Consider the following 57671-nt stretch of genomic DNA (forward strand, 5'->3'; position numbering starts at 1 on the left):
GGCTCCTGGTAGATGACCGAAGTACCGCTGGTGCTGCGTCGCCAGCCGTCGGGTACCGGCACCTTGAAGCCCACCGGGTCGGTCCGCAGCGTCCACCCTTCCGGCAGGCCGTCGGCCGTCTCCGAGGCGCTGGGCGAGGCCGACGGGCTGGGCGACGCCGACGGGCTGGCCGGCGGGTCGCTCGGCGGCGGGGCGGCCGGTTCCGATCTGGTCGGGGCCGGCGCGCTGCTGGTGCCGTTCGCGGCCGGCGGAGTCCCACCGTCCTCGTCGCCACTGTTGAGCAGCGGCACCGCCACCACCACGCCGAGCAGCAGCAGCGCCACCACGGCACCGACGAGCACCGCACGCCGGGTCCGCTCCGAACGGAACTGCCCGGCCTTGAAGACGTTGCCGCGGGTCGGGGCCGGGCTGACCGGGGCCGCCGGCATGACCGAGGTCGGCTGCGGCGTGCGCCGGCTGCCGTCCCCTGCCGGCTGATCCACCCGGGTGCGACCGCCCACCGACCGGGCACCGCTCGCCTCGTCCGGCGTGCCGCTGGACCGAACCGCCGGTCCGGGCTGCGAACCGCGATCCGTGACCGCACCGCCCGTTCGGGCCTTGTCCGTCGCGGCCCCGCCGTGCGTACCGGTCGCCGTCCCGGATGCCGTGTCGCCCGCGGTCGCCGTACTTTCCGAAGCGTCGGCGTCCGACACGGCGTCGTCCGGGTGCGCCTCGCCGGCCGTCGCACCGTTGTTGGTCTCGTCCGACGTCGCGTCGGCCCCGGCACTCGTCGGATCCGCCGGGTCCGAGCCGGTCCGGTCGCCGGTGGCGGCGTCCGATCCGTCCTGCTCGCTGGGCGGCGCGGACTGCCCGTCGCCGGTGGCGTCTGCCGGGGCTCCGACCGTGCCAGCGGCGACCGGAGCGGTACCACCCGCCGGCCCGCCGGCAGCCGCGCCGGCGGTCGACGCGGTGCCGGCAGCGGCGGCCAGGGCGGTGTCCCGGTCGCCCGTCGTCGGGTCGGCAGCGGCGGTGCCGTCCGGACCGGCGACCCGTGTCGTCGGAGCGGCATCGGCCCGGCCGTCCGGCTGGTCGACCTTCGTCGTCGGGTCGAGCTGATCACCTGTCGGACGGTCCGCTGTGGAGCCGGCTGCCGCGGCACCACCGGCCAGTGGCCCTGAGGTGGGCGGCGTACGAGGTGCCGGCGGCGTGACCGGGGTGGACGGCCGCTCGCCGGAGGGGCGCGGTGCCGGCACCAGTGGCGGGCGTGGCTCGCGGGGTCCGTTCGGCCCGGGTCGGCGTACGCCGTCGAGCAGTGAGATGCCCCGGGCCCGACGCCCACCGGCCCGGCGCAGCATGCGCTCGGCCGACTCGGCGGTGATCCGCTCCTGTGGGTCCTTGCGCAGCAGCCCGGCCAGCACCTGCTTGAGCGGCCCGGCGTTGCGAGCCGGCGGCACCGGCTCGGTGGCCAGCGCGGCCAGGGTGCTGATCGCCGAGGGGCGCGCGAACGGAGACTTGCCCTCGACAGCGGCGTACAGGGTGGCACCGAGCGACCACAGGTCGGCCTCCGGGCCGAAGGTGCCGTCGCGGGCGCGCTCCGGCGCGATGTACGCGGGCGAGCCGAGCACCATGCCGGTCCGGGTGACGTTCGGGTCACCGGGGATCGTGGCCAGCCCGAAGTCGGTCAGCACCACCCGGCCGTCGGTGCCGAGCAACACGTTGCCGGGCTTGACGTCGCGGTGCATGATGCCGGCCTTGTGCGCGGCCTTCAGCGCGTTCAGCACGCCCAGACCGATCTCCACGGCCCGCGCCGGCGACACCGGGCCGTCCTCGGCGATGGTGTCCTGCAACGACTTGGACGCCACGTACTCCATGACGATCCACGGATCGCCGTCGGTGCGGAGCACATCGAAGATGCGTACCACGTTGATGTTGTTGAGCCGCGCGATGGCGCGCGCCTCGCGCAGCGACCGCTCGCGCATCTCGCGACGTTCGTCGCTGGTCAGGCCCGGCGGCGGAACCAACTCCTTGATGGCGACGTCGCGGTGCAGCACCTCGTCGCGCGCCTTCCATACCCGGCCCATGCCGCCCTGACCGAGCGGCGACAGCAGCCGGTACCGGTCGGCGACGAGTTGGGGGGCAGCTTCTGACATCGCTGAGACGGTACCCGGCAGCGCAGACGGTCACACCGCCGGCACGCCACTGTGCGACGAAGGCCGGCCTCTCCCCCGCGTACCCTGAGGTCATGTCCGTCGAAGAGCCGTTGTTCCGGGTGGTGCGCGGCGTGCCGACCGCCGAGGAACTGGCCGCCTTGGTGGGCGTGATCGCCGTCCGGTCGCGCCCAACGGCCCGGCCCGCGCCGGCCCCGGCGTCAGTCTGGGCGCGCAGCGGCCGTCCGACGGGTGCGGGGCTGACGCCCGGTGCCGGTAACTGGCGCACCGCCGGCCTGCCTCGCTGACCCCGTCTGGTTCCATGCGGCCCGGTCGGGCGCGGCCAGGGCTGCCGGAGGGGGCGTTCACCGTCTAACCTCACTCAGGGGAGCGAGCCCGTGACAGATTGGGAGGGCCGATGATCCCTGAGGAGGATCGACACGCGTCCTGGTTGGGCGGTTCCGGGGGCGTCGAGGCCGACATCCGGCAGCTACACGACTTCGCCGAGCAGCTCCGCGCCGAGGTGGAGAGCAGCTACGCACCGCACCTGCGGTACATCGCCGACGACATGCTCACCACCGTGCCCAACCCGGCCGACGCGTTCGTCGAGCTGGTGCACTTCATGCGCACCCACTGGGAGACGCAGCAGGCCACGACCAACGCGGTCTGGGGCGTCGGTGACGCCACCGGCCACCTCGCGGCGGCCGCGAAGCTCGTGGCCGAGCAGTACGCCGACACCGACGCCTTCGCCGCCGCCCGCGTCGCCGACGTCCGCCGAGCATTTGAGCAGCGACACGCCGCGCCACCCGTCAGCGAGACGCTCGGGCAGCCCGGCCCGCCGCCACCAACGGCCGTGGCCTCGCCACCGCTCGTCGACCCGACCGGCACCGACAACACCGGCCCGGTGGTGGTGCCATGAGGGAACCGGGCGTCGGCCGCAGCGGCCTGACCGAGTGGCATCTGATGAACGTGGCCGACATGTGGGCCTGCCTCCAGGGCCACCACACCGACAACCACTGGCGTCACGTCGCCGGCTGGCGAAAGATCGCCGAGCTGGCCGGCCAGCATCTCGGCCGGCTGAGGACCTACCGCGAACGCCTGGCCCAGGCATGGCCACCCGAGACCAACGCGGCCTCCCACGCCTACCTGGCCAAACTCGACGAGCTGATCGACCAGGTGCAGCGCACCCACGACGCCGCCGCCACCAACCAGACGGCGCTGTCCGCCGCGACCCTGGCCCTCAGCAGCAGCCGAGACAAAATCGAGAAAATCCACCAGGAGTACGCCGACAAACTGCAACAGAAGCGCTCCTGGGAACAAACCGCCGCCGATCCTAAAGCTGCCGCTGCCAGCCGAGCCATTCAGTCACCGGTCACCGACTCGGACCTGGAGCAGTTGAACACCCAGGCCCGCAACATCATGTACGGCCTCAGCACCGAACTCCACCAAGCCCAAACCCAACTCCGCCACCCCCCACCCACCGCGCGGCCCGTCGTTCAGGCAAATGATCCTGACGTGTATGCGACGAGCATTCATGTCCCCGTCATTCCTCGGATTGCTCCAATACCGGCATCCACGACAGCCCCGCATGCTACACGTTCGATTCGTTCGCCATCTGATGAAACTAAAGTCCGCCGAACCATAGGACCCATCTTGGGTTCGGCAATCCCGGGTTCAACGGCCGAATCCAGTAGCTTGCCAATCAGCAGTTCGGCCGCCACGCCGTCTAGTCACTCAACCACCACCGCTAATATTCCGGCGTCACCGTTGAGCCGCAGTCCATTTACGACACCCGAAAACGGCCGAAGCAATCAGAGCCATTCGGACCGGCGATCCTCAATGACTGAGGGCCCCAAATCAGGGCGCCCAATACCAACCGGCGGCCTAATAGGCGAATCACCCGCTACGAGGGCTGGCTATCCAACACCGAGCGATACCTCCCCCGCCCGAATTAATCCTTTTGGTGGGTTAATTGGTGGCGGGGCAGCGGGAACGGCCCCCGCTGGAGGAGCGGGTTCAAGACCAGGAGGAGCTAGAGGCCTGGGGGTAGGGGGAACGTTTTTTCCTCCACCCAACGGCAGCCCACCCGGAGCCCTAAACGTGACAGGAAGGGGCGAATGGCCAGGACCATCAACACGCTCAGACCTCGGCTCGACGAGTAGGCGGAGATGGGACGCAGATGACCCGTGGGCTACCCCCAAGGGGGTTGCACCAGTAGTTATGCCGCCAGACGACACCGGGCCAATCGATCCCGGACCAGCCATCGGTTTAGACAGGTGACCAACCATACTCCCTTCTACGCGGCTTTACCTCTCTTCGCGACCATTGTGATACTACAGGCATTTAGCTCACCAACTGCTGAGCCCCGAGAAGAACCTGCAGAAGCTGGCGTCGCCCGCATCCGCAGCGATCAGTGGCACCTTCGATTCCTCGAGATCGATGCGGTACACAAGCTCAACAAGGGCAGGGGTTCCGTCGTCGCTGTGCCTGACACGGGAGTTTCTACCCACCCAGATCTGCACAACAACGTACTCTCCGGCACCGATGTAATCGATGGCGGGGAAGGTGACGGCAGACAAGATCGAAACAGCCATGGAACAGCAATGGCCGGACTGATTGCGGCTCACGGCCGAGGTCCTAACGCAGGCGCTCTCGGCGTTGCTCCCGAAGCCAAGATCCTGCCGATATTCAGTACACCAGCCGACGGGGAAGGCCATCCCGACGCACTTGCTGCGGCTATCGATCTCGCAGTTGCCAAAGGGGCCGATGTCATCAGCATCTCCAGTGTAGGCGGCTCCAGCCCCGAGCTAATTCGCGCACTAGGAAATGCCATTGCGGCAGATATCGTAGTAGTCGCGGGTGCAGGAAATCAGCCCACCAATTTAGGGGTGGGCTATCCGGCGTCGCATCCTGGCGTCATTGCCGTCGGCGGAATTGGCCGAGACGGCGATTACCATCCCATATCAGTCACAGGACCGGAAATAACCATAGTGGCGCCTGCTGTCGACTTGTACAGCACAAGCTATGGCGGCCATTACTCGAAGGGTACGGGGACTTCTGGGGCGGCGGCGATTGTGGCGGGGGCGGCAGCTTTGGTTAGGGCTAAGTATCCGTATCTGCCGGCTGATGAGGTGGCGCATCGGCTGACTGCGACTGCGATCGACAAGGGGCCGCCGGGGAGGGACGACCAGTACGGCTATGGAGTCATCGATCTGGTGGCGGCGCTGACGGCAGACGTACCGCCGAGGGGTTTCGGGTCGGCGCCGGCGGACGCGCCGGACACAGCCGGTCCTAGCACAGCGGCGGCTGATGGGCCGCCGGCTGACGAGGGGCGGGCGGCGACTGTCCGCGGTCTGGTCACGCTGGGGGTGCTGGTGGCGGCGGGCGGCGCTTGGGCGCTGGTGGCCCGGCACCGACGCCGCTCCGATGATCCGCCACCTCGGATCACTCGCTGACGCATCGGAATCGCGTTTCCCCGGGCCGTGGGCGCGCGGGGAAGGGCCCAGGCCTGCGGCCGGCGGTGCGCGGTGAGGCGTACGCGGGCAGGCGGTAACGTCGGCGGGGTGTCTGATGCCCTGCCGCTTCGCCTTGTGCTCGCGTCGGCGAGCCCAGCCCGTCGCAAGTCCCTCCAGGCTGCCGGCATCGAGCCGGACGTGCTGGTCAGTGGAGTCGACGAATCGCTCGTGGTGACCGAACGGGCGGAGGATCTCTGCCTCGAGTTGGCCCGGCTCAAGGCGCAGGCCGTGCTGGGTCGGCTGCGTCCCACCGACGACGAGCGAACCCTTGTGCTCGGCTGTGACTCGGTGCTCGCCTTCGACGGGGAGATCTTCGGCAAGCCCGACGACGAGGCCGACGCGACCCGGCGGTGGGAGCGAATGCGTGGGCGTAGCGGGGTGCTGCACAGCGGGCACTGTCTCGTCGACATCGCGGCCGGGCGACGCGCGGAGGCGGTGGCCTCCACCGTGGTGCATTTCGCCGACATCAGCGACCACGAGATCGCCACGTACGTCGCGACCGGCGAGCCGCTGGCGGTGGCCGGTGCGTTCACGATCGACGGATTGGGCGGGCCGTTCGTGGAGCGGATCGACGGGGACCCGGGGACGGTCGTCGGGCTGTCCCTGCCGTTGCTGCGGAGGCTGCTCGCCGAGTTGGATCTGCGGATCACCGATCTGTGGACGAAGGTCGCGCCTGGTAACCAGATCGTCGAACCGCTCGGTTAGGTTCCGAGCATGACGCTGAAGTCGATTCCACTCACCGACGACCTGCACCGGTACCTCGTGGCGCACGGTGCCCCGCCGGACGAGGTCATCAGCGACCTGGCTCGGGAAACGCTGGCGCTGCTTCCCGAGCACGCGTCGATGCAGGTGGCGCCGGAACAGGCCGCCTTCCTGACGTTCCTGACCCGGCTGATCGGTGCCCGGCAGGCGGTGGAGGTGGGCACCTTCACCGGGCTGTCGTCGCTGGCGATCGCCCGTGGGCTGGCCGAGGGTGGGCGGTTGACCTGCTTCGACATCTCGGAGGAGTACACGAGCGTGGCCCGCCGGTACTGGGCGCGGGCCGGTGTCGACGACCGGATCGACCTGCGGATCGGACCGGCCGGTGACACGCTGCGCGAACTGCCGCACGAGCGGTACCTGGATTTCGCCTTCATCGACGCCGACAAGACCGGCTACCCGGTCTACTGGGCCGAGTTGGTGCCTCGGATGCGGCCGGGCGGGGTGATCGCCGTGGACAACGTGTTGCGTAACGGTCGGGTGGTGGCACCGCAGAGCGCCGACGACCGGGCGATCGCTGCCTTCAACGAGGACGTGCTGGCCGACGTTCGGGTGGATGCGGTGATGCTGCCTATCGCCGACGGCCTGACCCTCGCCCACGTGCACTGACACCCCGCGCGCAGGCGTCGATCCACTCCGGTTGCGGCATGTCGCGGTATCCAGCCGACGGGAAACCGCGACATGCCGCAACTCGGGCCGCCGCCCTCCAGCCCGGGCCGGGCGCCCCTCCAGCCCGGGCCGGGCTGGAGGGCGGGGCTCGTCAGCGGACGCTGCGGGCGAACTGGCGGGCGGCCCAGTAGACACCGGCTGCGGCGAGCACCGCGATGATGCTCAACCCCTGCCAGACCCGGTCGTCGCCGATGTCGCCGTTGAACAGGGCGCGGGTGCCGTCGACCGCCCAGGAGAACGGGTTCCACTTGGCGACGCCCTGCAGCCAGCCCGGGGCGAAGGCGAGCGGCAGCAGGATGCCGGAGAGCAGCAGCACCGGCTGGGCCACGGTGTTCATCAGCGGCGCCAGGGCGTCCTCGCTCTTCACCTTCAGCGCGACGCCGTAGGAGACCGCCGAGGTCATCAGCGCGATCAGGGCGAGCATCAGGTACGCCAGCAGCAGGTCACCGATGAACACCCGCAGGTCGAACAGGAGCGCGAGCAGCGTGATGATGACGGCCTGGGTCATCAGCGACACCACGTCGCGCAGCGACCGGCCGAGCAGCAGGGCGAGCCGGCTGACCGGGGTGACCCGGGAACGTTCGATGACCCCGGCCCGTAGTTCGGCGATGAGGCCGAAGCCCTGGAAGAGGCCACCGAAGATGGCCAGCAGGACCAGCAGACCAGGCACGAAGATCTTGTACGCCTCGGCCTGGGTCGGCGCGCCCAGCGCCGGCTTGAGCAGCGGGGCGAACAGCAGCAGGTACATCACCGGTTGGAAGACGCCGACGAAGACCCACACGGGGTTGCGCAGCAGCAGGTGCAGTTGCCGTTGAAAGATCAGCCAGGTGTCGCGAGCGAGCTTCATGAGATCTCCGGGTCGGGTCAGGACTCGCGCAGCGAGCGGCCGGTCTTGGTGAGGAAGACGTCGTCGAGGCTCGGGCGGTGCAGCTCGATCGATCTGAGGTCGAGCCCGGCCGCGTCGATCCGGCGCAGGATCCGCGGGATGGCGGTGGCGCCCTCGTCGACGAAGAGCCGCAACCCGCCCTCGTCGAGCCGTTCCAGCCGGTTCACGTACTCCTCGCCGTCGAGCAGTTTCTCGGCCTCGCCGGTGGCGGTGACGTCCAGGCCGACCTGGACCACGTCGCCGGAGATCTCCCGCTTGAGGTCGGCCGGCGTGCCCTCGGCGACCACCTCGCCGTGATCCATGATCGCGATGCGGTCGCAGAGCGCGTCGGCCTCGTCGAGGTAGTGGGTGGTGATGAAGACCGTCATGCCGTCGGCGCGCAACCGGCGGATCTCGTCCCACATGTGCGCGCGGCTCTGCGGATCGAGCCCGGTGGTCGGCTCGTCCAGGAAGACGATCTTCGGCTCGTGGATGATGCCGAGCGCGATCTCGACGCGGCGTCGCTGGCCACCGGAGTACGTCTTGCACTTCCGGTCGGCGAACTCGACAAGTTGGAACGCCTCCAGCGCCCGGGCCGCCCGCCGTTGCGCCTCAGTCTTGCGGATGCCGTACATCCGGGCCTGGAGCACCAGTTCCTCGCGGCCGGTGGATTCGTCCCAGGTGCTGCCGCCCTGGGCCACGTAGCCGATCCGGCGACGCACCTCACCCGGGTCCTTGAGCAGGTCGGCACCGGCGATGGTGGCCTGACCCCCGTCCGGCTCGATCAGGGTCGCCAGCATCCGCAGCGTGGTGGTCTTGCCGGCACCGTTCGGGCCCAGGAACCCGAAGATCTCACCGGCCGGGACGTCGAGGTCGACGCCGCGTACCGCCTCGACGGTTTTCGTCTCCCGACCGGCCCGGCTGCGGAACGACTTCCGCAGCCCTCTGGTCTCGATCATGTCCTGCTCCCCGCTCGTGGCCGCTGTCGGCCATCATCGTCACCGGCACTCGACCACATCGGTACGACACCACGCCGCTCAATTACCTCGCCCGGACAGTGCGCCATCCCACACTGAGCGATCGTTAGGGCCATCGGGGTGCCCGATAAACTCCCGGTCAGTAACCCGCCGGGAGGAGCCACCAGGTGCGCAAGGTACTCATCGCCAACCGAGGCGAGATCGCCGTCCGGGTCATCCGCGCCTGCCGGGACGCGGGCCTGGGCAGCGTCGCGGTGTACGCCGACTCGGACCGGGACGCCCTGCACGCCACGCTCGCCGACGAAGCGTACGCCCTGGGTGGCGACACCGCCGCGGACTCCTACCTGCGCATCGACAAGCTGGTCGACGTTGCCCGACGTTCCGGCGCGGACGCGGTGCATCCCGGGTACGGCTTCCTCTCCGAGAACGCCGATTTCGCCCAGGCGGTCATCGACGCCGGCCTGACCTGGATCGGTCCGACCCCGCAGGCGATCCGCGACCTGGGCGACAAGGTGACCGCCCGGCACATCGCCCAGCGGGCCGGCGCCCCACTGGTCCCCGGCACCGCGGACCCGGTCGGCGGCCCCGACGAGGTGCTGGCCTTCGCCGTCGACCACGGCCTGCCGGTGGCGATCAAGGCGGCCTTCGGCGGCGGTGGGCGCGGGCTGAAGGTGGCCCGCACGATGGAGGAGATCCCGCAGCTGTTCGAGTCGGCCACCCGGGAGGCGGTCGCCGCGTTCGGGCGGGGCGAGTGCTTCGTCGAGCGGTACCTCGACCAGCCCCGCCACGTGGAGGCGCAGGTCCTCGCCGACCAGCACGGCAACGTGATCGTGGTGGGCACCCGGGACTGCTCGTTGCAGCGCCGCCACCAGAAGCTGGTCGAGGAGGCGCCGGCGCCGTTCCTCACCGCCGCGCAGCGGGCCCAGATCCACGACAGTGCCAGGGCGATCTGCCGGGAGGCCGGCTACCACGGTGCCGGCACAGTCGAGTACCTGGTCGGCAACGACGGCACCATCTCCTTCCTCGAGGTCAACACCCGACTCCAGGTGGAACACCCGGTCACCGAGGAGACCGCGGGCATCGACCTGGTCCGCGAGCAGTTCCGCATCGCCGACGGCGAGAAGCTGCGGTTCACCGAGGACCCGACCCCGCGCGGGCACTCCATCGAGTTCCGGATCAACGGCGAGGACCCGGGCCGCAACTTCCTGCCCGCCCCCGGCACGGTCACCGCGCTGCGGCTGCCCACCGGCCCCGGGGTACGGGTGGACGCCGGCATCTCGGCCGGCGACGTGATCGGCGGCAACTTCGACTCGCTGCTCGCCAAGGTCATCATCACCGGTGAGACCCGGACCGAGGCGTTGGAGCGGGCCCGCCGTGCGCTGGACGAGATGGTGGTCGACGGGATGGCCACGGCGCTGCCGTTCCACCGTCTGGTGGTGCGCGACCCGGCGTTCACCGCCGAGCCGTTCACCGTGCACACCCGGTGGATCGAGACGGAGTTCGACAACACCGTGCCGCCGTTCACCGCCGCCGCCGGAGCCGTCGCCGGCCCGGCGGAGCGCGAGACCGTCGTGGTCGAGGTGGGCGGCAAGCGGTTGGAGGTGAGCCTTCCCGCCGGTCTCGGCGCCGGTACGGCCGGTGCCGCCGCGCCGGCCGCGCGGAAGCCCGCCCGCCGGGGTGGTGGGACAACGGCGGGCGCGGCGGCGAGCGGTGACTCGCTCACCTCGCCCATGCAGGGCACCATCGTCAAGATCGCGGTCGCCGACGGCGACACGGTTGCCGAGGGTGACCTCATCGTGGTGCTGGAGGCGATGAAGATGGAGCAACCCCTGCACGCCCACAAGGCCGGTACGGTCAGTGCCCTGTCGGCCGAGGTCGGCGCGGTGATCACCGCGGGCGCGGCGATCTGCACCATCGCCTGAGGTGTGACGGGACGTCAGCGGAGGGTTTCGGCGGCTACGGCGCAGACGGCGGCGGTCAGCGCGGTCAGCACCTGCGAGTCGAGTCGCCAGTGCTGCCAGTACAGCGGCACGTCCAGCACGCGGCCGGGTGCGATGTCCACGCAGCGCCCGGCGGCCAGGTCGGCGTCGGCGAGCTGCTCGGCCATCAGCCCCCAGCCGAGCCCGAGCCGGATCGACTCGTTGAACGCCGGCACCGACGGGACGTAGTGCACGGGCGGATCGAGGGCGCGCCCGGTCACCGTGCGCAGGAAGCGGTGTTGGATGCGGTCCTTGCGGTCGAAGACCACCACCGGCGCGACGGCGGCCGACGTCCGGGTCAGCCCGTCGGCGAACCAGCGGTCCGCCAGTTCGGGTGCGGCCAGGGCCCGGTAGCGCATCGAGCCGAGCCGGCGTACCCGGCAGCCCTGCACGGCTTCGCGCTGGGCGGTGACCGCGGCGGTGACCGTGCCGGCGCGCAGCAGCTCGGCGGTGTGGTCCTGGTCGTCCTGCCGGATGTCGAAGGACAACTCCGGCTGGTCGGGCAGCCGGGCGAGCGCGGCCGGGAACCAGGTGGCGAGCGAGTCGGCGTTGACCACGATGGCGACCCGGGTACGCCCCCGGTCGCCGCCGAGCGGGCCCCGGGCGTCGGTGAGTGCCTCCCGTTCCAACAGCGCGAGCTGGCCGGCCAGGCGCAGCAGTGGGCGGCCGGCCTCGGTGGCGTCGCAGGGCCGGTGGCGGCGGACGAGCACCTGCCCGACGGTCTCCTCCAGCGCCTTGATCCGTTGGCTGACCGCCGACGGTGTCACGTGCAGCAGGCGGGCCGCCGCCTCGAAGCTGCCCTCGGCGACGATGGCCGCGAGGGTACGGAGCTGGGTGGAGTCGACGCCACTCATGTAGCTGAGCTTAACTAGCTGAAGAATCTTTAGCTGGACTCAGGAAAGGAGACACCTCTAGCGTCGGCCGCATGCTCACCTCCGTCGTCGCCGGCTTCTCCCTCTCCATCGCCCTCATCGTCGCCATCGGCGCGCAGAACGCCTTCGTGCTGCGTCAGGGCCTGCGCCGGGAGCACGTGGTGCCGGTGGTGCTGACCTGCGCGCTCTCCGACGCGTTGCTGATCGGGGTGGGCATCGCCGGGGTGGGCTCGATCGTGGCCGGCCGCCCGGTCCTGCTCACCGCGATCCGTTGGGGTGGGGCGGCCTTCCTCCTCGGGTACGCGGCACTCGCCGCCCGCCGGGCGTTACGGCCCGCCGCGCTCGCGCCGGCCGACCGGCCCCCGGCTCGGCTCGGCCCGACGCTGCTGGCCTGCCTCGCCTTCACCTACCTCAACCCGCACGTCTACCTCGACACGGTGCTGCTCCTCGGCGGCATCGCCCAGCAGCACCCGCACCGGTGGCTGTTCGGGGTGGGCGCGGCGGGCGCCAGCGTGCTCTGGTTCGCCGCCCTCGGAGCCGGCGCGTACCGGCTCGCCCCGCTGCTCGCGCGCCGGCGGGTCTGGCAGGTGCTCGACGGCGTGATCGCCGTGGTGATGGTCGCAGTGGCGCTGGCCCTGGTGCTGGGCTGAGTCATGATGGCCGGGTGCGGTTCCTCAACGGCGTGAATCCCGGGTACGACCTGACCTATAACGACGTCTTCATGGCACCGGCCCGCTCGGAGGTGGGTTCGCGGCTCGACGTGGACCTGGCCACCGGCGACGGCACCGGTACCACCATCCCGCTGGTCGTCTCGAACATGACGGCGGTCGCCGGCCGTCGGATGGCCGAGACGGTGGCCCGACGTGGCGGCATCGCGGTGATCCCGCAGGACATCCCGATCGACGTGGTGGCGGAGGTGGTCGCCTGGATCAAGCAGCGCCACCTGGTGCACGACACGGCGATTGCGCTGGGCCCGAACGACACCGTCGGTGACGCCATCCACCTGCTGCCCAAGCGGGCGTACGGTGCGGTCATCGTGGTGGACGAGGACGGCCGCCCGATGGGGGTGGTGACCGAGGCCGACACGGTCAGCGTGGACCGTTTCACGCAACTGCGGCACGTGATGTCGACCGAGTTGCACACGGTGCCCGTCGACGCGGATCCGCGTACCGGCTTCGACCGGCTCTCGGCGGGCCGGCGGCGACTGGCGCCCGTGGTGGACGACGCGGGCCGGCTGGTCGGTGTGCTCACCCGTCCCGGTGCGCTGCGGGCGACGCTCTACAAGCCGGCGGTGGACGCCCACGGTCGACTGCGGATCGCGGCGGCGGTGGGCATCAACGGCGACGTGGCGGGCAAGGCGAAGGCGCTGCTGGAGGCCGGGGTGGACACCCTGGTGGTGGACACCGCGCACGGCCACCAGGAGCGGATGATCTCCGCCCTGCGGACGGTACGCGGCCTCGACCCGGCCGTGCCGGTGGCGGCCGGCAACGTGGTCACCGCCGACGGGGTACGCGATCTGGTCGACGCGGGTGCCGACATCGTCAAGGTGGGTGTCGGTCCGGGCGCGATGTGCACCACCCGGATGATGACCGGAGTCGGTCGGCCGCAGTTCTCGGCGGTACTGGACTGCGCGGCGGCGGCCCGGGCCCTGGGTCGCCACGTCTGGGCCGACGGTGGGGTGCGGCACCCTCGGGACGTGGCGCTGGCGCTGGCCGCCGGGGCGTCCAACGTGATGATCGGCTCCTGGTTCGCCGGCACCTACGAGTCCCCCGGTGACCTGTTCACCGACGAGGAGGGCCGGCGCTACAAGGAGAGTTTCGGCATGGCCTCGGCGCGGGCGGTGAGCGCGCGTACCGGCGACGACAGTCCCTACGACCGGGCCCGAAAGGCGATCTTCGAGGAGGGCATCTCGTCGGCCCGGATGTACCTGGATCCGACCCGTCCCGGGGTGGAGGACCTGATCGACGAGATCATCTCGGGGGTGCGCAGCGCCTTCACCTACGCCGGTGCGCGCACCCTCGACGAGTTCCACGAGCGGGTGCTGATCGGTGTGCAGAGCACCGCCGGCTACACCGAGGGCATGCCCCTGCCGACCAGTTGGTGAGGTCGGGGCAGGTGCCGGCTGACGATGTTCAGTCGCTGCCCTGCACCGGGGTGAAGAGGTGTCGGATCACCGACCGGGCGGCGTCACCCGGGTCCTCGCCCAGCCCGGCGGGGAGGGCCCCGGCCAGCCAGAGGGTGGCGAAGCCGTGCACGATCGACCAGGCCGCCAGCACGTCTCCGGGCGGTCGGGTGGCGCGGGTGGCGGAGGGCAGCGAGCGGGCGGCCCGGCCGGTGCGGCCGTCCCGGTCGCCGCGTCCGGCATGCCGCTCGGCGGTCTCCATCGTGCCGGCGGCGGGCGTGGCACCGCCGGACCGGTGCGCCAGTCCGGCGCGCAGAACGGCGCCGGAGCGTTCCCGGGCGGCCCGCAGCTCGGAGTCGTCGGCCCGGTAGAGATCGGGATGGAACATCACCTCGAAGTGGGCGCGGTGTCGAACGGCGAACTCCACGTACGCCACGCCGAGATCCAGCAGCTCGTCGCCGGCCTCGGTGAGCGCGTCGGCGAGGGCGTCGAAACCCTGCACCGCGATCGCGGTGAACAGGCCGGCGCGGTCGCCGAAGTGGTGTGCCGGTGCGGCGTGCGAGACGCCGGCCCGGCGGGCCAGGTCGCGCAGGCTCAACGCCGCCGGCCCTGACTCCTCGATCGCCTGCACGGCCGCGGAGAGCAGGGCGCGGCGCAGGTCGCCATGGTGGTAGCCGCGGGTGTCACGCATCACCCCACCCTATCTTGTCATTGACAAGATGCGCACCCGACGACAATCTTGACAGCGACAAGATTTGCGGTTGAGGGAGGTATCCATGGCCCCGCTGATCGCCCTGGTCGCCGGCACCGGGCTCGCCCGACTGGTTGGCCTGGCCGGGCTCTCCGCGCTCGACGGATGGCACCCGGCGCTGCGGGTCGGGCTGGCGCTCATGTTCGTCATGACCGGGATCGTGCACTTCGTCGGCCGTCGGCGGCAGGACCTGATCGCCATGGTGCCGCCCCGGCTGCCACGGCCGGATCTGCTGGTCACGGTGACCGGCGTGCTGGAACTCGCGGGCGCGGTCGGGTTGCTCGTGCCGGCCACCGCCCGCTGGGCCGCCGCCGGGCTGGCCCTGCTGCTGCTGGCCATGTTCCCGGCGAACGTCTCCGCCGCCCGCCGCCGGCTCACCCTGGCCGGACGCCCGGTCACTCCGCTCGGCACCCGTACCGCGCTGCAACTCGTGTTCCTCGCCGCCGCGATCGCGGTCGCGGTCGGACCGTGAGCCGGATCCGAGCACGACCGCGACCCGTCGGCGTCAGCGGGCCGGCAGCAAGTCGCCGGAGTGGGCGGCCACCACCGCGCCGATCAGCCCGATCGCCTCGGCCGCCGGCTGCGGCTCCAGCGAGCGGCCGTCGCGCAACCGCAACGCCACCCGGCCGTCGGCCGCCTCCCGGGCGCCCACCACGGCGGCGTACGGGATCCGGCGGCGTACCGCGTCGCGGACCCGGGCGCCGAGCGAGCCGGCGTGGTCGACCTCGACCCGCAGTCCCGCCTCGGTGGCCTGCCGGGCCAGGTCGGCCGCGGCCTGGGCCTGGTCGTCGCCGACCGGCAGGACGACCAACTGCACGGGGGCGTACCAGGGCGGGAAGGCACCACCGTGCACCTCGATCAGGTACGCGAACAGCCGCTCCATGCTGCCGGCCAGGCTGCGGTGCACCATCACCGGACGCCGGCGGGCACCATCGGCGTCGGTGTACGCCAGGTCGAACCGCTCCGGCTTGTCGAAGTCGAGCTGGACGGTGGAGAGGGTGTACTCGCGATCGGCCGCGTCCCGCACCTGGATGTCGATCTTCGGGCCGTAGAAGGCGGCCTCGCCGGGCGCCTCGGTGTACGGCTCCCCGTCGAGGGCGGCGCGGAGCAGGTCCTCGGCCCGCGCCCACTGCGCGTCGTCGCCGACGTACTTCTCCCCCGGCCCGCGCAGCGACAGCCGTACCCCCGCCGGCCGCACGCCCAGCGCCGCGTGCGCGGCCCGGATCAGCCGCAGGATCTCCGACACCTCCTGGCCGACCTGCTCCAGGGCGCAGAAGTTGTGCGCGTCGTTGAGGGTGATGGCGCGGACCCGGGACAGTCCGCCGAGCACTCCCGAACGTTCCGCCCGGTACATTCCCCCGATCTCCGAGACCCGCAGCGGCAGTTCCCGGTAGGAACGCCCACGGGACCGGTACACCAGGGCATGGTGCGGGCAGAGCGCCGGCCGGAGCAGCAACTCGTCGTCGCCCTCCCCCGGCCGCATCGCGGGAAACATCTCGGCGGCGAAGTAGCCGAGATGCCCGGAGACCTCGAACAGCTCCCGTCGGCCCAGCGGCGGGGTGTACACCTGCTGGTAGCCGGCCCGGCGTTCCAGGTCACGCAGGTACTCCTCGACGGCGTGCCGGGCGGCGGCACCGGCCGGCAGCCAGATCGGCAGGCCGGCACCGCAGAGCGGATCGGTGGAGAACAGGTCCAGGTCCCGGCCCAGCCGGCGGTGGTCGATCATGACAGGCTCCTTGGCGGTAAGCCCCGACACGACCCCTGACCCACGACGCACAAGTGCCCCGGGCGGATCGCCCGGGGCACTTGCGTAGACGAAGACGTCAGTGCGGCGCGCCAGGCTTCCCCGGCGTCGTCGTCAGCACCGCACTGCACATGCGCGGAAGCGTACGCCGGTGCCGCGCACCGCCGCACCTCTTTTGACCGGGCCGCTGGCACGGGACCTGCCAGCGGCCCGGCGGCGGCCCGGGCGTCAGGAACGGGGGACCCGACGCTCACCGGGCCGCGCGCCGACAACGGTACGCCGCCGAGAGAGATTTCGGCGACCGTGCCTCGCCGTCAACCGTCATCGATATGTTTCGGGTACGCCGCGTATCCGGTCAGGCGTCCCGCCGGCCGGGTGCCCGACCACCCGGAGCAGCCGGTCGCCCGGGGAAATCCGGATGACCCGTCGGGGTGGTCCCGGGGTCGGATTTCGGTGCTCGTCCCGGATCCGCCCGAGGTGCCCACGACGACAGGCTGAGACATGCCTGGAATCCGGAACCACGGGGCACTGGCCCTCGGTGGGATCGTCGTCGCGGCGGTGCTGACCGTCATCGGTCACGCCGGGGTCACCGACCTGGATCCGGTCAGTCTGACCGTCAGCGACTACGCCGTCTCCGACTCCGGCGGGATCATCCACGTGGCCATGCTGCTGCTCGCCGCCGCCTCCGCCGTACTCATCCCGACACTGGGCCGGCTCGGTCCACCGCGCGGTCGACGATCCGCCGCCGCCGAGTGGCTGTTGGCGGCCTGGGCGGGCGGGCTGCTGGTGTCGGGTCTGGTGCCGACCAACCCGCCCGGCACCGAGATGGGTACGGCCGCTCACGTGCACCGGTACGCCTCGGTGATCGCCTTCCTGGCGCTGCCGGTCGCCGGCTGGCTGCTCGCCGCCCGACTGCCCGCCGGTGCCCGGGCCGGGCGCTGGCTGCGGGTGCTGACCGTGACCAGCCTGCTGCTGGCCACGGTCATGGCCTGGTCCGCCTACCCCGGCGACCGCGCCTACTACGGCCTTATCGAGCGCTTCCTCATCCTCGCCGAGGTGGCCCTGCTCACCGTCATCGCCTACTCCAGCTCGTGGAGCATCAGTTGGCGGCCGGCTTCGGTGACCGAGCCGGAGAGGCTGGGGTAGATGGTGATGGTCTGCGCCAGTTCGTTGACCGTGAGGTTGTTCTCCACGGCCAGCGTGATCGGCATGATCAGTTCGCTCGCCTTCGGTGCCACCACCACTCCGCCGATCACCTGACCGCTGGCCGGGCGGCAGAACAGCTTGACGAAGCCGTCCGGGATCTCGTCCATCTTCGCCCGGGCGTTGCCACCCAGCGGCAGCATCACCTGACGCGCCGGCACCTTGCCGGCGTCCACCTCGTCCTGCGAGACCCCGACCGTGGCCAGTTCCGGGTCGGTGAAGACGTTCGCCGAGACGGTACGCAGCCGCAGCGGCCGGACCGCCTCACCGAGCGCGTGCCACATCGCGATCCGGCCCTGCATCGCGGCGACGCTGGCCAACGGCAGCACGCCGGTGCAGTCGCCGGCCGCGTAGATGCCGGGCACGTTGGTCCGGGACACCCGGTCCACCGTCACATAGCCGCCCCGGGCCAGCTCGACGCCGTACTCGGCCAGGCCCAGCTCGGCGGTGTTCGGGATCGAACCGACCGCGATCAGGGCGTGCGACCCGGTGACCGTACGACCGTCGGAGAGCTCGACCTCGACGCCGTCGGCGGTGCGTCGGACGCCCGCGGCGCGGGAGTTGTTCAGGATGCTCATGCCCCGGGTCCGGAAGACCCGCTCGATCGCCTGGGCGGCGTCGGCGTCCTCGTGCGGCATCACCCGGTCGCGGCTGGAGACCAGGGTCACCTCGACGCCCATCGCGAGGTACGCGCTGGCGAACTCGGCACCGGTGACGCCGGAACCGACCACGATCAGGTGCTCGGGCAACTCGGGCAGGTCGTACACCTGCCGCCAGGTCAGGATGCGCTCCCCGTCGGGCAGCGCGGTGGGCAGTTGGCGGGGCGTGGCACCGGTGGCGATCAGCACGGTCGAGGCGTCGATGGCGTACGCGGCCTCCTCGCCGTCCGGCGTGACGATCACCCGGTGGGTGTGACCGAGCGTGTCCTCGCCGAGCCGGGCGCGCCCGGACACGAAGGTGACCCCGGCCTTCACCAGCTTCGCGTGGATGTCGGCGGACTGTGCCAGGGCGAGCCGCTTGACCCGGTCGTTGACCGCCTGGGCGTCGACGGTGACCGCCTCCAGCCCGTCGGAGTGCACCCCGAACACCTCGGTGTCGCGGTAGCCGGTCACCACCTCCGAACTGGCGATGAACGTCTTCGACGGTACGCAGTCCGACAGCACGCAGGCGCCACCGGCGCCCTCGGCCTCCACGACTGTGACGTCGGCGTCCAACTGGGCCGCCACCAGTGCCGCCTCGTAGCCCGCCGGCCCCCCGCCGATGATCACGATCCGGCTCACCACGACCGTCCTTCCTCCATGCTCACAGTGACTTTCTTCTCCCCGGCGCGTCCGACACGCACCGTCGTATTCTCCCCCACGCTCCGGCCGGGCTATCGTCATCGCCGTGCGTCACTACGCCGCCTACGGCTCGAACCTGGACCCCGCGCGAATGCGCGCCTACTGTCCGCATTCCCCGATGGTGGGCATCGGCTGGCTGGAAGGCTGGCGGCTCACCTTCGCCGGTGAGGACGTCATCGGCTGGGAGGGCGCGGTCAGCACCGTGGTCGAGTCGCCCGGCGACCGGGTGTTCGTGGCCCTCTACGACATCCACCCGTACGACGCGGCCCAGTTGGACGAGATCGAGGGGGTCACCTCCGGCACGTACCGGAAGCTGACCGTCCGCGTCTCGACCCTGGACGGCGACGTCACCGCCTGGGTCTACGTCTTCGACGGTTACGAGGGTGGCCTGCCCACGTCCTGGTACCTCTCGGAGATCGCGAACGCCGCCGAGAAGGCGGGCGCGCCGGACGACTACGTCACCGACCTGCGGTCCCGGCCCACCGGCACCGCGTCGGCGTAGCTCGTCTCCCACCACTCCAGTCTGCTACCGGTGGTGGTGGCGCCGGGCGCCGACCCCGGGTCTCGGGAAGATCGTCCCGGGATGGCCCGGTTCTCACCGCTGTGCGTGCGTCCGTGCCAGGGTCAGCAGCTCGACCAGTTCCGCGCCGTCGGCGGGACCGAGCGCCGTGAACGCCGGGGCGACGAGCCGGTCGGTCATCGCCTCGGCCCACAGCCGCCGCCGCACCAGCGGTCCGACCGGCGGATACGGTGGCGGCCAGCCACAGGCCATCGCGCCGCTGGCCCCCTCGGGACCGGACAGCACCGCCTCCAGCGGCGTCATCCCGCTGGCGCGTACGGCCACCAGGTGCGCCCCGGTGAAGTGTTCGCGCAGCAGGCGTAGGCCGGCGGCGACCCGGGCACCGGCCGTCACCGCGTCCGACGGCATGGCCCGCCACGCCGCGAACAGTGGCATCGCACTCGCGTCGGCCGCCGCGACGGCTCGTTCCACGAGCACCGCGAGGCGGTCGACTCGGGGCAGGTCACCCAGCACCTCCTCACCCCACCGGCAGCACTCGGCAAGGCTGGCGGCGGCCACCTCGGCGGGCCGGACCGTGCGGGCGGCGGCGTCCCAGCCGTCGGCCACGGCGTCGGGGGCGATGAAGCCGAGCGCCGCCGCCACTGTCTCGGCCCGCACGTCACCGAGCGCGCCGGCCCGACCGGTGACGTAGAAGGCCCACCCGGAGATGCCGAGCAGCCGAGCCCGACGCAGCGTGGTCGGGCACCTGGTGTACGCCTCCCCGAGGATGAGCACCGCCGGCTTGCTGGCCGCCGCGACCTGCTCCGGCGTCATCCCGCCCCGCCCGCGCGCGGTCCGCCCGACGCTGTGTACGTGAAGGATCCACCCGAAGGACCGTCCATGGGGGACCAGTCTGCCGGTCAATCGTCAGTGTCGGCATCCCCCTCCTCGGCGTCCAGTGCCTCCATGGCGGCCTCGACCTCGCCGGCCCGTCGCCGGGCGGCGCTCACCGATCGTTCGGCGGCCCGCCGGGCCAGCCGGGAGCGGCTGAGTTCCTGCTCGGCCACGGCCCGGCGGCGTTCCAGTTCGGCCAGTTCCGCCTCGACGGCGTCCAGCGCGGCTGTCCCCTCGCGTTCGGCCTCGACCGCGCCGGCCAGGTCCGTCTCGGCCCGGTCCTGGTCGGTACGCGCCCGGTCCAGCTCCTTCTGCAACGCCTTGCGGCGACGGGACCGTTCGGCGCGGGCGGCCCGCTGCGCCTGTTCGGCACGCAGCGCACCCCGGTCCGGTGGGCGCTGCCGGACCGGGGCGGCGGGCGGCGGTTCCTCGTCGCCGGTGACCAGGCGCAGCTGCGGACGGGGTACCTCGCCGAACCCCGCGTAGTGGGCCGGGCGCAGCAGCCGCCCGGAGCGCACCTGCTCGGCCACCTCGACGTCGGAGAGCGCGGCGTTGAGGGTCGCCTCCACCTCGGCCAGTGGCAGCTTTCCGCCCGCCGGGGCGCCCTCGACGCCGGCGGCGAGCCGGCGCACCTCGGCGACCAGCGCGCCGACCACGGCCCGCCGCTGCGCGGACAGCTCCCGCAGCCGCGGACCGCGCAGCTCCCGCTGCGCCTCCCGCAACGCCTCGGCCAGCTGCGCCAGCTCGGCCACCAGCTCCGGTCGCTCCAGCGCGAGCAGGTTGACCAGCCAGGCGGCCACGGTGGGTCGGCGCAGCCGGGCGATCTCCCGGGCGGTGCCCGGGTCACCGGCGCGGCGGGCCTGTGCCACGGCGTCGTCCCGGACGGCGACGAACCGGTCCGGCGGCGTGCGGTACAGCCGCTCGACGAGGTCGGGTGGCGGGCCGGGCATCGCTCAGCCGTCGATCCGGCTGCCCGGCTCCAGCCGCTGGTACTCGCTGCCGGACAGCGCCGTGTACTGCCGGTCGAGCACGGCGTAGCCGTTGTCGTTGAGCAGGGCGTCGTGCAGCGCGAAGACCCGACGCGGCGCTACCGCCCGGATGAAGTCGACCACCTCGGAGAACTTCGACCAGGGGGCGTGGATCGGGGCGAAGAGGGTGTCGACCTGGACCTCGTCCGGGACGTACAGGGCGTCGCCCGGGTGGTAGACGACGTCGTTGAGCAGATAGCCGAGGTTGTCGATCACGGGGATGTCGGGGTGGATCACCGCGTGCCGGCCGCCGTGGGCGCGTACCGGGATCCCGGCGGCGGTGAACGCCTCGCCGGGAGACACCGGACGCAGCACGTCGGCCGCGTCGCCGAGCGCACCGGCCAGCGACGCCGGGCCGTGGATGACGAAGGGGCGCCGCGCCAACTGCCGGTGCACCGCCGCCGCGTCGAGGTGGTCCGGGTGCTCGTGGGTGATCAGTACGGCGTCGGCCCCGTCCAACGCCACCGCCGGCTCACTGAACATCCCCGGGTCGATGACCAGCACTCCCCCGTCGTGCTCGACCCGTAGGCACGAGTGGGCGTACTTGGTGAGCCGCATCGTGATGCCTCCCATATCGATTCGTGACGTCCTCAGCGCAGTCTGCCGGAACCTGCGCGGTGGTGTGTGGCGTCCGAGCCATTGCCCGCTCGGGCAGCAGAGAGGGGACGGGGATGAAGATGCGAAGAGCCCGCCGGCACGGGACCGCGGCGGTGGCGACTCTGGCCGCGCTGCTGATGCTCGCCGGCTGCGGCAGCGGCAGCGACTCGGGGACCACCGACAGCGCCGCCGCGCCGGCCCAGGAAGGCGGGCGTGCCCCGGCGGAGGCCGGCGGTGACGCGCAGGGCGGGGCCGGGGCGGCGGCGGACACCCGGGTCGACCAACGGTCCATCATCTACACCGGATCGATCCGGGTCCAGGTGGACGATGTGGACCTCGCCGCCCGGGACGCCGCCGCGGCGGCCACCCGGGCCGGCGGCTTCGTCGGCGGCGACCAACGCCGCAGTACCGACGCGGACGCGGTGGCCGACCTCGAACTACGGGTGCCGGCGGAGCGGTTCTACGCGGTCGTGGAGGAACTGGCGGGTCTCGGCACCCAGGAGCGCCGGGAGATCGGCACGCAGGACGTCACCGAGGAGACCATCGACCTCGACGCCCGGATCGCCAGCCAGCGGGCCCGGGTGGAGAGTGCCCGACGGCTGCTCGCCCAGGCCGACTCGATAAGCGACCTGGTGAGCATCGAGAACGAACTGGCCCGCCGGGAGGCCGACCTCGCGTCGCTGGAGGCGAAGAAGCGGCGGCTGAGCGACCTCACCGCGCTGTCCACCATCACGGTCACCCTGGTGGGTCCGGGCGTCACCAGCGCCGAGGATGAGGACCAGATCGGCTTCCTGGTCGGGCTCAAGGGTGGTTGGCAGGTCTTCCTGTCCTCGATGACCATCCTGCTCACCGTGCTGGGTGCGATCCTGCCGTGGCTGCTGGCGTTCGGCGTACCGCTGGGGGCGCTGTGGTGGCTGGCCCGTCGTCGGCGCCGGAACCGACCGGCGGTGCCGGCACTGGTCGCGCCGGTCGGCGCGCCACCACCGCCGGGTGTCAGCGTGCCGCCGCCAGTGCCTGGAGCGCGGTCTGCACCATGAGGCGTACGCCCACCGGGATGGCCCGTTCGTCCACGTCGAACGACGCCCGGTGCAGATCCACGTTCGGCCCGGAGCGGCCGACTCCGAGGCGGGCCAGGGCACCGGGGACGTACTCCAGATACCAGGAGAAGTCCTCGCCGCCCATGCTCTGCGGGGTCTCCGCGATGCCCTCCGGGCCGAGCGCGGCGGCGGTGGCCGCGTTCAGCACCCCGATGGCCCGCGCGTCGTTGCAGACCGGTGGGCGACCGCGCAGGTACTCCAGGTCGACGGTGGCCCCGGTGGGCGCGATGACGTCCCGGACCACCTGCGAAACGATCTTCGGGGCCAGTTCCCAGGTGTCGCGGTCCATCACCCGCAGCGTGCCGGAGGCGGATGCCTCGGACGGGATGACGTTGTAGCGGGTGCCCGCGGAGGCGTGTCCGAAGACCAGCAGCAGTCCACTGTTCGCCGGCACCCGGCGGCTGACCAGGGCCGGCACCTCGGTGATCAGTCGGCCCAGCGCGTCCACCAGGTCCACGGTCAGGTGCGGGCGGGCGGTGTGTCCGCCCGGTCCGGTGAGCCGGACGGTGACGTTGTCGGCGGCGGCGGTGATCGGACCGACCCGCAGGCCCACCTGACCGACGGGCAGGTTCGGGTCGCAGTGCAGCGCGAAGATCTGCACCACGTCGTCGAGACCACCGGCCTCGATCACCTCGAGTGAGCCGCAGGGCAGGATCTCCTCGGCGGGCTGGAAGATCAGCCGGACCCGGCCCGGCAGCTCGCCCAGGTCGGCCAGCTGCGCGAGCAGCATGCCGACGCCCAACATGATCGTGGTGTGCACGTCGTGACCGCAGGCGTGGCAGACCCCGTCGACCGTGGAGCGGTACGGCACGTCCTTGACGTCGGCCAGCGGCAGCGCGTCGATGTCGGCGCGCAGCGCGATCACCGGGCCGTCCGGGCGGCCGTTGATGTCGCAGATCACCCCGTTGCCCTTGGGCAGCAGGCGCGGCTGCAATCCGGCCAGGGAGAGTTCCCGGGCGACCAGGGCCGCGGTCTCGAACTCCGCGCCGGACAGCTCCGGGTGCGAGTGGATGTGACGGCGCGTGGCGATCAGGCCCGGTACCCGGAGGGCGAGCAGGTGGTCCAACTCGAAGGGCAGGGGCTGGGAACCGGTCGGCCCGTCCGGCCAGGACGGCGCCAGTTGGTGACCGGTAGGCATCGTCAACGCACTCGTCACGTCGAATTCTCTTCGATCACTAGAAATGGATGGATCATCGGGAACAGCAGACAGCGTAGACCCCCGACGGTGACTCTGCGCAACCTCGTTCCAGTGATGATCGGACCGCGCAGCGTCACGTATGCCCTGCTGAGAGCGTCCGTAGGCGGGCGGCGCAGCAGGTAGATCGCGGTCATACGCCGTCATCCACCCCTCACCTCCTACAACGCGTAATCGTGCCGAGAGCGCCGAGAATCTTCTCGGAACCCGCGTCGCCGTTCCGAATTGTCGCATTAGTCGTGCCAATGAACTGACGGTACGACAATTTCCCGACCACGCACTGCAACGATCACCCGAGGACGTTCACACGCACCGCACCCCGACGACCGCACACCGTGTGCGTCTGGGTGATCACCGACAGCGGAGTACCCGGGTGCGGCCCGTTCGACACGCTCGGCGACGGACCGGGCTCGGCACGAGCCGCGGTCAGAACCGGTCGGTGGGCTGGTAACGACCCCAGACCTCGCGGAGCGCCCCGCACACCTCACCGACGGTGGCGCGCTCGCGCAGCGCCGCCTTCATCGGGTACAGCACGTTCGCGGTGCCGGCGGCGGCCTCCCGCAGCTCGACCAGGGCCCGCTCCACGGCGGCCGAGTCCCGCTGGGCCCGCAGCTTCGCCAGCCGCTCGGCCTGCGCCGCCTCGATCGCCGGATCGACCCGCAGCGGCTCGTACGGCTCCTCGGCGTCGATCGTGAACCGGTTGAGCCCGACCACCACCCGCTCACCCGAGTCGATCTCCTGCGCGATCCGGTACGCGGACTGCTCGATCTCCCGCTTCTGGAAGCCGACCTCGATCGCGTCCACCGCCGACCCGTGCTCGAAGACCCGGGCCATCAGCGCGTCCGCCGCCGTCTCGATCTCGGCGGTCATCGCCTCCACCACGTACGAGCCGGCGAACGGGTCGACCGTGGCGGTCAGATCGGTCTCGTACGCCAACACCTGCTGGGTACGCAGCGCCAGCCTGGCCGCCTTCTCGGTGGGCAGCGCGATGGCCTCGTCGAAGCTGTTGGTGTGCAGCGACTGGGTGCCACCGAGCACCGCGCCGAGCCCCTGCACCGCCACCCGGACCAGGTTCACCTCGGGTTGCTGGGCGGTCAACTGCACGCCCGCGGTCTGGGTGTGGAAGCGCAGCATCATCGACTTCGGGTTCTTCGCGCCGAACTCGTCACGCATCACCCGGGCCCAGATCCGCCGGGCCGCCCGGAACTTCGCCACCTCCTCCAGCAGGGTGGTGCGGGCGACGAAGAAGAACGACAGTCGGGGGGCGAAGTCGTCCACGGCCAGCCCGGCGGCGATCGCCGCCCGGACGTACTCCACCCCGTTGGCGAGCGTGAACGCGATCTCCTGCACGGGCGAGGCGCCGGCCTCGGCCATGTGGTAGCCGGAGATGGAGATGGTGTTCCACTTCGGCACCTCGCTGCGGCAGTAGCCGAAGGTGTCGGCGACCAGCCGCAGCGAGGGCTTCGGCGGGAAGATGTACGTCCCCCGGGCGATGTACTCCTTGAGGATGTCGTTCTGGATGGTGCCGTTGAGCGCCGAACCCGGCACCCCGTTCTCCTCGGCCACGAGTTGGTAGAGCAGCAGCAGCACCGAGCCGGGCGCGTTGATCGTCATCGAGGTGGAGACCTTGTCCAGCGGGATGCCGTCGAACAGCAGCCGCATGTCCTCGATGGAGTCGATGGCCACGCCGACCTTGCCCACCTCGCCGTGCGCGATCGGGTCGTCGGAGTCGTACCCCATCTGGGTGGGCAGGTCGAAGGCGACCGACAGGCCCATGGTGCCGGCCCGCAACAACTGGTGGTAACGCGCGTTGGACTCGGTGGCGGTACCGAAGCCCGCGTACTGGCGCATCGTCCACGGACGGGAGGTGTACATGGTCGGGTAGACCCCACGGGTGTACGGGAACTCACCCGGTGCGCCGAGCCGGGAGTCCAGGTCGCCGGGAAGATCGTCGGGCGTGTAGACGCCCTTGATCGGGAAACCGGACTCGCTTGACCGCGGTTCGCTCATCAACGGATGGTAGGACGCGCGGCGGGCCGCCGACGGGATAGGGGTACCCCACATCACGCCCGCGCTGCCGCGACAAGAGGTGAGTGGCCGCACACGTACCGTCGAGTAGTGGAAACGTCCGCCGCGCCGGCTTTCGCATCGGGCGCCTGAACCAGCAAGATAGGGGGGTTGTGTCCCAGCCCTCTCGACTTCCCCCGGTGGCTTTTCTGTGACTCAGATCCCGACGTGGAGCGGCGGACCAGTCAGCACTCCCACCAACGGACGCGCGACACCCGGCACCGTCATCGGCGACCGGTACTCGCTGCGCTCGGCGGTGGGCAACGGTGGCATGGGTACGGTCTGGCGGGCCACAGACACGCTGCTGCGCCGTGACGTGGCGGTCAAGGAGGTCGTCCTCCCACCCGGCCTGGCGCCGAGCGACCGCGACGCGATGTACGAACGCACCCTGCGCGAGGCCCGTGCCGCAGCCGCCATCGCGCACCCGGCGGTGGTGCAGGTGTACGACGTGGTCACCGAGGCCGGCCGGCCGTGGATCGTGATGGAGCTGCTGGACGCCCGCAGCCTCGCCGACATGGTGATCGAGGACGGGCCGATCGCCCAGCGGGTCGTCGCCAAGATCGGGATCGCCCTGCTCGGCGCGCTCGAGGTGGCCCACGCGATCGGCGTGCTGCACCGCGACGTCAAGCCCGCCAACGTGCTGATCTGCTCGGACGGCCGTTGCGTGCTCACCGACTTCGGCGTCGCCCGGATGCCCACCGACGTGCAGCTCACCACCCCGGGCATGGTGCTGGGCTCACCGCACTTCATCTCGCCCGAGCGGGCCATGGGGCAGGAGTTCGGCCCACCCAGCGACCTGTTCTCCCTCGGCGTGACGCTCTACACCGCCGTGGAGGGCCGGCCGCCCTTCGACCGGGGCGACCCGATCGAGACCATGCACGCCGTGGTCGAGGACCCGCCCGCGCCGCCCCAGCGCAGCGGCCCGTTGACCAGGGTGCTGATGGGTCTGCTGGAGAAGGTCCCGGCCCGCCGACTCGACGTGCACACCGCCCGCGCCATGCTGCGCGAGCTGCTGGCCGGTCCGCTGAGCAGCAGCGCCGCCGGGGTCAACTCGATGACCGACCAGTACTCCGTGATGCCGGTGCCGCAGCCCGCGCCGATCAGCGCGCCGGCCGCCCCGGCCAAGCCGACCCCGTCCGGGCAGATCGGCGGCCGGGCGATGCTGGGGCCCGGCGAGTCGCTCACCGACCGGCTGGCCGCGCTGCGTCGGGGCGAGCGCCCCGGCCAGGCCGCCGCGGCCGGCGCCGCGGCGATGGAGGAGACCAGCGCCGACGCCCTGGCCCGTCCCGCGCAACGGGGTACGGCCATGTCCCCGCCCGCCGGCCGCACCTACGGCGGTGCCGACGCGACCCAGCGGATCGGCTCGGACAGCACCCAGCGGGTCGGGCCGGAGGTCTTCGGCTACGGCGGCCAGCCCGACGCGACCCAGCGGATCGGCGGCTACGGCGCCGCGCCCGACGCCACCCAGCAGCTCGGTGGCTACGGCGCGCAGCCCGAGGCGACCCAGCGGGTCGGTGGCTACGGCCCGCAGCCCGACGCGACGCAGCAGGTCGGCGCCTACGGTGCCGCGCAGTGGCCGGCCGCGCCCCACCAGCCGTACGGCGCGCCGGCTGCCGCCGGCGGCGGCAGCAGCCCGGTCGACCGGGCGAAGGCCGCCGGCACCCGGGTGGTCGACACCGTGCAGGGCTGGCCCCGCAAGGTGCAGCTGGCCGCGGCCGGTGGCCTCGCGGTACTGCTGCTGATCGGCATCGTGGCCTTCGCCAGCGGCGGCGACGAGACACCCACCACGCCGGTCGCCGAGCCGTCCACCTCGGCGGACGAGGGCCCCGGCATCGAGATGCAGGAGCACTCGGCACGCGGGGTGCAGATGCTGGTGCCCAAGGGCTGGAAACGGGCCGCGCCCGCCGGTGGGGTCTACATCGACTACACCGACCCCGAGGACAGCGGCCGTCGGGTACGCATCCTCAACGAGAAGTGGAGCGGCACCTCGGTCCGCTGGGCACAGGTCGCCGAGAACGGCCTGAAGACCCGGTCGGCCTCGTGCGCCAAGCCGTACACCCAGGTGGCCATGGCGGAGAAGGAACTGGCCGGCAAGCCCTCGGCCGAGTTCGAGTACACCTGCGGCGAGGGTGCCGAGATGCGGCACGGCATCTGGCACGGGGTGGCCCACGACGGCCGGCTCTACTCGTTCTACCTCACCTCGACCGACGCGCGCTTCGAGGAGAGCAAGCCGATCTACGCGGCGATGCTCAAGTCGTTCCAGCTCACGGCGGCCGGCTGAGTCAGGGCAGCCGCCCGGGGAGATCCGCCGCCGTGCTATCAAGAGGCCATGGCGGCGGAGACCACTGACCTCGACACGATCCGCGAGCGGGCCGAACGCTGGCTCGCCGACGACCCCGATCCGGCCGGCCGGGCGGAGCTGCGGGCGGTGCTCGACCAACTGCCGGGCAGTGCGCCGGAGCTGGCCGACCGGTTCGCCGGGCCGCTCACCTTCGGCACGGCCGGGCTGCGCGGGCCGCTGCGGGCCGGCCCCAACGGGATGAACCTCGCGGTGGTCACCCAGGCCGCCGCCGGCCTGGTCGCCTGGCTCGCCGCCCAGGGCGGCACCGGCCCGCTGGTGATCGGGTACGACGCCCGGCGCGGCTCCCGCGAGTTCGCCGAGCGCACCGCCCAGGTGGCCACCGGGGCGGGCCGCCCGGCCCTGTTGCTGCCCCGCCCGCTGCCGACCCCGGTGCTCGCCTACGCGGTGCGGCACCTGTCGGCGGTGGCCGGGGTGATGGTGACCGCCAGCCACAACCCGCCGCAGGACAACGGCTACAAGGTGTACCTCGGTGCCGAGCTGGGCGGAGAGCTGGGTGCCGGTGCGCAGATCGTGCCGCCGGCCGACGCCGGTATCGAGGCCGCCATCCGCGCGGTCGGTCCGCTGGCGCAGGTGCCGCTCGGCCCCGCCGGTCAGGTGCTCGGTGACGACCTGGTCGCCGCGTACGTGGCGCGGGCGGTCGGTGTCGTCTCCCCGGGCGGGCCCCGGGAGCTGACCGTGGCGTACACCCCGCTGCACGGTGTCGGTGCGGCGGTGCTCACCGCCGCCTTCGCCGCCGCCGGCTTTCCGACGCCCGGGGTGGTGCCCGACCAGGCCGAGCCGGACCCGGACTTCCCCACCGTCAGCTTTCCCAACCCGGAGGAGCCGGGCGCGGTGGACCGGCTGGTCGCGCTCGCCGAGCGCACCGACGCCGACCTGGCCATCGCCAACGATCCGGACGCCGACCGCTGTGCCGTCGTGGTCCGGGACGCTGCCGGCGGGCCCGACGGACCGGGTTGGCGGATGCTGCGCGGGGACGAGGTGGGCGTACTGCTCGCCGATCACCTGATGCGACGCGGGGTCACCGGCCGGTACGCCACCACGATCGTCTCGTCGTCACTGCTGCGGGCGATGTGCGCGGCGCGCGGGCTGCCGTACGGGGAGACGCTCACCGGGTTCAAGTGGATCGTCCGGGCCGGTGACGGCAGCGAGCCACTGGTCTTCGGCTACGAGGAGGCGCTCGGCTACTGCGTCGCCCCGGACCACGTACGCGACAAGGACGGCATCACCGCCGCGCTGACCGTGGCCGAGTTGGCCGCCGGCCTCAAGGCGGAGGGCCGGACGCTCACCGACCGGCTGGACGAGTTGGCCGTCGAGTTCGGCGTGCATCTGACCGACCAGCTCTCGGTACGCGTCGACGACCTGCGCCTGATCGTCGACGCGATGGCCCGGATCCGCGCCACCACCCCGACCACCCTGCTCGGCCAGCCGGTCACCGAGACCCAGGACCTGCTCCCCGACGCCGACGTGGTGATCCTGCGTACCGCGGCGGCCCGGGTGGTGATCCGCCCCTCCGGCACCGAACCGAAGCTCAAGGCGTACCTGGAAGTGGTGGAACCCCCCACCCACGGCGACCTGGCGGCAGCCCGCACCCGCGCGACCGCCGCCATCACCACCCTCCGCACCGAAACCGCCCACGCCCTCGGCATGCCAGGTTGATCATGAGGTTAGCGGCGAAGTCGATCTCGACGGATGCCGCTAACCTCATGATCAACCTGATTCGTGCGGGCGGCGGGGGCCGAGGGCGTGTTCGACGGCGCGGCCTAGGGCAGCGACCACGAGGGCTACCGAGGGGCGGATCACGGAGTCTTCCAGGTTGACCTCGCCGGAGAAGCCGGCGCCGCTGGCGATCTCCTCGAGCCGGCGGCGGGCGGCGTCGGCGTCCTCGCCGGTGACGCCGAGGGCGGACTCCATCCGGAGCACGGCGACCAGGGTCGCGAGTGCGGCGGTGCGCTCGTCCGGAGCGGCGCCGGTGAGCACCACGGCGAGCCGCTGCCGGGTCTCCTCCTCCACCGTCGGGTCCACCACCGGGTAGCGGTGCACGTGGATGAAGCCCAGCTCGGTCTCGTCGACGTCCCGGACGACGCCCTGCTCGCAGAGGTCGCCGAGAATCCGGTCGCGCAGGCCGTGCCGCAACCGCTGCACCCAGGAGGAGGGGCTGTGCGGCGTGTCGGCCACGATCTTGGCCAGCACCGCGTCGGTGACCGGCTCGCCGGTGGGCGTCGGATCCACCGCGGTCAGGGCCCCGTCGGTGTACGCGATCCGCCCGGCCAGGGCCAGCTCGATGAGCACGGCGGCGGCCATCCCCAGGTCGAGGCTGATCCGCGGCAGGGTCGCCTTACCCGTTTCGTCGTCATAGGCGAGCAGGAGCAGTTCCTCGGCGAGCGGCACACCAGTCATGGCCCGAGACGGTAGCCGGTGCCGGCACCACCCGCACCACAAACCGCCGGGCGTCAGAAGCGGGGCATGCCGCCGAACTGCCGGTCACCGGCGTCACCGAGGCCCGGCACGATGAACATGCTGTCGTTGAGACCGTCGTCGATGGCGGCGGTGACCAGGCGCAGCGGCAGCCCGGAACGCTCCAACCGCTGGATGCCGGCCGGCGCGGCGAGCACGCAGAGCACCGTGATGTCGGTGCAGCCCCGCTCGGCCAGCAGCCGGCAGCAGTGCTCCAGGGACCCACCGGTGGCCAGCATCGGGTCGAGGACCAGCACCGGCAGGCCGGCGAGGTCCCGGGGCAGGGACTCCATGTAGGCGCGCGGCTCGAAGGTCTCCTCGTCACGGGCCAGCCCGACGAAGCCCATCGAGGACTCGGGCAGCAGCCCCAGCGCGGCGTCGGCCATGCCGAGACCCGCCCGCAGCACCGGCACCAGCAGCGGCGGGTTGGCCAGCCGGGTGCCCTCGGTGGCGGTCACCGGCGTCTGCACCGGGTAGGTCTCCACCGGGAAGGAGCGCGCGGCCTCGTACACCAGCATGGTGGTGAGTTCGTGCAGCGCCGCCCGGAACGTAGAGGAATCGGTGCGCTCGTCCCGCATGGCGGTCAGCCGGGACTGGGCGAGCGGATGGTCAATGACGAGTACGTCCACGATCGCTCAACCTACCCGTCCCGGATACCGACGCGCGGGCCCCGGCCGCGACCAGCGACCTCGCTCACCCGCGCGCGCTCCGGCGAACCCAGTGACCAAGATCACGCGGCGTCAACCTGCGTAGACTTCGGGGCATGACGGCGACAGCGACGTCGGCCCGCTCGGACCTCTCCGAGCTGGGACGATCCGAGACCGCTCTGCGGACCTTCCTGCACGGCCTACCGGGCGTGGACCAGGTCGGCGCGGAGCAGCGGGCAGCCCAACTCGGCACCCGATCCATCAAGACCACCGCCAAGGCCGAGGCGATCGACCTCGCCATCCGGATGGTCGACCTGACCACGCTCGAGGGCGCGGACACCCCCGGCAAGGTACGGGCGCTCGCCGCGAAGGCGCTGCGGCCCGACCCGGCCGACCCGTCCTGCCCGCACGTCGGCGCGGTCTGCGTCTACCCGGCGATGGTCCCGTACGTGGCCGAGGTGCTGCGCGGATCTGCGGTGCATCTGGCCAGCGTGGCCACGTCCTTCCCGTCCGGCCAGGCGCCGCTGGAGATCAAGCTCGCCGACACCCGCGCCGCCGTCGAGGCCGGCGCCGACGAGATCGACATGGTGATCAACCGGGGCGCCTTCCTGGCCGGCCGCTACGCCGAGGTGTACGACGAGATCGTCGCCACCAAGCAGGCCAGCGGGGACGCCCACCTCAAGGTGATCCTGGAGACCGGCGAGCTGGCCACCTACGACAACGTGCGCCGCGCCTCCTGGCTGGCGATGCTCGCGGGCGCCGACTTCATCAAGACCTCCACCGGCAAGGTGCCGGTCGCCGCCACGCTGCCGGTGACCCTGGTGATGCTGGAGGCGGTACGCGACTTCCGAGCCGCCACCGGGCGGCAGGTCGGCGTGAAGCCGGCCGGTGGCATCAAGACCACCAAGGACGCGATCAAGTACCTGGTCATGGTCAACGAGACCGTCGGCCCGGACTGGCTGCACCCGGACTGGTTCCGCTTCGGCGCCTCCAGCCTCCTCAACGACCTGCTGATGCAGCGCACCAAGCTGACCACCGGCGTCTACGCCGGCCCCGACTACTTCACCCTGGACTGACCGCGATGTTCGAATACGCACCCGCACCCGAGTCGCGCTCGGTGGTGGACCTCAAGCCGTCGTACGGGCTCTTCATCGACGGGAAGTTCGTCGACCCGGCCGACGGGTCCAGCTTCAAGTCGATCAACCCGGCCTCGGAGGAGGTGCTGGCCGAGATCGCCGAGGGCGGCGCGCAGGACGTGGACCGGGCGGTCCGGGCGGCCCGCAAGGCGTACGAGAAGGTCTGGGGTCCGATGCCGGGCCGGGACCGGGCCAAGTACCTGTTCCGCATCGCGCGCATCATCCAGGAACGCTCGCGCGAACTCGCCGTGCTGGAGTCGCTCGACAACGGCAAGCCGATCAGGGAATCCCGGGACGTCGACCTGCCGCTGGTCGCCGCGCACTTCTTCTACTACGCCGGCTGGGCCGACAAGCTGCCGCACGCTGGCTTCGGGTCCGACCCGCAGCCGCTCGGGGTGGCGGCGCAGGTCATCCCGTGGAACTTCCCGCTGCTGATGCTGGCCTGGAAGATCGCCCCGGCGCTGGCCGCCGGCAACACGGTGGTGCTGAAGCCGGCCGAGACCACCCCGCTCACCGCCTTGCTGTTCGCCGAGATCTGCCAGCAGGCCGACCTGCCGGCCGGTGTGGTCAACATCGTGACCGGCGCCGGCGAGACCGGCCGGGCGCTGGTCGAGCACGCCGACGTGGACAAGGTCGCCTTCACCGGCTCCACCGACGTCGGCCGGGCCATCGCCCGCGCGGTCGCCGGCAGCCGCAAGAAGCTCACCCTGGAACTCGGCGGCAAGGCCGCCAACATCGTGTTCGACGACGCCCCGGTCGACCAGGCGGTCGAGGGCATCGTCAACGGCATCTTCTTCAACCAGGGGCACGTCTGCTGCGCCGGCTCCCGGCTGCTGATTCAGGAATCCGTCGCCGAGCAGGTGCTGGAGTCGCTCAAGCGGCGGATGGCCCGACTGCGCCTCGGTGACCCGCTGGACAAGAACACCGACATCGGTGCCATCAACTCGGCCGCCCAACTCTCCCGCATCCGGGAGCTGACCGAGGCCGGCACCGCCGAGGGCGCGCAGCAGTGGTCACCGCCGTGCGAACTGCCCGAGCGGGGCTTCTGGTTCGCGCCGACCATCTTCACCGGGGTCACCCAGGCACACCGGATCGCCCGCGAGGAGATCTTCGGCCCGGTGCTGTCCGTACTGACCTTCCGCACCCCGGCCGAGGCCGTGGAGAAGGCCAACAACACGCCGTACGGGCTGTCGGCGGGGATCTGGACCGAGAAGGGCTCCCGGATCCTGTGGATGGCCGACCGGCTGCGCGCCGGGGTGGTGTGGGCCAACACGTTCAACAAGTTCGACCCGACCTCGCCGTTCGGCGGCTACAAGGAGTCGGGCTACGGTCGCGAGGGCGGCCGGCACGGGCTGGAGGCGTACCTCAATGTCTGAGCGGGTCGCGGTACGCAAGACGTACAAGCTCTTCATCGGCGGGAAGTTCCCGCGTAGCGAGTCGGGACGGTCGTATCTCGTGCAGGACTCCAACGTGTCGCTGGCCTCGCGCAAGGACGCGCGGGACGCCGTGGTGGCCGCCCGCGCGGCGGTGAAGGGCTGGGCCGGGGCGACCGCGTACAACCGGGGTCAGATCCTCTACCGGGTCGCCGAGATGCTGGAGGGCCGGCGCGAGCAGTTCGTCGCGCTCGGCGTGCCGGGCGACGAGGTGGACGCGGCCACCGACCGCTGGGTCTGGTACGCCGGCTGGTCGGACAAGCTCCCGCAGGTGTACGGGGGCGCGAACCCGGTCGCCGGGCCGTACTTCAACCTGTCGGCGCCCGAGCCGACGGGTGTGGTGGCGGTGGTCGCCCCCGAGACACCGGCCCTGCTCGGGCTGGTCAGCGTGATCGCCCCGGCGATCGTCACCGGCAACACGGTGGTGGTGGCCGCCTCACCGACGGCGCCACTGGCCGCGGTGACCCTGGCCGAGGTGCTGGCCACCTCCGACCTGCCCGGTGGGGTGGTCAACATGCTCACCGGCCGGTGGTCCGAGACCGTGCCCACGCTGGCCGCGCACATGGACGTCAACGCCCTCGACCTGACCGGCGTGACCGACGCGGAGCTGGCGGCCGACCTGGAGGTCAAGGCGGCGGAGAACCTCAAGCGGGTGCTCCGGCCGGCAGCGGACGGTCACGACTGGTCGGCGGATCCGGGGCTCGGCCGGATGACGGCGCTGCTGGAGACGAAGACGGTCTGGCATCCCAAGGGGGTGTGAACTCTCCTCGCTCTGGGGGTTTCCGGGGAGCCCCGCCCGCTCCGGGCGGTCAGGCTTGATCCCTGCGCGGGCGGGGCTCCCCGGAAACCCTGACGTGCGCACGGACCGTCCGTGGGTCACGGCTTCCGGGGTGCTGCCCAGCGTCAGGTCCCCGCTCGGCCGCCTCCCCGCTCCGTCCTCTCGCCCCTTCCCGTTACGCCCTCTGTTGCCTGTCGCCCTGGGTGGCCGCTCAAGATCCGGACAACTTCCCGGAAACTGCTGGGTCGAGGGGTGACGAAGCAGCACTATCTGCGAAGTTGTCGCGGCGGATGTGGGGTGGGCGTGGGTGGGGGTGGGTCTACTACGGGGGGTAGGATTGGGGGGTGACTCGGCTGGGGGATCTTGAGCGTGCGGTGATGGACGTGCTTTGGGACGCGGTGCCCGGCACGTCGGATGGGGTCACCGTGCGTGAGGTGGCCGACGCGTTGGACGGACGCGAGTTGGCGTACACCACCGTGATGACGGTGCTGGACCGGCTGGCCGGCAAGGGCATGGTGCAGCGCGAGCGGGAGGGTCGGGCGTGGCGGTACCGCGCCGCGGCCAGCCGGGAGGCATACATCGCCCAGCTCATGCTCGACGCGCTCGACCTGGGCGGTAGCCGGGACGCGGCGCTGGTCCGGTTCGCCCGCTCGGTCACCGGCACCGAGGCTGACGTGCTGCGCGCCGCGCTCACGACGGAGGCCGGACTGACGGCCGATGCTCCCGGGCAGGTCCGGCCGGCCGGTGACGCACCGGAGCGGACCCCGACGACAGACGAGGTACCCGGGCAGCACCGGACGACAGGCGATGTGCCAGGGCAGGCGGTGGACGGCCCCGGACGCGGCCTGACCGGTCGGGTCGACTCGCCGTCGGCCGACGGGGCGTCCCGCCCCGACCTGGCCGACAAGGCCGTGGAGCGGTAGGGGCGACGCAGTGGCGCACACCCTGCACTTCGCCGCCTCGATGGTGGCCTGCTGGCTGATCGCCCAGGTGCTGGCCCGCTCCACGTGGACGTGGCGCAGCCCTCGGGTGGCGATCCTGTGCTGGCAGGCGATCGGCCTGGGGGTCGGTCTCTCCGCGATGGGTCTGCCGATCGCGCTGGGTCTCGCCCCGTACCAGCGGGGCACCGGCAGCGCCCTGCTGGCGCTGGTCGGCGATCTTCGGCACGGCACCCTGCCGGCCGGCCTCGGTGCCGTGCACCTGGGTCTGGTCGGTGTCGGTCTCGGCATCGGGGCGGTCCTGCTGACCACGACGGTACGCAGCATCCACGGCACGGTGCGCGCCCAACGCCGGCACCGGGACCTGCTCACCCTGGTCGCCCGACGGGACCCGACCGTGCCCGGCGCACTGGTGCTCGACCACCCGGGTGCGGCGGCGTACTGCCTCCCGGGGGTGAAGCCACGGGTGGTGGTGAGTGCCGGCACGCTCAGCCTGCTCGACCGGGCCGAGTTGGCGGCGGTACTGACCCACGAGCGGGCGCACGCGCAGGAGCGGCACGACCTGGTGCTGCTGCCGTTCACCGCTCTCTGTCGCGCGTTGCCCTGGTTCCGCTGGGTCCGCGAGGCGCACGAGCGGGTTTCCCTGCTGGTCGAGATGCGCGCCGACGACAAGGCCCGCGAGCTGCACGCCGAGGCCCCGCTGGCCGGCGCGCTGCGCCGGTTCGCCGCCGCCGGGAACCGGATCACGCCGGCCGGCGCGCTCGGCATGGGCGACCGGGACCTGGACGTACGGGTGCAGCGGTTGCTGGTCACCGCCCGCCCGCCCCGACTGCTCGGCGGCACCGCGCTGGCCGTGGCGGTGACCGTGGCCGCCCTGCCGGTCGCACTCTTCCTCAGCTGACGGACCCTGAACTAACCCTGATCATGCCGGTTCCGCTCTCGCCACCGACCCATACGTAGGTTCTCTACATGTAGGCTCCCTATGCTGCATCGACCCCCGTCCCGGAAGAGCCGCCATGGACACCCTGCTCCTCGCCCGCCTGCAGTTCGCCATGACCGCCTCGGTCCACTTCCTCTTCGTGGCCGTCACACTCGGCCTGGTCACCCTGCTCGTCGGGATGCAGACCGCCTGGGTAGTGACCGGCAACCCCAGGTGGGAGCGGCTGACCCGATTCTGGGGCCAGCTCTATGTGATCAACTACGTGCTCGGCATCGCCACGGGCATCGTGATGGAGTTCCAGTTCGGGCTGAACTGGAGCGGACTGTCCCGCTACGTCGGCAACGTCTTCGGCGCCCCGCTGGCCATCGAGACCCTGGCCGCCTTCTTCCTGGAGTCGACCTTCCTCGGCATGTGGATCTTCGGCTGGCACCGGCTGCGCCGTGGCGCGCATCTCGCGCTGCTCTACGGGGTCGCGATCACCGCGTACGTCTCGGCTTTCTGGATCATGGTGGCCAACTCCTGGTTGCAGAACCCGGTCGGTTACGAGGTACGCGACGGGGTCGCCCACCTGACCGACTTCCCGGCGTTGCTGACCAACCCGGCCCTGGGGATGGCGCTCGGGCACGTGGTGTCGGCGGCCCTGCTGACCGGCGGGCTGCTGATGGCGGCGGTCAGCGCGTGGCACCTCGACCGGCGCACCACCGACCACGCGCTGTTCCGCACCTCGCTGCGGATCGGGCTGGTCACCGCCGCACTGTCGATCACTCTCGTGCAGGGGTTCGGCTTCGCCCAGTTCGGGCCGGTGGGTGGGGTACAGCCCACCAAGTTCGGAGGTAACCCCGAAGCCGACGCGCTGATCGCCGACTGGACCGCCAGGTTCGGCCCGGGCGACTACCTGCCGCCGGCGCTGTCCAACGTCGGCCTCGGCTTCATGATCCTCATCGGTTTCGCCCTCGGCCTGCTCTGGCTGCTCGTCCCACTGCTCTGGCGGGACTGGATCATCCGCCTCCGGTTCCCGCTCTGGCTGCTGATGCTCGCCCTGCCCCTGCCGTTCATCGCACTGATCCTCGGCTGGATCGCCCGCGAGGTCGGCCGCCATCCCTGGGTGGCGTACGGGCTGCTGCCGGTGGACCAGGCGGTCTCGCCGGTCAGCCCTTGGCTGATGGCGACCTCGCTGGTCGGCTTCACCCTGCTGCTCGGCACCCTCGCTGTCACCAACTGGGTGCTGCTCGCCCGGCACGCCGCCCGGGGTGCCGCCGATCCGGCGCTCGGCCGCCCGCCGGCCCAACCGCCCGCCGACGATTCCCGCCCCGAACCCGCGTTCGCCTGAGGAGCCGGAGATGGAACTCGCCTGGTACGCCCTGCTCGGCCTCTTCTTCGCCGGCTACCTGGTGCTCGCCGGCTACGACTACGGCGTCGGCCTGCTGCTCGCCGGTGGCACCGACGCGTCCCGCCGCCGCGCCGCGCTCAACGCGGTCGGGCCCTTCTTCCTCGGTAACGAGGTGTGGCTGGTGGCCGCCGCCGGCATCCTGTTCGGCGCGTTCCCGCTACTGGAGGGGGAACTGCTCGCCGGCAGCTACCCGGCGGTGGCCGCCGCGCTCGTCGGGGTGATCCTGGTGACCGCCGGGGTGCAACTACGCAGCCGTCCGGGCAGCGGAAGGGCCCGCACCGCGTGGGATCGAGTGATCGTGGTCGGTAGCCTGCTCGCGGCGCTCGGCTGGGGCGTGGTGCTCGCCGGACTGCTCCAGGGCGTACCGCTGCGGCCCGACGGACACGTGGCCGGGGTGACACACCTGTTCACCCCGTTCGCCGCCGCCACCGGGTTGGCCCTGGTGGCGCTGGTGGTGGCACACGGAGCGACCTTTCTCACGCTCAGGTCACCCGCCGTCGAGGGCGAGCGGCTCCGGCCGTTGGCCCGCCGTCTGCTCCTCACCGCGACCGTCGCGGTCGGCACGGCCGCCGTCGTCGGTGCGTTCTCCGACCGGGTACGCGCCGCCGCGCAGCGCCCCGCGGTCGGCGTACTGCTGGTGGTGTTGCTGGTGGTGGCTCTGCTGGCGGCGCGGGCGGCGCTCCGACGGCAACGACCGGGCGTGGCCTTCGCGGCCACCGCGACGGCGCTGGCACTGCCGGTGCTGCTGGTCGGGGCGACCCTCTGGCCGTACGTGCTGGTCTCGACCGTCGAACCGGGCGCCTCACTGACGGTCACCGACGCGGCCGCCAGCGGGCCGACCCTGCGGCTGCTGGGCTGGCTGACGGTACCGCTCCTGCCGGCCCTACTAGGCTTCCAGGCGATGTGCGTGTGGATTTTCCGAGGACGAACCGACGGTAGGGCACCGGTGTACTGGTGAACCGTCGCCCCTTCGACCCGCGGCTGCTGCGCCGGGTTCCTGCGGCCCGACGCGACCTCGCCCTGCTCACGCTGCTCGGCGTGCTGGCCGCCGGGCTCGTCGTGGCGCAGGCCACCGCCCTGGCTGTGCTGCTGGCCGATGCCTTCACCGGGCGCCTGGACCGGGCCGCGCTCGGCGGTTTCGTGGCCGCCGTCGCGGCCCGCTCGCTCGTGGTCTGGGCGCAGGGCGCGGTGTCCGCACGGGTGGCCGCCACGGTCAAGGCGGCGCTGCGGGCCGACCTGCTGGGCGCGGTCGCCCGGCACGGCCCCGGTTGGGTCGCCGGCCAGCGGGCCGGACAACTGGCCACTCTCGCCGGTCGGGGGCTGGACGCGCTCGACGCCTACTTCACCGGTTATCTGCCACAGCTCGTGCTGAGCGTCACCGTGCCGGTCGCGGTGCTGGGTCGGGTGTTCCTCGCCGACTGGAGCTCGGCAGTGATCATCGCGCTGACGCTGCCGCTCATCCCGATCTTCGGGGCGCTGCTCGGGTGGCAGGCGCAGGCCGCCACCGAGCGGCAGTGGCGACGGCTGTCGCTGCTCGGCGGCCACTTCCTGGACATGGTGGGCGGGCTGCCCACGCTGCGCGCGTTCGGCCGGGCCCGGGCGCAGACCGACGCGGTACGACGGATGGCCGACGGTCACCGGATCGCCACCATGAAGACGCTGCGGATCGCCTTCCTCTCCGCGTTGGTGCTCGAACTCGTGGCCACCCTGTCGGTGGCGCTGGTCGCCGTCCCCGTCGGCATCCGCCTGCTCGGCGGTGGTCTGGCGCTGCAGACCGCACTGCTGGTGCTGCTGCTGACCCCGGAGGCGTACCTGCCGCTGCGGGCGGCCGGCAGCCGGTTCCACGCCAGCATGGAAGGGCTCACCGCGCTGGACGAGGCGCTCACCCTCTCCGGCTCGGCACCCCGGGCGTCGGCGGGTCGGGTGGGCACGCGACCGGACGGGCGCGCCGAGATCCGCTTCGAATCGGTGACGGTGGCGTACGAGCGCACCACGGCGCTGCGGGACGTGACGCTGACCATCCGGCCCGGCGAACGTATCGCGATCATCGGACCGAGCGGCGCCGGCAAGAGCACCCTGCTCAACCTGCTGCTCGGCTTCGTCCGTCCGACCGGCGGTCGGGTCACCGTCGGCGGGGTCGACCTGGCCGACGCCGACCTCGACGGCTGGCGGCGACAGGTGGCGTGGGTGCCGCAGCGGGCCCACCTCTTCGCGGCGTCGCTGGCCGACAACATCCGGCTCGGCACCCCCGACGCCACCCCTGCCGCCCTCGCCGCCGCGGTCCACGTCGCCGCGCTGGACGAGGTGGTCGCCGCCCTGCCCGACGGACTGGACACCCCGCTCGGCGAGCGGGGGCACGGCCTGTCCAGCGGGCAGCGGCAACGGGTGGCGCTGGCCCGGGCGTTCCTGCGGGACGCCCCGGTGGTGCTGCTCGACGAGCCGACCGCACGCCTCGACGCCGCCGCCGAGGCGGCCGTGCTGTCGGCCACCCGCGAACTGGTCGCCGGCCGCACCGCGCTCCTGGTGGCCCACCGGCCCGCCCTGCTGACCGACGTCGACCGCATCCTGCGGGTCGAGGACGGCCGGGTCACCGAGCTGACCCCGATACCGGCCGGGGAACACCCATGAGCGAGCGCAGCGAGCGAATCATCGGGATCGGTGCGGTGGTGCCTCATCGTGACGCCGAGCGAAGCGAGGTGGCGCGATGAGCGAGCGCAGCGAGCGAATCATCGGGATCGGTGGGCCCCTGCCCGAACTGATCGTGCTGCGGCTGGCCCGGCCGTACCTGAAGCGCCTGGTCGGTGCCGGGCTGCTCGCTGCGGCGACCGAGTTCGCCGGGCTGGCCCTGATGGCGACCGCCACCTGGCTGCTGATGACCGCCGCCGGTCAACCCCCGCTGGACCGGCTCACCGTGGCGATCGTGGCGGTGCGGGCGCTGGCGGTGAGCCGCGGAGTGCTGCGTTACACCGAACGACTGGCCGGGCATGACGCGGTGTTACGCCTGGTCACCGATGTCCGGGCCGGGGTGTTCGACACCCTGGCGATCCGGCGCGGCAACCCGCCCCGCAGTGGGGACGCGCTGAGTCGGCTGGTCTCCGACGTGGAGGCGGTACAGGACCTGCTGCTACGGGTGGTCGTGCCGGCCGCAGCGGCCGGGCTGGTGAGCGTACTGGCTGTCGGGCTGGCCGCGCTGGTCTCGCCGCCGGCCGCGCTCGCGCTCGCCGCCGGGCTGCTGGTGGCCGCCGTCGCCCTGCCGGCGCTGGCGACCGCACTGACCCGACGGGCCGCTGCCGAGGTGGCTCCACTGCGCGGAGCGCTCGCCACCGACGCGGTCGATCTCACCCACGGCGCCGCCGACCTGGCCGCCTTCGGCGCGACCTCGGACGCGCTGGCGACCGCCGGGCGACGGGCCCGCCGACTGGCACGGCTGGAGCGGCGGCTCGCCGCGCTCGGCTTCGCCGTCGACGCGGCCGGCGTGCTGGTGGCCGGCCTCACCGCCGGTGCGGTGGTGTACGTGGCCCTCGGCGCCGGCGTGGACGGGGTGCTGGTCGGCGTCCTGGCCGTCGGCACACTGGCCGCCGTGGAGATCGCCCTGGCGCTGGTCGGCGCGGCCCGGCAATGGACCGGGCTGCGGGCCGGACTGGCCCGGGTCGCCCACCTCCTGGTACCCGACGACGCCGGCCCTGTCGGGACCGCCGAGACCGCCGAGACCGCCGAGACGAGCGTGACCGGGCCGTCCGGCACGCCCGCTGGCGGGCGGTCGTTCGAGCCGACGCCGTCGGTCCGGTTCGACCGGGTGACGGTTCGCTACCGGATCGGGGCTCCCGCCGCGCTCGACGGCTTCGACCTGGAGCTGCCACCCGGCCGCCGGGTCGCGGTCGTCGGTCCGAGTGGGGCGGGCAAGAGCACCCTGGCCGCCGTCCTGACCGGCGCGGTGTCCCCCACCGCCGGCCGGGTCACTCTGGACGGGCGGGACGTGGCGGCTCACCCGTCCCAGGAGCTGCCTCGCCTGGTCGGCGGACTGCTCGCCGAGGCGTACGTCTTCCACGCCACCGTGCGGGACAACATGCTTCTCGGTCGGCCGGGCGCGGACGAGGACGCGCTGCTCACCGCCGCCACCGCCGCCGGGCTGTCGGACTGGGTCCGGGCTCAGCCGGACGGCTGGGACACCGTGGTCGGCGAGGAGGGCGGACAGCTCTCCGGTGGTCAACGTCAGCGGCTCGCGCTGGCTCGCGCCCTGCTGGCCGCGCCCGGCGTACTGGTACTCGACGAACCCACGGAGGGTCTCGACCCGGTCGCCGCCGACCAGGTGCTGGCCAGCACGTTGGCCGCGACTCCCGCCGGGCACTCGGTACTGCTGATCACCCACCGGCTCAGCGGTCTCGCCGAACTCGACGAGATCGTGGTGCTGGACGCCGGCCGGGTCGTGCAGCGGGGCCGGCACACGGCGCTCCTGGTGACCCCGGGGTGGTACCGGGACCAGTGGGTGTTGCAGCAGGCCGCCGAGCACGGATACCTCGCTCTGTCGGGTTGATCCGTCGGGCCGCCTCCGGGATTTCCCCGAGGCCGGAACACGGGCTGGCATGGCAGGGTTGGGGCCATGTCGGCCCGGGACGAGATGTTGGTCGAGGAGCACCTGCGGCAGCTCGCCGGTCGGCTCCGTGGGCCACGCCGGCTACGGGCCGACCTGATGACCGAGGCCCGGCACGGGCTGCTCGACGCCGCCGAGGCGTACCGGGACAGTGGCCTGCCGGCGGGTGAGGCGTCGCGACGGGCGGTCGCCGACTTCGGTACGCCGGATCAGCTGGCCCCGGCCTACCAGGCCGAACTCGCGTTGGCCGCACTGCGCGGGCTGTCGCTGCGAATGGTCGCCTTCGCCGCGACCGGCTCGATCGCCGGGGATCTGACCTGGCACGGATCGAGTTGGAGCAGCGGCCCCCCACCGCCCTCGGCCTACCTGCTGTTGTCACAGTCGGTGGAGTGGATCTGGGCCGGGGCGTTCCTGTTCGGTCTGGCCGGGCTGGCGCTGGTCGCGGCCACCGGCCGCTCGGCGCGTCCGGCACTGACCGCGCTGGCGCGCGGCGCCGGTGTCGCGCTGACCGGCGCCGCCCTGCTGGGCGCCGTGGCCGGGGCCGGGCTGTTCTCCTGGTCGATCCTGCTGTGGGACGCGGCCCTGAGCTGGCCACCGATGATCATCGGAATGATCGCCGGCGCCGCCGCCCATGTGTGGCTGGGCAGCGCCGCCCGCACCTGGCTGCTGGCCACCCGTTGACGTCAGCCCGCCGTGGTGGGGGTGGTGCCCGGGTCCAGGAATCGGCCGACGGTGGCACTGAACTCACGCCAGCCGGAACGCTGGTCGGTCAGCGCCCGCCGGCCGGTGTCGGTCAGCTCGTAGGTACGCCGCTCCCGCCCGTTCACGGTGTCCCACGCGCTGACCACGTGGCCGGCCCGCTCCAGTCGTCGCAGCGCCGGATAGACGGTGCCGGTGGGCAGGTCGAGGCGACCGTCGCTGCGCGCCCGCAGTGCCTCGATGATGGCGTAACCGTGCAGGGCGCCCCGTTCCAGCACGGCCAGCAGCAGGGCGTCGAGGTGTCCATGCAGCGCCTGGGCGTTCATGCGTAGACACGCTACTTGTTATCGGGGTGGCGAGCCACCGGGGTGCGGCCAGCGGTTACCGAGCGCAGCCAACTAGGGTATGTGCCCAGAGTCACTCACCGGCATCAGCGCCGGGGGGTGGTAGCCCGACGCACACGGAGGTCACCGTGGCACGCCAGTCGCCCCAACGGCCGGACGCCGACGAGCCCGAGCTCGATGACACGACCGGCACCAGCGAGCCGGACGTCGCCGAGCCGGCCGACGCCGCGCCCGACGCCGCCGCGGCGGAGACCGCGAACCGCGCGCTCTGGGACGAGCTGCGGATCGATCCGGTGGAGATCGCCCTGCCGGCCGGTACCGGCTTCACCCTGCGCGCGTACCGGTCGGCCCGTGAGCTGACCCCGACCGACGTGGCGGAGCGGGACGCCGACGACCCCTTCCTCGCCCGTCGGCAGGTCGGCCCGGCCGAGGACGACGTCGAGGAGGGTGACGTCGTCATCCTCGACGAGGACGTCGCCCGGGAGTTCGCCGAGAGCGAGGACGAGGAGCGGCGGGCGCAGCCCGACGACGACACCACCGAGGACGACAAGGACGACGCCGACGAGGTCACCGCCGATGAGGCCGGCGACGAGGAGGTGCCGATCTTCCTGACCCACAAGGGCCGGCTGCTGCTGTTCAAGACGCCCGAGTCGCTTGTCAGCTTCGTCCGTTCCGGTGCTCCCAATGACCTGTCTCAGCTGGACAGTTGGGATGAACTGTCCGAACGGGTGGAACCGGCCGACATCGCGCCGCTGGACGATGACGTCTACGAACTCGATCTCGTCGTGGAGAACCTCCGCGGCGGGCACGACACCTGGGACCCGACGCTGCTCATCGAGGCCGGCGAGGTCGCCCGCGACCTGGCGTACGCCCTGCGGCTGCCCGCGGTGCTGGACATGCTGTCCACCGGCTCCAGTCTCGACGACCTGGACGAGGCGCTCCGGGCGTCGGTCGGCGGCGGCATCGGCGGCTTCATGGGACGGCGTAGGCTGAAGAAGATCGGGGCACAAACCGCAAGCCTGGGTTGGCGGACCATTGTCGGGAAGATCTCTGCGGTCGTGGACTGGCGCGACTGACCCGCACCAGGGACCATCAGTCTCTGGCAGAGAAAGCCCTGAGTCCCGGGAGGAGGACGACGCCGTGGCGCTCGTGCGCGTGTACTGCGGTCTGACCTCGGCGGACCCGGCCGACCGACCGGTCTCGGCCGGATCGGCGCTGACGTCCGCTGTGGTCGACGACGCAGGCCGTCTGCTGCATGTCTGCGAGATCGGCGACGACCCGACGGGCTACGCCCGGCTGGTCACGCTACTCGTGGAACGTTCCGGCGGGCCGAGCGGTGCGGCGATCGCCGCCGACAGCGACGACCACACCATCACCTCCCTGCTCAGCGCCGCCGGTCGCCCGCTGGCGATCGCCGACGACGACTCGGTCGACGACTTCGCCGAACGGTTCGCCGATGACGACTCCCTGGAGGAGATGCAGTCACCGCCGGCCGTTCGGCGCGCCGTCGGTCTCGCCCGGTCGCTGCAGGCCGGCGCGCTGTCGGCGGTGACCCTGCCGGCGCCTCGCGACCTCGCCGGGTACAAGCAGATCCTCGCCGCACACGCCGCGCTGGCCAGCGGTCGGCACTCCGCCGCGGTCGCCCTGCGCGAGGTGCTCCGCGAGCTGTACCCGGCCGCGTTGCGTGCCTACCCCGACCCTGCCGAGCCGATCCCGCTGGCCGTGCTGGACGCGCTTCCCGAGCCGGGCATGCTCACCGACGCCGCCGGCCGGGGCCGGGACGCCGCGGTCACCGCGGACGCCGTCACCGCCCAGCTCGCCGCCGAAGGAGCCGGGGACGCGGAGGCGATCGACGAAGCGGTCACCGCACTACGGGTCGCCATCTCCGAGACGCCGCGGCGGGCCACCGTGAACCGGGCCCTGACGTCGGCCGCAGCGGAGACCATCAGGCAGGCGGTCGCCTCGGTGCGGGCCTGCGACGCCGGCTGCGAGGCGCTCGTCGGTGCCCTGCGGGCCCGCACCGCCGGGCCGGCACCGGCGTCCGGCCGGCGTGCCGCCGCCCGACGCGGCGAACAGGTCGGTGAGTTGTCGGCGAGCGCGCCCGGCGCCCAGACCGGCCTGCGGTCGGTGCGACCCGGCGGCCCTGAGCCGGCCGGTGGTCGCCGCAGCCGACCGGAGCCGGTGCCGGGCAACGCCCCGCCGGCCTCCCCGCGCCCCCTCGGTCCCCCGCCGGTGGCGCCCGCGCCGGTGACTCCCCCACCGGTCGCGCCCGCGCCCGTGACGCCGGCCGCCATGGCCGGTCCGCCCGCCGCGCCGTCGCGCGCCGAGTCGCACCCGTCCCGGGTGGACGGTCCGACCAACCGGCCGATCTCCGCGCCACCCCCGCCACCGCCCGGGATCACGCCGATCGCGCCGACGCAGCGCGGCGCGATCCCGCCCGCCGAAGCGGGCGAGCCGTTCCGCCCGACCCTCACCACCGCGGCGATCAACAACGCCCGGGCCGAGCGTCAGCGGACCGTCATCCCGCCCCGGCCGAAGACGAACGGCGAACCACCGACCGGCGGCTTCAGCGCCACCGACCTCAGCGTCCCGGTGCCGGCGGCCCGCCCCGAGCAGGAGAAGACCGCGCCCCCGGGATCCCGCTCGAACTGGCCGCTGGTGAACAACCCGGACAACCCGACCGACACCACCCCCCGCAACCCGGTCGTCGGCTCCTACGAGGACCGGGGTCGGCGCAGCGCGCCCGAGGCCCCCGTCGACCACGGCGCCGACCGCCGGGTCACCCCGCCCTGGCTCGCCGACGATCTACCGCCGGAACCGCCGGTGTTGCGGCTCGTCGAGCCGCCGCCGCTGGCCGACCGGGCGTTGCGCAACGGAGCCCAGCCGCCACCGGAGCAACCGCCGCTACGGCTCGTCGACCGGGGCGGCGCCGAACGCGGCAACCGGGGGGCGGAGCGGTTGGACCTCCCGCCGGCCCGCCGTTCGGCGGAACCGCCGGTCGAGCACCGGCCGCCACCGGTCTCCGACGAGGGCGACGGTGATCTACTGATCTTCGCGCAGGCCCGCTCCGCGTGGTTCGTGGGCCACGGCGAGGAGGCCGACCTGGACTGGTCGACAATGGCCGACACCGGTTGGCAGGCCGCCGAGCAGGCCGCCCGCCCGGCGGTGGGTGCCGAGACGAACGCCGGGCTACCCAAGCGGGTGCCGCAGGCCAATCTGGTGCCCGGCTCGCCGTTGCGGGAGGAGCGTCCGCTGCGGATAGTGCGCGACGCGGCCAGCCTGGCCGAGAACACGACCGGTTACTTCCGGGGCTGGCGCCGAGGGCAGGAGATCGGTGGGTTCGCGGTCGGCGGGCGCCCCGGGCGGGAGTCCGCAGGCGGCTGGGACTTCAGCCGGGACACCGGCGACCGCGACGACGATCGGGAGTACGAGTACCGCTCCGCCGGCTACCGCTCCTGACGTCCGCACGGGCGGGACACCGGTGCCGGCTCAAGGCCCTTCACCTGCGTGTTCCTGCCCACAGCCGGATAATTTGACGTCGGGTCGTCGGGGCCGGAAGCATACCCGCGGAACAGCCGGCGGCAGGTCGCCGGGCGGGAAGGCGACTCATGGCGACACCCCTAACCAACCCCTGCGTGGTCACTCGACGCGGCGTACTGGCCGCAGCGGCGGGCACCCTGCTGCTGGGGGCCTGCGGGCGGGACGGCGGCCGGGAGAACGCCGTCACCCGGCCCACTCCCGGTCACGAGTTGGTCGTCGGTGCCACGCTTGAGCTGAGCGGTCCAGGTGCCGCGCTGGGGGTGCTCCAGCAACGCGCGCTGGCCATCAGCGCGGCGGCCCTCAACGAAAAGGGTGTGGCGGTCGGCAACCTCCGCCGGACGGTCCGCGTCGAGGTGCTGGACAATCGCAGCAACCCCCGGCTGGCCGCCCAGCAGGCGACCGAACTGGGCCGCCGGGACGACGTGCACGCCCTGCTCGGAGCCACTCTGGCGGAAACCTCGATGTCCGTGATCGGGGTGGCGCAGAAGCTCCGGCTACCGTTCGTGTCGTTGGCGTTCGGCGACTCCATCGCGGTGCCGCTGGCCCAGCGGGCCTTCGTATACAAGGTCACCCCGGACGCCGGAGACGTGGCACGGCGGCTCGCCCAGTTGGTCAGCGCCGAAGGGCTACGCCAGGTGGTGCTGCTGGCCGAGGACGGGCTGCACGGCGATTCGGGTGTCCGGGCCATGCGGGGCGCGCTGCGGACCGCGGAGGTGGGTCTGGCCCGCACCGTACGGCTGCCGACCGGCAAGGCTGGCCTGGCCCGCGCAGCGGAACAGGCCGTCGCGGCCCGCGCCGACGGTGCGGTGGTGTGGGCCACCGCACCCACGTCCGGTGCCGCCGCACGGGCGCTACGCGCCGCCGGACACGACGGTGAGTTGTTCTTCGACGCCGGGGCGGTGGCCGAGGAGACCCTGGAAACTGCCAATCTGGCCGCCGTCGAGGGTGCCTACGCGGTCCACCCGTCCTCGCTGGGTGGCTCCACCATCGCCAACAGCAGCGCCACCGGACGCGCCTACCGCGACCTCGTCTCGGCGTACATCCGCGCGCACGGCAGTTACCGTGGCTTCGCTCCGTACGCCTCGGACGCGCTGCTGCTGATCAGCACGGCGGCCCGGTTGGCCGACAGTGTGGACCGTGGTCGGCTGCGGGCGTACCTGCAGAACCAGGTCACCGACGGGCTGGCCGGCATGTACTCGTTCACACCCATCCGACACAGCGGCATGGACCGCCACTCGCTGGGGGTTTACCGCGTCGACGGCGGGGCCTGGAACCGGTTCAGCTGACGACGGTGGGCACCCTGGGGCGTCCACCGTCGTCATCCGGTCACCAACCAGCGCCCGGCGTCGGCGGTAGCCGTCACCGGGCGCTGGTGCCGATCGTCAGGCGGGCGCGACGGCCCGGGAGCGACGCATTGTGAGCACGTACTCGACAAGCGAGATCAGCACGTGCTTGGTCGACTCCCGGTTCCGGGCGTCGCAGGCCACCACCGGCACGTCGCTGGAGATGGCGAGCGCCTCCCGGACGTCCTGCGGATCGTGGTACTGCATCCCGTCGAAGCAGTTGATGGCCACCAGGTACGGCAGCCGCCGGTGCTCGAAGAAATCGATCGCCGCGAAGCAGTCGGCCAGCCGACGGGTGTCCACCAGCACGACCGCGCCGATCGCACCCCGGACCAGCTCATCCCACATGAACCAGAAGCGGGTCTGACCCGGCGTACCGAACAGGTACAGGATCAGGTCGCGATCGATCGAGATGCGGCCGAAGTCCATGGCCACCGTGGTCGTCGTCTTGCCCGGCACCTGCCGGGTGTCGTCGACGCCGACTCCGGCGGAGGTCATGATGGCCTCGGTGGTCAGCGGCGTGATCTCCGAGACCGAGCCGACCAGCGTCGTCTTGCCGACGCCGAATCCACCGGCGATAACAATCTTCGCCGACGTCACGCGCCCGCTCGGGGCCGGCGGCCGGTGCGACATGTCAGAGCCTGCGAAGTCCACTCAGCACCCTCTCCAGCAATTCAGTGCCCACCGCGTCGTCCGAGTCGTCCAGGATGGTCGGCTCGTGGACCGCGACCAGGCCGTCCGTCGCCATGTCGGCGATGAGCACCCGGGCCACGCCGAGCGGAAGCTGCATGCGCGCCGCGATCTCCGCGAGCGACTGCACGCGTCCGTCACACAGCGCGGCGATGTACTGGTGCTCACGGCCTTGGCCACCATTGCCAGTGGCAGCGGCCCGACCGCGCACCGTCGTCTCGACCAGCGCCTCCAGGGCGATGTCGAGGCGGGGACGGGTACGACCGCGGGTCACGGCGTATGGACGGACCAGCGCGCCGGTCGGCTCGTCACGATCAGCCATGTTGCCGTTCACCTCCTTCGTACCCGGCACCGGTTGGACCGGTGCTACCCGTCGTATGCAATGTTCTCGCCCCGCCTGCCCCCACCGGCCGGCGCGACGATCAGCCCATCATCCCCACAGCCGTACGCGGCTGTGGGGTCAGGGCGTCGCCCACCCGGTCGACGAGCAGGGCCATCTCGTAACCAACCTGTCCCACGTCGCAACTACGCGCGGCGAGAACCGCGAACGACGAGCCGTCGGAAATCGACATCAGGAACAGGAAGCCATTGTCCATCTCGACCACGGTCTGCAGCACGGCGCCTCCCTCGAAGCAACGGGCCGCACCCTGGGTCAGGCTGACCAGGCCGGAGGCGATCGCCGCCAGCTGGTCCGCCCGGTCCCGCGGAAGGTCTCGGGACGACGCCAGGAGCAGGCCGTCCGCGGAGACGGCGACCGCATGCGCGACACCGGGCACCCGATCGGCGAAGTTGGCAAGCAGCCAACCGAGATCCTGCGTACTAGTCATCCTTCTTGCTCCTTCTGCCCGCTCCCGGCCACCGGGCCAGAGCCAGACTCCGAGGATTGCTGCCCGCCCGGAGTTCCGTCCGGGCCGGTCGGGTTGCTGTCCGAGGGGTGACTACGTCCCCGTTGGACACCCCGGTGGTAGGCGGAGAGCAGACCGCGTACCGATTCCGGGTTACGGCGCTGCACCGAGGTGGTGGGCTTCTCCACCGCGCCCGGTACGAGCTGTGCCATCGGCGTACGCTTCGGCAGCCCGGTCTCGGTGGTGCCAGCCGGTGGCGCCTGGCTGGCGGCGGTGGCCGCCCGCCAGCCGTCGTCGGCAGCGGTCCGCCAGATGTTCTCCTGCGGTGTCGGGCGGTGCGCGGGCGCGCTGTCGGCAGCGCCGGACCGAGGCCCGCCACCCGCTGCCGCGCCGTTCCCGCCGGACGCGCCCGCCCCCGTCGGAGTCTGTGCCATCGGTGCGTTACCTGTCGTCCCGGTCTGGGTCTGCTGGGCTGGCCGATTGACGACGTCGACCGTGGAGAGCTGCTGGGTCGTCGCGCCGGCCGTGGCCGACTGACGCGCGCCCGCCGACTCCTCCGGACCCGGCCGGCGGGTACGGAACCACGCCGACTCCAGCTCCCGGAAGATCGGCAGTTCCATCGTCTCGTCGGCGTACCGCTGCCGGTTCTGGGCCTGCGGCGGCGTCGGCGTGGTCGGCTGGTTCTGCGTGGGGGCGGGACGCGCAGCCGGCGTCTGGCGCTGCACCCGAGGCAGTTCGGTGGTCATGTCCAGGGCGGCGGCCAGCCGCTCGGGCACGGGCGGGGCGGCCGACTCCCCGGCCACCGGCGGCCACGCCGGAGGCGCCGAGGACGTGCCGGCGCCGGGTGCCGCCGAGACCGGCCGCTGCGGCAGCGGGTTGCCGGGCGGAGTCGACACGGGTGAGCCGGAGACCGGCGAGGCCGACACGGGGTGACCGGAGACCGGGGCCGCCGAGACCGGCGGGGCCGAGTACGGCGTACCGGAGACCGGGGGCGACGACACCGGGGGCATCGGCGGAGCGTACGGCCCCGCCTCGGGGCTGCTCGGCAGCTGGCGCGGGATGGACGGCGGCTGACCACCCGGCTCGTCGGTGGACCGACGCTGCGGCAGCGGGTCGATCGGATGGCCGTTCGAGGTGAGCGGGGCGAAGCCGTTGCCGTTGCCGCCGTTGCCGTTGCCGCCGGTGCCGCTGGCACCGGTCAGGTCCGACCAGGCGGGCAGGTTGCCGCCGCCCACGGTGGTCGGCGTTCCGGAGCCGTTGCGGCTGGCCGGATCGAAGGGCCGACCGCCAAGGGTCACCTGGTTACCCGAGCTGCCGGGCGTACGCGCGGCGGGCGGGACCGGCGGGTGCGCGCCGTTGCCGAGCGCCGCCAGCGCACCGAACGCCGGGGCCGGTCCGGACGAGGGGCCGGCAGCGGCCGGCAGCGCGGCGGGCTGCTGCTGCCCGCGGCCGGACAGGGCCCGGGGGACCAGCACGGTCGGCGGCAGCGTGACCTCGGCGACGGTGCCCCGGTCGCTGCCCGGGCGCAGCTCGACCTTGACGCCGTGCCGGGAGGCCAGGCGGGCGACCACGACCAGACCCATCATCCGGGAGACGGCGACGTCCACCTGCGGTGGTGTGGCCAGCCGTTCGTTCAGTTCGGCCAACTGCTCGCCGCTGATGCCGATGCCCCGGTCCTCGACGTACAGCGAGGCACGGTCACCGACCCGGCGAGCCTCCACCAGCACCTGGGAGTCCGGCGGCGAGAACGCGGTCGCGTTGTCGAACAGCTCGGCGACGAGGTGGACGAGATCGTTCACCGCGTGCGCGGCGACCTCGATGTCCCGGTCGATCACCCCGAACTCGATCCGGGTGTAGTGCTCGACCTCGGACTGGGCGGCCCGCAGCACGTCGATCAGGGCGGCCGGTTCGCGCTGCACACGGGTCGAGTCGGCGCCGGCGAGGACCAGCAGGTTCTCGTCGTTGCGGCGCATCCGGGTGGCGAGGTGGTCCAGCTGGAACAGCTCCGCCAGCCGGTCCGGGTCCTCCTCGCCACGCTCCAACCGGTCGAGGTGGCCGATCAGCCGGTCGACCAGGATCTGCGACCGGCGGGCCAGGTTGACGAACATCGTCGCGACCGACGAGCGCAGCGCGGCCTGCTCGGCAGCGGTCCGGACCGCCTCCAGGTGGACCGCGTTGAACGCCTCGGTCACCTGGCCGAACTCGTCCTTGCTGCGCACCGGCAGCGGTTCGGCGATCTGGTTGGCCAGCTGTACCGGCGAGAGCTGCCCGGTGACCTGCGGGTCACGCAACCGGGCCACGGCCTGGGGCAGCCCGTACTGGGCGATGGAGAGCGCGCCCTGACGCAGCTCACGCAGCGAACGGGCCATCGACCGGGCTACCAGGAAGGCCAGGAAGATGGCCAGCAGCAGCATCGTGAGCAGCAGGCCGGTCTCCAGGAAGACCGTGCGCTGCACCTCGGAACGCAGCTCACCGGCCTGCTCCACCACGTCGGAGTCGAACTTCGACTCGACCGAGCGGATCAGCTTGCCGTTGGCGACCAGCGCCTCGTCCCACTGCTGAGGGGTGAACGAGATGCCGGCGAGGTTCTGCGAGTTGTCGGCGTTGACCTGGCTGATGTAGATCGTCGCCTGCCGGCGGTCGCCACCGCCGATGGTCTGGGCGTGGAACTCGGCCTCCGCCTCGGTGGCCACCGCGTCGAAGCTCTGCTGCGCCTGCTGCTGACCGGTCTCGCTGGAGATGTAGTCGGTGCGCAGGGTCGAGCTCATGCCGCCCGCGATCAGCGCGCGGTGCACGACCACCCGGCGGACGGAGAGCCACTCCTTCTCCCGGGCGACCGCGGCGGCGGCCCGCATCCGGTCGCTCAGGTCGTTGTCACCGGCCAGCTGACTGGCCGAGTCACGAATGGTGAGCAGCTGGTTGATCAGCTCGTCGTAGGACTGGAGCGCGTCGGTGATCCGGAACTTGCCGTTCAGCACCTGGCTGCGAGCACCCGGCAGGTCACCGAGCCCGTCGTCGATCTGGCCGAGCAGCCCGTTCAGGCTGACCGGCAGGTCGGTGAGGTCGGACCGCTGCCGGGAGTAGGGCGCCTTGTCCTGGTCGACCCGCGCCGCGACCTCGTTGTAGCGGGTGGCCGCCGCCTCCTTCTGCGCCGCGGTGCTCCGCTGCGGATCCAGACCCAGCAGCAGCACGGCCGCGGTCCGCTCGTCCTGCAGGCCGTCCACCAGCTCACCGGAGTGGCTGATGAGTTCGGCCAGGTCGCCGGCGCGGTTCGCGTCGTTGAGCGCGTCCAAGTGGTCGACCAGACCGCTGGTACCCACGACGACCGTGGCGATGGTCGGCACGATCATGATGAGACCGAGCTTGGACCAGATCGGCATGTCGCGGAGCCGACCTGCGGGCCGGCGTAGACGCGACAGGAGAGAACCTGCCGTCTTCGGCCGTTTGCTCACGTCACCGCCCTCGTGATTGCAGCGTCCGCGTTGCCCCCGGACAACGCCCAGCAGCCGACCCGGCGGGTCGGACCATCCGAGATTCCATCACGCCGCCACGGAAAGAGAAAGCCCAGGTTGGCCCCAGCCGGAGGTGTGATGAGATGTTGATGCAATTTGATCGCGTTCCGTCTGTTCGGAGTTACTAGAAGTAATGAGCAGTCCGCACCGAGTCGTCCTCCTGGCCGGCCCTTCCGGCTCCGGAAAGTCGTATATAGCGCAACAAACCGGGCTGCCAGTGCTCTGTTTGGACGATTTCTACAAGGACGGCGATGACCCAACGTTACCGAGACGGAACGGTCAGATCGATTGGGAGTCGCCCGATTCGTGGGACGCCGAGGCAGCGGTGGAGGTTATTGACCAATTGGTCCGGCACGGTCGGGCGGACGTGCCGGTATACGCCATCAATGAGGATCGACGGGTGGCCACTCGGCGCTTCGAGCTGACCAGTTCGCCACTTTTCGTGGCCGAAGGGATCTTCGCCGCCGAGATCGTCGGGGAGTGCCGGCGACGCGGGCTCCTCGCCGGGGCGTACGCCCTGCGCCGGCCGCGCAGCGCGACCTTCCTCCGTCGGCTGGCCCGGGATCTCGCCGAGCAGCGCAAGGGCCCCCGGGTCCTGCTGCTGCGCGGCCTGGCACTGCTACGCGCCGAGCCGGCCGTCCTGCGTCGGCAGACCGGGCTCGGTGCGGAGGCCGCCCGGGGTCGGGACGTGCTGCGCCGGGTGGCGGGTCTGCTCGCCGCCGGCCATCCGCCGCGGACCGGCTGACCCGGCCCGGACGTCCGCTCAGCCCAGCAACTTCGCGTACGCCGGCTTGATCACCTCGTCGATGATCCGTAGCCGCTCGTCGAAGGGGATGAAGGCCGACTTCATCGCGTTGATCGTGAACCACTGGAGCTCGCGCCAGCCGTAGCCGAACGCGTCCACGAGCAGCGCCATCTCCCGGGACATCGAGGTGCCGCTCATCAACCGGTTGTCGGTGTTGACGGTCACCCGGAAACGCAGATCCCGCAGCAGCCCGATCGGATGCTCCGCGATGGACGCGGCGGCACCGGTCTGCACGTTCGACGACGGGCACAGCTCCAGCGGGATCCGCTTGTCCCGCACGTAGGCGGCCAGCCGGCCGAGCTGGGGCCGCGGGCCGGGGGTGACATCGTCGACGATGCGGACCCCGTGGCCGAGGCGGTCGGCGCCACACCACTGGATCGCCTGCCAGATGGAGGGCAGCCCGAACGCCTCACCGGCGTGGATGGTGAAGTGGAAGTTCTCCCGCTGGAGGTACTCGAAGGCGTCCAGGTGGCGGGTGGGCGGGAAGCCCGCCTCGGCACCGGCGATGTCGAAGCCCACCACACCGTGGTCGCGGTGCCGTACGGCCAGCTCGGCGATCTCCTGCGAACGAGCCGCGTGCCGCATCGCGGTGAGCAGCGTGCCCACCCGGATCGGCGTGCCGGCCTCGGCGGCGAGCGCGCTGCCCTCCACGAAACCGGCCAGCACCGCCTCGACCACCTCGTCGAGGGTCAGGTTCTGCTCCAGGTGCTGCTCCGGAGCGAACCGCACCTCGGCGTAGACCACCCCGTCGGCGGCCAGGTCGAGGGCGCACTCCCGAGCCACCCGGCGCAGTGCGGCAGCGGTCTGCATCACGGCGACGGTGTGCGCGAAGGTTTCCAGGTAGCGCTCCAGGGAGCCCGAGTCGGCCGCCGCCACGAACCAGCGCCCCAACTCCGCCGGATCGGTGCTGGGCAGAACGTGTCCGATCTCCTCGGCCAGGTCGACGATCGTCGCCGGGCGCAGGCCGCCGTCCAGATGATCGTGCAACAACGCCTTCGGTGCCCGGACGATGTCCTCGTAGCCGACTACCGTGCTCATCGCCGCTCGTCCCGCTCACAACCCATGCTCCCGACCCTAGTCGCCCCGTCCGGTCGGCGACCCGCGCAGGGCGTGTGTCGGGGCTCTCGGCCACCGGGACGGCCACGACGTACGCCCTAGACTCGACGCGTGAGACAGCCGTGATGGATTCCCGCGTCGTGGCCCGGCTGCGCTGTCCCGTCTGCCACGACCCGCTCGCCGAGGCCGTGGCCGGCGGATCCCGGTCGTTGCGTTGTCCGCGCCGGCACAGCTTCGACATCGCCCGGCAGGGCTACGTCAATCTGCTCACCGGCCGGGCACCACACAGCGGCGACACCGCCGAGATGGTCGCCGCTCGGGCGGAATTCCTGTCCACCGGCCACTACGACGTCATCTCCGCCGCCCTCGCCACCGCCGCCGACGCTGGCCTCGCCGACGCCGCCCCCGACCCGGTTGCCGGCGCGTACCCGCTGGTGGTGGACGCGGGCGCGGGCACCGGCCGGCACCTGGCGGCGGTGCTGACCGCCGCGCCGGGGGTCGTCGGTCTCGCGCTGGACATCGCCAAACCGGCGCTCCGCCGGGCCGCCCGCGCCCACCCCCGGATCACCGCCGCGCTGGCCGACACCTGGCAGCGACTCCCGCTGGCGGACGCCTCGACGGCGCTGCTGCTGAACGTCTTCGCACCCCGCAACGGCGCCGAGTTCCGCCGGGTCATCGCCCCCGGCGGACGGCTGCTGGTGGTGACCCCGGCCGACGACCATCTCACCGAACTGGTCGCCGCACTCGATCTGCTCCGGGTCGACCCGGCCAAGGCGGACCGGGTGGCGGCCAGCCTGGCCGGGCACTTCACCGAGGAGTCGACGACCGTGCACCGGCGGGAGCTGACGCTGTCCCGCACGGACGTGACCACCCTGGTCGGCATGGGTCCGAGCGCCTGGCACACCGACCCGGCGGGGCTGGCCGCCCGGATCGACACCCTCGGCGAGCCGGTCCGGGTGACCGTCGCGGTGCGGCTGGGGACGTACCGTCCGGCCTAGGTGGAGAGGTCGACCTCTTCCCAGCCGGGGGGCTCGTCGTGGTACGGCCCGCGCAGGATCACCGCCCACTCCAGCGCCCACCGACGTTGACCGATCGCGTTGGCGTCCACCAACCCGGGCAGGCTCCGGCCGGCGCGGCTCACCTCCAGGTACGACCAGTCCAGGCAGTAGTGCAGGTCGAGCAGGGCCGCCGCGTCCGCCGGATGCTGCGGCGCGGCCAGGATCCGGGACCGCCACTGCCGGAAGGTCTCCCCCTCGGCGATGTGCGGCAGCCGCTCCACCAACCGGTCGTCGGCCGGCATGGTGGGATCCAGCTGCTTGGTCAGGCCGAGCACCCAGGCCAGCGAGAACAGGGCGTCGTGATGCAGCACGAAGGAGCGGTGGTCGCCCTTGGCGCCGGTGACGAACTGGAACTCCGGCGGGGTGACCATCTCCACCAGATGCGAGGCGAGCAGCCAGCTCATCGCTGCCTGCGGTGGCATGCCGAAGCACCGGGCCAGGATCAGGTGCAGCACCGCGATCCGCGCCTCGATCTCCGCCGTCGGCCGTAGCTCGATGTCATCGCCCGGTTCCCAGACCAACGGAAACTGCGGCGGCGGCAACGGCAGCCGCAACCGGGCCAGTTCCTCCAGGCTCGCCTCACGCACCTCGCGGGGGTCGGGGGCAGGCACGATCACGGCAACATCCCTGTCTGATAACGACGTCTCGGCGCCGACGGTCCCCCCTGGCCTGCGACAATAGCGGTCCTCACGCTCCGACACCATGGCCGGGGCCCGGGTTTCGTCACTCGACGCGTTCGATCACCAACGGCGTCGCGGCCGGTGGTCGAGCGGCGACGGTCACCGCCCGCGCGGCCTCCGCCAGCGCCGCC

General features: G+C 72.2%; 48 protein-coding genes and 4 pseudogenes (1 of these 52 running past the window's edge). 30 read left to right on the plus strand and 22 right to left on the minus strand.

From position 1 onward, the window contains the following. Window positions 1-701: 701 nt before the first annotated feature. A pseudogene (locus O7605_RS15470) lies at window positions 702-2129 on the minus strand (serine/threonine-protein kinase); the annotation flags it as partial. A 92-nt stretch (window positions 2130-2221) separates the two neighbouring features. On the opposite strand from O7605_RS15470, the gene O7605_RS15475 reads away from it, so the two are divergent. From O7605_RS15475 to O7605_RS15495, 5 genes are all read left to right on the plus strand, one after another. Next, window positions 2222-2434, plus strand: a complete 213-nt coding sequence (locus O7605_RS15475; protein WP_269739841.1) for an acyl-CoA carboxylase subunit epsilon — start codon at window positions 2222-2224, stop codon at window positions 2432-2434. A gap of 110 nt (window positions 2435-2544) precedes the next feature. Then, the gene (locus O7605_RS15480; RefSeq protein ID WP_269739842.1) at window positions 2545-3045 is read left to right on the plus strand and encodes a hypothetical protein; all 501 of its coding nucleotides are present in this window, start codon (window positions 2545-2547) and stop codon (window positions 3043-3045) included. Window positions 3046-4402: 1357 nt separating this feature from the next. Further along, window positions 4403-5581, plus strand: coding sequence for a S8 family serine peptidase (locus O7605_RS15485; RefSeq protein WP_269739843.1), 1179 nt, complete (start codon window positions 4403-4405; stop codon window positions 5579-5581). A gap of 108 nt (window positions 5582-5689) precedes the next feature. Next, complete coding sequence (locus O7605_RS15490) at window positions 5690-6346, plus strand: Maf family protein (RefSeq protein ID WP_269739844.1); 657 nt, start codon at window positions 5690-5692, stop codon at window positions 6344-6346. Between the two features lie 9 nt (window positions 6347-6355). Beyond that, the gene (locus tag O7605_RS15495) at window positions 6356-7009 is read left to right on the plus strand and encodes an O-methyltransferase (RefSeq protein WP_269739845.1); all 654 of its coding nucleotides are present in this window, start codon (window positions 6356-6358) and stop codon (window positions 7007-7009) included. 151 nt (window positions 7010-7160) lie between these two features. On the opposite strand, the gene O7605_RS15500 is transcribed toward O7605_RS15495, so the two are convergent. Both O7605_RS15500 and O7605_RS15505 read right to left on the minus strand, forming a co-directional pair. Next, a complete protein-coding gene (locus O7605_RS15500) occupies window positions 7161-7916 on the minus strand; it encodes an ABC transporter permease (RefSeq protein ID WP_269739846.1) in 756 nt (251 codons plus the stop codon). A gap of 17 nt (window positions 7917-7933) precedes the next feature. Further along, on the minus strand, window positions 7934-8893 hold the full coding sequence (locus tag O7605_RS15505; protein ID WP_269739847.1) for an ATP-binding cassette domain-containing protein: 960 nt from the start codon (window positions 8891-8893) through the stop codon (window positions 7934-7936). A gap of 185 nt (window positions 8894-9078) precedes the next feature. Between O7605_RS15505 and O7605_RS15510 the strand changes: the two genes are divergently transcribed. Then, complete coding sequence (locus O7605_RS15510; protein WP_269739848.1) at window positions 9079-10833, plus strand: acetyl/propionyl/methylcrotonyl-CoA carboxylase subunit alpha; 1755 nt, start codon at window positions 9079-9081, stop codon at window positions 10831-10833. A 14-nt stretch (window positions 10834-10847) separates the two neighbouring features. Here O7605_RS15510 and O7605_RS15515 read toward each other — a convergent pair whose 3' ends face one another. Beyond that, the gene (locus O7605_RS15515; RefSeq protein ID WP_269739849.1) at window positions 10848-11744 is read right to left on the minus strand and encodes a LysR family transcriptional regulator ArgP; all 897 of its coding nucleotides are present in this window, start codon (window positions 11742-11744) and stop codon (window positions 10848-10850) included. A gap of 71 nt (window positions 11745-11815) precedes the next feature. Here O7605_RS15515 and O7605_RS15520 point away from each other — a divergent pair, with 71 nt between their 5' ends. Together O7605_RS15520 and O7605_RS15525 are read left to right on the plus strand one after the other, a co-directional pair. Then, entirely contained in the window at window positions 11816-12412 is a 597-nt protein-coding gene (locus tag O7605_RS15520; protein WP_269739850.1) for a LysE/ArgO family amino acid transporter, read from the plus strand. A gap of 14 nt (window positions 12413-12426) precedes the next feature. After that, the gene (locus O7605_RS15525; RefSeq protein ID WP_269739851.1) at window positions 12427-13866 is read left to right on the plus strand and encodes a GuaB1 family IMP dehydrogenase-related protein; all 1440 of its coding nucleotides are present in this window, start codon (window positions 12427-12429) and stop codon (window positions 13864-13866) included. A gap of 28 nt (window positions 13867-13894) precedes the next feature. On the opposite strand, the gene O7605_RS15530 is transcribed toward O7605_RS15525, so the two are convergent. Continuing rightward, window positions 13895-14575, minus strand: a complete 681-nt coding sequence (locus O7605_RS15530) for a TetR/AcrR family transcriptional regulator (RefSeq protein WP_269739852.1) — start codon at window positions 14573-14575, stop codon at window positions 13895-13897. Window positions 14576-14660: 85 nt separating this feature from the next. Between O7605_RS15530 and O7605_RS15535 the strand changes: the two genes are divergently transcribed. Then, window positions 14661-15107, plus strand: a complete 447-nt coding sequence (locus tag O7605_RS15535; RefSeq protein WP_164446141.1) for a DoxX family protein — start codon at window positions 14661-14663, stop codon at window positions 15105-15107. A 33-nt stretch (window positions 15108-15140) separates the two neighbouring features. Here the strand turns inward: O7605_RS15535 and thrS are convergent, their stop codons facing one another. After that, entirely contained in the window at window positions 15141-16361 is a 1221-nt protein-coding gene (gene thrS / locus O7605_RS15540; RefSeq protein ID WP_269739853.1) for a threonine--tRNA ligase, read from the minus strand. Between the two features lie 519 nt (window positions 16362-16880). Between thrS and O7605_RS15545 the strand changes: the two genes are divergently transcribed. Next, entirely contained in the window at window positions 16881-17525 is a 645-nt protein-coding gene (locus tag O7605_RS15545; RefSeq protein WP_269739854.1) for a DUF998 domain-containing protein, read from the plus strand. Here the strand turns inward: O7605_RS15545 and O7605_RS15550 are convergent. Beyond that, the gene (locus O7605_RS15550; protein WP_269739855.1) at window positions 17459-18862 is read right to left on the minus strand and encodes an NAD(P)H-quinone dehydrogenase; all 1404 of its coding nucleotides are present in this window, start codon (window positions 18860-18862) and stop codon (window positions 17459-17461) included. The two genes, O7605_RS15545 and O7605_RS15550, sit on opposite strands and share 67 nt — an antisense overlap. A gap of 106 nt (window positions 18863-18968) precedes the next feature. On the opposite strand from O7605_RS15550, the gene O7605_RS15555 reads away from it, so the two are divergent. Further along, window positions 18969-19424: a gamma-glutamylcyclotransferase gene (locus tag O7605_RS15555; protein ID WP_269739856.1), complete on the plus strand. Its 456-nt coding sequence runs from the start codon at window positions 18969-18971 to the stop codon at window positions 19422-19424. A 93-nt stretch (window positions 19425-19517) separates the two neighbouring features. Here O7605_RS15555 and O7605_RS15560 read toward each other — a convergent pair whose 3' ends face one another. From O7605_RS15560 to O7605_RS15570, 3 genes are all read right to left on the minus strand, one after another. Further along, complete coding sequence (locus O7605_RS15560; protein ID WP_269739857.1) at window positions 19518-20255, minus strand: SCO6745 family protein; 738 nt, start codon at window positions 20253-20255, stop codon at window positions 19518-19520. An 86-nt stretch (window positions 20256-20341) separates the two neighbouring features. Next, window positions 20342-21265 (minus strand): hypothetical protein, encoded by a 924-nt coding sequence (locus O7605_RS15565; RefSeq protein ID WP_269739858.1) that lies wholly within the window; start codon window positions 21263-21265, stop codon window positions 20342-20344. 3 nt (window positions 21266-21268) lie between these two features. Beyond that, entirely contained in the window at window positions 21269-21901 is a 633-nt protein-coding gene (locus O7605_RS15570; RefSeq protein WP_269739859.1) for an MBL fold metallo-hydrolase, read from the minus strand. A gap of 113 nt (window positions 21902-22014) precedes the next feature. Between O7605_RS15570 and O7605_RS15575 the strand changes: the two genes are divergently transcribed. Beyond that, window positions 22015-22977, plus strand: coding sequence for a DUF4349 domain-containing protein (locus O7605_RS15575; RefSeq protein WP_269739860.1), 963 nt, complete (start codon window positions 22015-22017; stop codon window positions 22975-22977). On the opposite strand, the gene O7605_RS15580 is transcribed toward O7605_RS15575, so the two are convergent. Together O7605_RS15580 and O7605_RS15585 are read right to left on the minus strand one after the other, a co-directional pair. Further along, window positions 22934-24193, minus strand: a complete 1260-nt coding sequence (locus tag O7605_RS15580; RefSeq protein WP_269739861.1) for an amidohydrolase — start codon at window positions 24191-24193, stop codon at window positions 22934-22936. The two genes, O7605_RS15575 and O7605_RS15580, sit on opposite strands and share 44 nt — an antisense overlap. Before the next feature lie 465 nt (window positions 24194-24658). Next, window positions 24659-26242 (minus strand): acyl-CoA mutase large subunit family protein, encoded by a 1584-nt coding sequence (locus tag O7605_RS15585; protein WP_269739862.1) that lies wholly within the window; start codon window positions 26240-26242, stop codon window positions 24659-24661. A 208-nt stretch (window positions 26243-26450) separates the two neighbouring features. Between O7605_RS15585 and O7605_RS15590 the strand changes: the two genes are divergently transcribed. Together O7605_RS15590 and O7605_RS15595 are read left to right on the plus strand one after the other, a co-directional pair. Next, window positions 26451-28580: a serine/threonine-protein kinase gene (locus O7605_RS15590; RefSeq protein WP_269739863.1), complete on the plus strand. Its 2130-nt coding sequence runs from the start codon at window positions 26451-26453 to the stop codon at window positions 28578-28580. Between the two features lie 48 nt (window positions 28581-28628). Then, window positions 28629-30317, plus strand: a complete 1689-nt coding sequence (locus O7605_RS15595; protein ID WP_269739864.1) for a phospho-sugar mutase — start codon at window positions 28629-28631, stop codon at window positions 30315-30317. A gap of 51 nt (window positions 30318-30368) precedes the next feature. On the opposite strand, the gene O7605_RS15600 is transcribed toward O7605_RS15595, so the two are convergent. Both O7605_RS15600 and upp read right to left on the minus strand, forming a co-directional pair. Further along, window positions 30369-31058 carry a GOLPH3/VPS74 family protein gene (locus O7605_RS15600; RefSeq protein ID WP_269739865.1) on the minus strand — a complete coding sequence of 230 codons (690 nt, stop codon included), beginning with the start codon at window positions 31056-31058 and terminating at the stop codon, window positions 30369-30371. Between the two features lie 53 nt (window positions 31059-31111). Next, window positions 31112-31744, minus strand: a complete 633-nt coding sequence (gene upp, locus O7605_RS15605; RefSeq protein ID WP_164446152.1) for a uracil phosphoribosyltransferase — start codon at window positions 31742-31744, stop codon at window positions 31112-31114. 134 nt (window positions 31745-31878) lie between these two features. Between upp and deoC the strand changes: the two genes are divergently transcribed. From deoC to O7605_RS15655, 10 genes and pseudogenes are all read left to right on the plus strand, one after another. Continuing rightward, on the plus strand, window positions 31879-32838 hold the full coding sequence (deoC, locus tag O7605_RS15610) for a deoxyribose-phosphate aldolase (RefSeq protein ID WP_269739866.1): 960 nt from the start codon (window positions 31879-31881) through the stop codon (window positions 32836-32838). 5 nt (window positions 32839-32843) lie between these two features. Next, window positions 32844-34274: an aldehyde dehydrogenase family protein gene (locus O7605_RS15615; protein ID WP_269739867.1), complete on the plus strand. Its 1431-nt coding sequence runs from the start codon at window positions 32844-32846 to the stop codon at window positions 34272-34274. After that, window positions 34267-35091 carry an aldehyde dehydrogenase family protein gene (locus O7605_RS15620; protein WP_269739868.1) on the plus strand — a complete coding sequence of 275 codons (825 nt, stop codon included), beginning with the start codon at window positions 34267-34269 and terminating at the stop codon, window positions 35089-35091. Before O7605_RS15615 ends, O7605_RS15620 begins: the two co-directional genes overlap by 8 nt. 362 nt (window positions 35092-35453) lie before the next feature. Then, window positions 35454-35867 (plus strand): annotated as a pseudogene (locus O7605_RS15625) (BlaI/MecI/CopY family transcriptional regulator); the annotation flags it as partial. A gap of 175 nt (window positions 35868-36042) precedes the next feature. Next, window positions 36043-36948 carry a M56 family metallopeptidase gene (locus tag O7605_RS15630; protein ID WP_269739869.1) on the plus strand — a complete coding sequence of 302 codons (906 nt, stop codon included), beginning with the start codon at window positions 36043-36045 and terminating at the stop codon, window positions 36946-36948. 115 nt (window positions 36949-37063) lie between these two features. Beyond that, a complete protein-coding gene (locus tag O7605_RS15635) occupies window positions 37064-38317 on the plus strand; it encodes a cytochrome ubiquinol oxidase subunit I (protein ID WP_269739870.1) in 1254 nt (417 codons plus the stop codon). A gap of 10 nt (window positions 38318-38327) precedes the next feature. Beyond that, on the plus strand, window positions 38328-39335 hold the full coding sequence (gene cydB, locus O7605_RS15640; protein ID WP_269739871.1) for a cytochrome d ubiquinol oxidase subunit II: 1008 nt from the start codon (window positions 38328-38330) through the stop codon (window positions 39333-39335). Beyond that, window positions 39332-41005: a thiol reductant ABC exporter subunit CydD gene (gene cydD / locus O7605_RS15645; protein WP_269739872.1), complete on the plus strand. Its 1674-nt coding sequence runs from the start codon at window positions 39332-39334 to the stop codon at window positions 41003-41005. Before cydB ends, cydD begins: the two co-directional genes overlap by 4 nt. Before the next feature lie 76 nt (window positions 41006-41081). Beyond that, entirely contained in the window at window positions 41082-42911 is a 1830-nt protein-coding gene (gene cydC, locus O7605_RS15650; protein WP_332317129.1) for a thiol reductant ABC exporter subunit CydC, read from the plus strand. 66 nt (window positions 42912-42977) lie between these two features. Further along, window positions 42978-43649, plus strand: coding sequence for a permease prefix domain 1-containing protein (locus O7605_RS15655; RefSeq protein ID WP_269739873.1), 672 nt, complete (start codon window positions 42978-42980; stop codon window positions 43647-43649). A gap of 2 nt (window positions 43650-43651) precedes the next feature. Here the strand turns inward: O7605_RS15655 and O7605_RS15660 are convergent, their stop codons facing one another. After that, window positions 43652-43993 carry a PadR family transcriptional regulator gene (locus O7605_RS15660; RefSeq protein WP_269739874.1) on the minus strand — a complete coding sequence of 114 codons (342 nt, stop codon included), beginning with the start codon at window positions 43991-43993 and terminating at the stop codon, window positions 43652-43654. Window positions 43994-44139: 146 nt separating this feature from the next. Here O7605_RS15660 and O7605_RS15665 point away from each other — a divergent pair, with 146 nt between their 5' ends. The 4 genes and pseudogenes from O7605_RS15665 (at window position 44140) to O7605_RS15675 (ending at window position 48837) form a co-directional block, all read left to right on the plus strand. Beyond that, a complete protein-coding gene (locus O7605_RS15665) occupies window positions 44140-45087 on the plus strand; it encodes a DNA primase (RefSeq protein WP_269739875.1) in 948 nt (315 codons plus the stop codon). A 64-nt stretch (window positions 45088-45151) separates the two neighbouring features. Then, window positions 45152-46082: pseudogene (locus tag O7605_RS32125) on the plus strand (transposase); the annotation flags it as partial. Between the two features lie 80 nt (window positions 46083-46162). Then, window positions 46163-47470, plus strand: a pseudogene (locus O7605_RS32130) (transposase); the annotation flags it as partial. A gap of 149 nt (window positions 47471-47619) precedes the next feature. After that, the gene (locus O7605_RS15675) at window positions 47620-48837 is read left to right on the plus strand and encodes an ABC transporter substrate-binding protein (protein WP_269739877.1); all 1218 of its coding nucleotides are present in this window, start codon (window positions 47620-47622) and stop codon (window positions 48835-48837) included. A gap of 96 nt (window positions 48838-48933) precedes the next feature. On the opposite strand, the gene O7605_RS15680 is transcribed toward O7605_RS15675, so the two are convergent. From O7605_RS15680 to O7605_RS15695, 4 genes are all read right to left on the minus strand, one after another. Further along, window positions 48934-49527 carry a GTP-binding protein gene (locus O7605_RS15680; RefSeq protein ID WP_155215169.1) on the minus strand — a complete coding sequence of 198 codons (594 nt, stop codon included), beginning with the start codon at window positions 49525-49527 and terminating at the stop codon, window positions 48934-48936. Between the two features lies 1 nt (window position 49528). Then, window positions 49529-49906, minus strand: coding sequence for a DUF742 domain-containing protein (locus tag O7605_RS15685; RefSeq protein ID WP_091634396.1), 378 nt, complete (start codon window positions 49904-49906; stop codon window positions 49529-49531). Between the two features lie 100 nt (window positions 49907-50006). Beyond that, window positions 50007-50411 carry a roadblock/LC7 domain-containing protein gene (locus tag O7605_RS15690; RefSeq protein WP_013731521.1) on the minus strand — a complete coding sequence of 135 codons (405 nt, stop codon included), beginning with the start codon at window positions 50409-50411 and terminating at the stop codon, window positions 50007-50009. Further along, complete coding sequence (locus O7605_RS15695) at window positions 50408-53881, minus strand: sensor histidine kinase (RefSeq protein WP_269739878.1); 3474 nt, start codon at window positions 53879-53881, stop codon at window positions 50408-50410. The genes O7605_RS15690 and O7605_RS15695 overlap by 4 nt, the downstream gene beginning before the upstream one ends. Before the next feature lie 460 nt (window positions 53882-54341). Here O7605_RS15695 and O7605_RS15700 point away from each other — a divergent pair, with 460 nt between their 5' ends. Further along, window positions 54342-54686, plus strand: coding sequence for a hypothetical protein (locus tag O7605_RS15700; protein WP_269739879.1), 345 nt, complete (start codon window positions 54342-54344; stop codon window positions 54684-54686). Between the two features lie 18 nt (window positions 54687-54704). Here the strand turns inward: O7605_RS15700 and O7605_RS15705 are convergent, their stop codons facing one another. Continuing rightward, window positions 54705-55784 (minus strand): adenosine deaminase, encoded by a 1080-nt coding sequence (locus tag O7605_RS15705; RefSeq protein ID WP_269739880.1) that lies wholly within the window; start codon window positions 55782-55784, stop codon window positions 54705-54707. Window positions 55785-55927: 143 nt separating this feature from the next. On the opposite strand from O7605_RS15705, the gene O7605_RS15710 reads away from it, so the two are divergent. After that, a complete protein-coding gene (locus O7605_RS15710; protein ID WP_269739881.1) occupies window positions 55928-56800 on the plus strand; it encodes a putative RNA methyltransferase in 873 nt (290 codons plus the stop codon). On the opposite strand, the gene O7605_RS15715 is transcribed toward O7605_RS15710, so the two are convergent. Together O7605_RS15715 and O7605_RS15720 are read right to left on the minus strand one after the other, a co-directional pair. Beyond that, window positions 56797-57477, minus strand: coding sequence for a DUF4272 domain-containing protein (locus tag O7605_RS15715; protein WP_269739882.1), 681 nt, complete (start codon window positions 57475-57477; stop codon window positions 56797-56799). The two genes, O7605_RS15710 and O7605_RS15715, sit on opposite strands and share 4 nt — an antisense overlap. A 106-nt stretch (window positions 57478-57583) precedes the next feature. After that, window positions 57584-57671, minus strand: partial view of a thymidine phosphorylase gene (locus O7605_RS15720; RefSeq protein ID WP_269739883.1) — the final stretch only. 1193 nt of this gene lie beyond the right edge of the window; the window shows 88 of its 1281 coding nt (coding positions 1194-1281); the start codon falls outside the window, past its right edge; it ends in the stop codon at window positions 57584-57586.

Origin of the sequence: Verrucosispora sp. WMMA2121 (assembly GCF_027460185.1) — a bacterium.
Taxonomy (GTDB): Bacteria; Actinomycetota; Actinomycetes; order Mycobacteriales; family Micromonosporaceae; genus Micromonospora; species Micromonospora palythoicola.

Coding starts and splice junctions, on each gene's coding strand:
- O7605_RS15475 (WP_269739841.1), top strand. CDS start 2,222: ATGTCCGTCGAAGAGCCGTTGTTCCGGGTGGTGCGCGGCGTGCCGACC.
- O7605_RS15480 (WP_269739842.1), top strand. CDS start 2,545: ATGATCCCTGAGGAGGATCGACACGCGTCCTGGTTGGGCGGTTCCGGG.
- O7605_RS15495 (WP_269739845.1), top strand. CDS start 6,356: ATGACGCTGAAGTCGATTCCACTCACCGACGACCTGCACCGGTACCTC.
- O7605_RS15500 (WP_269739846.1), bottom strand. CDS start 7,916: ATGAAGCTCGCTCGCGACACCTGGCTGATCTTTCAACGGCAACTGCAC.
- O7605_RS15505 (WP_269739847.1), bottom strand. CDS start 8,893: ATGATCGAGACCAGAGGGCTGCGGAAGTCGTTCCGCAGCCGGGCCGGT.
- O7605_RS15515 (WP_269739849.1), bottom strand. CDS start 11,744: ATGAGTGGCGTCGACTCCACCCAGCTCCGTACCCTCGCGGCCATCGTC.
- O7605_RS15520 (WP_269739850.1), top strand. CDS start 11,816: ATGCTCACCTCCGTCGTCGCCGGCTTCTCCCTCTCCATCGCCCTCATC.
- O7605_RS15530 (WP_269739852.1), bottom strand. CDS start 14,575: ATGCGTGACACCCGCGGCTACCACCATGGCGACCTGCGCCGCGCCCTG.
- O7605_RS15535 (WP_164446141.1), top strand. CDS start 14,661: ATGGCCCCGCTGATCGCCCTGGTCGCCGGCACCGGGCTCGCCCGACTG.
- thrS (WP_269739853.1), bottom strand. CDS start 16,361: ATGATCGACCACCGCCGGCTGGGCCGGGACCTGGACCTGTTCTCCACC.
- O7605_RS15545 (WP_269739854.1), top strand. CDS start 16,881: ATGCCTGGAATCCGGAACCACGGGGCACTGGCCCTCGGTGGGATCGTC.
- O7605_RS15560 (WP_269739857.1), bottom strand. CDS start 20,255: ATGACGCCGGAGCAGGTCGCGGCGGCCAGCAAGCCGGCGGTGCTCATC.
- O7605_RS15565 (WP_269739858.1), bottom strand. CDS start 21,265: ATGCCCGGCCCGCCACCCGACCTCGTCGAGCGGCTGTACCGCACGCCG.
- O7605_RS15570 (WP_269739859.1), bottom strand. CDS start 21,901: ATGCGGCTCACCAAGTACGCCCACTCGTGCCTACGGGTCGAGCACGAC.
- O7605_RS15575 (WP_269739860.1), top strand. CDS start 22,015: ATGAAGATGCGAAGAGCCCGCCGGCACGGGACCGCGGCGGTGGCGACT.
- O7605_RS15585 (WP_269739862.1), bottom strand. CDS start 26,242: ATGAGCGAACCGCGGTCAAGCGAGTCCGGTTTCCCGATCAAGGGCGTC.
- O7605_RS15595 (WP_269739864.1), top strand. CDS start 28,629: ATGGCGGCGGAGACCACTGACCTCGACACGATCCGCGAGCGGGCCGAA.
- O7605_RS15600 (WP_269739865.1), bottom strand. CDS start 31,058: ATGACTGGTGTGCCGCTCGCCGAGGAACTGCTCCTGCTCGCCTATGAC.
- deoC (WP_269739866.1), top strand. CDS start 31,879: ATGACGGCGACAGCGACGTCGGCCCGCTCGGACCTCTCCGAGCTGGGA.
- O7605_RS15615 (WP_269739867.1), top strand. CDS start 32,844: ATGTTCGAATACGCACCCGCACCCGAGTCGCGCTCGGTGGTGGACCTC.
- O7605_RS15620 (WP_269739868.1), top strand. CDS start 34,267: ATGTCTGAGCGGGTCGCGGTACGCAAGACGTACAAGCTCTTCATCGGC.
- O7605_RS15635 (WP_269739870.1), top strand. CDS start 37,064: ATGGACACCCTGCTCCTCGCCCGCCTGCAGTTCGCCATGACCGCCTCG.
- cydB (WP_269739871.1), top strand. CDS start 38,328: ATGGAACTCGCCTGGTACGCCCTGCTCGGCCTCTTCTTCGCCGGCTAC.
- cydC (WP_332317129.1), top strand. CDS start 41,082: ATGAGCGAGCGCAGCGAGCGAATCATCGGGATCGGTGGGCCCCTGCCC.
- O7605_RS15655 (WP_269739873.1), top strand. CDS start 42,978: ATGTCGGCCCGGGACGAGATGTTGGTCGAGGAGCACCTGCGGCAGCTC.
- O7605_RS15660 (WP_269739874.1), bottom strand. CDS start 43,993: ATGAACGCCCAGGCGCTGCATGGACACCTCGACGCCCTGCTGCTGGCC.
- O7605_RS15675 (WP_269739877.1), top strand. CDS start 47,620: ATGGCGACACCCCTAACCAACCCCTGCGTGGTCACTCGACGCGGCGTA.
- O7605_RS15680 (WP_155215169.1), bottom strand. CDS start 49,527: ATGTCGCACCGGCCGCCGGCCCCGAGCGGGCGCGTGACGTCGGCGAAG.
- O7605_RS15685 (WP_091634396.1), bottom strand. CDS start 49,906: ATGGCTGATCGTGACGAGCCGACCGGCGCGCTGGTCCGTCCATACGCC.
- O7605_RS15690 (WP_013731521.1), bottom strand. CDS start 50,411: ATGACTAGTACGCAGGATCTCGGTTGGCTGCTTGCCAACTTCGCCGAT.
- O7605_RS15705 (WP_269739880.1), bottom strand. CDS start 55,784: ATGAGCACGGTAGTCGGCTACGAGGACATCGTCCGGGCACCGAAGGCG.
- O7605_RS15710 (WP_269739881.1), top strand. CDS start 55,928: ATGGATTCCCGCGTCGTGGCCCGGCTGCGCTGTCCCGTCTGCCACGAC.